This is a genomic window from Rhodoferax sp. MLSD5-FHT05B10 (assembly GCF_058793415.1).
Map to the genome: position 1 here is coordinate 1 of NZ_JBXAFT010000015.1, position 49,865 is coordinate 49,865.

A 49,865-nucleotide genomic window follows, 5' to 3' on the forward strand; every position below is an offset into this window, starting at 1 on the left:
CCCCCCCCCCCCCCCCCCCCCCCCCCCCCCCCCCCCCCCCCCCCCCCCCCCCCCCCCCCCCCCCCCCCCCCCCCCCCTTTTCAAGCAGAAGACGGCATACGCGATCAGCAAGCGTCTCGTGGGCTCGGAGATGTGTATAAGAGCCAGTCGTAGGCAGCGCCACTCTGCGGGTCCCAGGCGCGCACGGCCTGCGCTTGGCGGGCAATGGCGAGCGTGTCGCCGCGGGCCGCTGGCCCCGTCAGGGCAGCTTGGGGCCCCAGCGCGGTGATGTTGGCTACGGCATTGCGCAGCAAGGAGGCCCGCAGCGCGGGAATCAGCGCAGTCGGCACGCCGGTGGACTGCCACAGGTCTTCGGCGATGGCTTGCAGCACCGGCAGGAAGTTGGTGGCAAACACGGCGGCGGCGTGGTACAGCAGCTTGTCGGCACTGGCCACATCAAAACACTGGCCACCGATGGCGCCCAGCGCGGGACGCAGCACGGCGCAGGCGCCGGGGTCGCCTTCCAGTGCACAGGGAGTGCCGGGAAACTGGGCCAGCGCCGCAGGAACCGAGGCAAAGCTCAGGATGCAATGCGCGCTGGCCACTTGCCAGCCCCGTGTCGCCAGTGGCGCCAGTGCGTCCGCACCCAGCGCACCGCTGCAATGGAAGGCGATGGCGGGCGGCGCATCGGGGTGCTGGTCGGCCAGCGCCCGGGCCACGGCGGCCACCTGGGCATCGGGCACGGCCAGCATCCAGACCGCTGCCGGGCGCAGGGCGTGCAGCTGGTTCACGGCCCGCCCCGCGCCGATGCAGCCGGTGGCCGCTTGCGCGCTGGACAGCGTGGTGGTCAACACGTCCTGCACGGCAAAGCTGCCGTGCAGGTGCCACAGCCGTGCCAGGGTCTGCCCCACCCGGCCGGCGCCGACAAGGTTCAGGGTGGGGCGGTGCGGGGCAACGGGGTTCATGGCTGGCATCCGGTGTCGTTCCGGTCAGGTGATCTTGAAGACTGTGCGCACGGTTTTTGAGCCCGCCTTTTCCTCAAAAGCGGCCCACTGCTTGATGCCTTTGACCAGCACCTGCGCGCTCACGTCTTTCACCACTTTCTTGTTCTTGCGCTGGGCGGTGAGCCAGTCCTGGATGTGCGGGTAGTACGTGCCTTCCTGCCCGGTGGGGATCAGCAGCTGCTTGCCGGCCACGGTGCCGGCGGCGGTGACGGTGAGTTCGGTTGCGGGCATGGGTTACACCACCAGCGGGTCTTCCTGCATAGCTTCCATCTGTTCTTCCAGCATCTGCACCTGGCCCTGCCAGTAGTCGCTGGAGCCGAACCAGGGGAAGTTGGCGGGAAAGGCGGGGTCGTCCCAGCGGCGGGCCAGCCAGGCGCTGTAGTGGATGAGGCGCAGGGTGCGCAGGGGTTCGATCAGGGCCAGCTCGCGGCGGTCGAAGGCGCGGAACTGTTCGTAGCCGTCCACCAGGGTGCCGAGCTGGCGGGTGCGTTGCGCGCGATCGCCGCTGAGCAGCATCCACAGGTCCTGCACGGCCGGGCCCATGCGGGCGTCGTCCAGGTCTACGAAATGCGGGCCGGGTCCGGCGGCGGGGGCTGCGTCCACCGGCGTCCACAGGATGTTGCCGGGGTGGCAGTCGCCGTGCAGGCGCACACGGGCAATGCCTTCATTTTTGGCATCTTTTTGGCTGCCGGCGCCCGTCAATGTTGCGTGGGTAGCTATTAACTTGATAGCATCCTCGCAGGCCCTGGTCCAGGTGGATTGCACGTCCAGCGGCACCTTGTCGTGCTCCAGCAGCCACTGCAGGGGCTCGGTGCCGAAGGTCTGCAGGTCCAGGGTCGGGCGGCTGGCAAAGGGGCGCGCCGCGCCCACGGTGTGGATGCGCGCCAGAAAGCGGCCAATCCATTCCAGCACCTCATCATCGTCGAGTTCGGGCGGGCGTCCGCCGCGCCGGGGGCTGACGCTGAAGGCGAAGCCGCCGAAGTGGTGCAGCGTGGCCCCCTGCAGGCACAGCGGGCCGACGGCGGGTATCTCGGCGGCCATCAGCTCGGCGGCAAAGTCGTGCTCTTCCTGGATCTGCGCATCGCTCCAGCGCGCGGGCCGGTAGAACTTCGCCACCACGGCGCTGCCGTCTTCCAGCTGCACCTGGTAGACGCGGTTTTCGTACGACGACAGGGCGGTGAGCCGGCCGTCGCCGCGCAGGCCCACGCTGTCGAGCGCGTCCAGCACCGCATCGGGCGTGAGCGTTTCAAACGGGTGGCGCTGGGAAGGGCTTTCTCCAGCCAAAAAAGGGTCACGTTCTTGGGGCATGCCCCGATTGTCGGCCTTAATGCCGGCGGCGTCTGGCCGTGGCGTTCAATCGGACCGCTCAGAAAGGGACATAGTTGGCATCGCGCCGGGCCTTGGCCTTGGCTTTGGCCCGTGCCTTGGCTTCGGCTTCCGCGTCTGCGTCCGAGCCGGAATCCGAGTAGCCGCCCGCTTCGGGCGCGTTGCCGGAGGACGTGTCGCCCAGCAGCTCGAAGGGCAGTGCCTGCTTGACCAGGATGACGGTGCAGGGTGCGCCCATGGCCACCTTGATGGGCACGGTGGTGACAAAGCGCTGGGTCTTCAGGCCGTGGGTGGCCGCGCCGATCACGATCACGCTGGCATGGTTGCCCACTGCATAGTCCAGCAGCGCCTGCGCCACATCGCCCGATTCGAGCACGTGGCAGGAGGTCTGGTGGCCGGGGTAGTCCAGCGGCTGCGCCCACTGGCGCAAGGCGGCCAGGTGGCGCCGGTGCACGCTGGTTTCGCTGTGGCGCTCGTCCGAGGTGCTGCTCAGGCTGGACGGGATGACCGTCACGCAGGCCAGCCGCGCGCCGGGGCGCGTGCCCAGGGAGCGCGCCACGGCCTGGCGCAGGGAGTACAGCGTGGCGTCGCTGGCGTCCTTGTAGGGAACGGCCACCATGACAATGGGCACCTCGTCAATCTGCTGCGACGCCATCGGGCTGGGCTGGTAGTGCATGCCCGCGGCCTTGATCCAGCGTTTGAAGTGGGTGCGAAACCGGGTGCCCGTGATGTTGCGTCCGCGCTCGGTGATCTGCACCTGCTCCGGGTGGGCGAGGTCAAAGGCCAGGTGGGCGGCCGAGGGGTAGCGCTGGGCGGCTTCTGGCTCCAGGCAACGCATCACCACCTCCTGCAGCCACTCGGGTAGCTCGGGGTGCAGCTTGCGGATCGGCACCGGGTCCACCCACAGGCGCTGGCGCAGGCCGGCCGGTGTCTGGGGGGCGCCAAAGGGCAGCCGGTGGGTGCACAGCTGGTAGAGCATGACGCCAATGGCGAAGATGTCGCTGCGCGGGTCGCCGCGCACGCCCACCACCTGCTCGGGGGCAATCCAGGCGGGGGAGCCCACGGCCTTGCGCAACTGTTCGGCCAGCAGGTCGGGGTAATGGGCGTGGCACGAGAGGCCGAAGTCCAGCAGCACGGCGCTGCCGTCGGCGCGCAACAGCACGTTGGCGGGCTTGAGATCCAGGTGCACCGTGTTCTGCTGGTGCAGCGCATGCACGGCGTGGGCCATGGCGGAGCCCAGGCGGGCGATTTCGTCCACGCCGGGCGGGGGATCGGCGTCGATCCAGTGCTCCAGGGTGTGGCCGGTGATGTATTCCATGACCAGGTAGGGCACGCGCTCCAGGTCGCCGGCGGCCACAAAGCGCGGCACATGGGTGCCGTGCAGCACCTGCATGATCTGGCTCTCGACCTCGAAGCTCACGATGTTTTCTGCACCGTCGCCCGCCGTCATGCGCGGGATCTTCATGGCCATGGCAAAGCCGGGGTCGCGCTGGCCGTCGGCGTAGTGCACGCGGTAGATGTGGGCCATGCCCCCGGAGTGGATGCACTCCTCGATGATGAATCCGTCCAGTTCGGTTCCGGGGTCCAGCAGTTTCATCTTCCACTCTCCAGGCGGTCGGCGAAGTAGTCGGGCAAGCCGACACGGCGGATGGCGGCGGCAGCGCCATGGTGATCGTAGGGCACGCGGTGGAACGTCAGCTGCGCGCGCTCGGTGTCGAACAGGGTGTACATAGCCTGGGTGTTGCCGTCGCGCGGCTGCCCCACGGAGCCTACGGTGCCCAGCCACAGGCGGTGCTTGGGCACGGGCACCGCCACGCCGGGCTGGGGGGTGAACAGCATGAGGCTGTCACTGGCGCCGCGGTAGTACAGGGTCTGCATGTGCACGTGGCCACCAAACACATAGCGCACGCCGGGCCAGGCGGCGGCAGCGTCCAGGCTGGCGGCGGCGGCGCGCTGGTCGTACACATAGCGCCAGAGTTCTGGATCGTTGGCGCTGGCGTGGACGAACAGCACGTTGTCGTGCTGCAGGGTCAGCGGCAGCTGGTCGATCCACTCACGCTGGGCGGCGCTGAGCTGGTTGTGCGTCCATGCGGCCGAACTGTCGCCAATGGTCTTGGGCTCGGCCGGCGGTGTGACGGCCATGGCGTCGTGGTTGCCCTTGAGAACCATGGCGCCCTCTTCGGTGAGCAGCATGATGCGCTCCAGCACGGCCACCGGGTCCGCGCCGTAGCCGACCATGTCGCCCAGGAACACAAAGCGCTGGGCGCGCTGGGCGCGGGCGTGCGCCAGGCAGGCGTCCAGGGCCTGCAGGTTGCCGTGAATGTCGGACAGAAGGGCCAGTCTCATCGTGTCTCCGTTGTATTTTTTCGCGTACCGTACCGGCCGGCATGATGCTGTACGCGACTGACGCGAAGTTTGCAAGGCTTGCCCCGCCTCGCGCTTGATACAAGTCAAGTTGTTGCGCAAGCATACCCGGGTACAGTGCCGGCATGCACCGACGCAAACACCACCGATTGATTATTGGCAGACGGGGACTTTTGTACTCGCTGGTCCTGTGCATGCTGATTCTGGGGCTGGGTGGCGTGGGGTTTTGGGCGCTGGAGCCCAGCGCGCTGACCTTCAGCGACGGCCTGTGGCTGGCCTTCACCACGGCGGCCACCGTGGGCTACGGCGACATCATTCCCAGCACGCATGCCTCGCGCATGTTTTCCGTGGTGGTGGTGCTGCTGGGTCTGGCCGTGCTGTCGCTGGTCACGGCGTCGGTGGCGGCCCTGCTGGTGGAAGTGGAAGAGCGCGCCGTCGAGCACGACCTCCTGCAGGAGCTGGGCAACCTGCGCGCCGAAGTGCACCAGCTGCGCCAGGACCTGCACCAGCGTACAGCGGCACCGCCGCCGCCACACGACCCCCCGCGTTGAACCCCGCGCGGCCTAGGGCTGCAGCGACAGCATGTGGCCCAGGCGCGGGTCGCCCCGCCCGCCCAGCACCTGCTGGTAGGCCGTCTGCACGGCGTCGGGGCCGCGGTGCTGCACCACCTGCAGCCACGGGTGCTCGGGGTGCGAGACGGTGGCCACAAAGGCATTCCACGACTGCAGCAGTCGCTCCCCCAGTCCCCGGGAGCCCCACTCCGCGCTGCGTTTCTTGATTTGCGCCGGAGCAAAGAACAGCGTGGCCTTGGGGCCGGGGAGGTCCTTTGCACCGCCCATGTTTTCCACGTGGGTGGCGCCGATGGAACTGCTGAACACCAGCCCGGTGCAATGCGTGTGCAGCGCCTTGCGGAAGGCCGCGTTGCCGGCAAAGTCCACGTAGATGCTGGGCGCGCCGGCGGCTATCTGGTCCAGCTGGTCGTAGGTCAGCACCCGGTGGTAGCAGCCCAGGCTCTCGCAAAACGCCACGTTGCCGGGCGAGGTGAGCCCCACCACTTCCAGCTCCGGGCGTTGCGCCATCTGGAAGGCCGTGCCGTAGGCGGTCTTGCTGGAGGCGCTGGAGAGCAGCATCAGCCCGCGCTGGCCGGGGGTGGCGGTGGCGCCGAAGAAGGCGTTGTCCGCCAGGAAATCGTCGATCAGCCAGGACGTGATGAACAGCGGCCGCAGCAGGGCCTGCACGTCTTCGGTGTCGGCCGTGTAGAAGGGGTCGGTGGCGCAACGCGTGTACTGGTTGTAGACGGGGTGCAGGCCGGCGCGGTGCGGCGCGGCGTCGGAGAACGCCTTGTCCGACAGCTTTTCGGGCGTGAGGTCGACCGACGACGCCATGGGGAAGTAGCCATACAGGCGCTCGCCCACGGCCACCTGCGGGTGGCGGGACTCGGTCACCGTGCCAAAGCCCCAGACCGGAATGTGGCCCCAGGGCACGTCACCCGTGTCGGCCACCGGGAAGAACTGCCAGTACTGCATGGCTTCGCCCATGGCGGCGTAGGTGATGTTGTTGGACGTCAGCGCAAAGGTTTCAATGCCCACGCGGACCTGGCCGTCGGGCAGGGGTGTGGCCGCGCAGGTGCGCAGCAGGGTGCTGGCGAGTTGGTCCTTGCGGACCAGGAATTCGGTGGTGTGCATGGAGGGGGACCATAAAGGAAACGGCCCGTTCCGCCAACCGGAACGGGCCGCCAAGGTGACAGCCGCTGTGGCCGCCGGCACCTGTGCGCGGGATCAGGCGACCGTGAGGGTCACTTCGATGTTGCCGCGGGTGGCGTTGGAGTAGGGGCACACGGCGTGGGCCTTTTGCACCAGCGCTTCAGCAGCGGCGCGCTCCATGCCGGGGATGTGCACCACCAGCTGCACTTCGATGCCGAAGCCCTGGGGAATCTGGCCGATGCCCACGGTGGCGTCGATGCTGGTGTCGGCGGGCAGCACAATCTTCTGCGTGCCGGCCACGAACTTCATGGCGCCGATGAAGCAGGCGCTGTAGCCGGCGGCAAACAGCTGCTCGGGGTTCACGCCGCCGCCAGCGCCGCCCATTTCCTTGGGCACGGCCAGCTTGAGGTCCAGCAGGCCGTCGGAGGTGCGGGTGGTGCCGTCGCGGCCGCCGGTGGATTTGGCGTGGGCTTGGTAAACGACTTTTTCAATTTTGGTGCTCATGGTGGTTCCTTCGGGTGGTGCCGTGCGGTGCACGGCGGGTTGAAAACGGGGTCAGGCCGGCGCGGTCAGGCGTGTGCGCAGGGTCTGCACCTGCTGGGTCAGCCCCATCAGGTCAGATACGGGGTAGCCGCTGGCTTGCACGACGCAGCGCGGAATGCTGGCTGCCTTGGTCTTGAGCTTGCGGCCGTCGGTGGTCAGGTGCACTTCCACCCGCCGCTCGTCTTCGGTCGAGCGCTGGCGCACCAGCCAGCCGGCGGCTTCCATGCGCTTGAGCAGGGGCGTCAGGGTGCCCGAGTCGAGGTAGAGGCGCTCGCCCAGCGCGGACACGCTCAGGCCATCGCGCTCCCACAGCACCAGCATCACCAGGTACTGCGGGTAGGTCAGTTCCAGCGCGTCCAGCAGCGGCTTGTACAGCTTGGTCATGGCCAGCGAGGCGGAGTACAGGGCAAAGCACAGCTGGTTGTCCAGCAGCAGCGCCGGGTTGGTGGAGATGTCAGGGGTTTTGTTGGGCATGGTTGAATTATAGCGCACAATTAAATTGCGCGCAATTGAATTGCAAATAGATACGTCATCCGGGTAAACCGGGGCTTGGCATGCCTGGGGCCATGGGCTAAGGTGCCGTGGCATCTCCACAAGGACACACGGCATGTTTGACTACCTCATCATCGGCGGCGGTTCGGCCGGCTGCGTACTGGCAGCCCGGCTGAGCGAAGACCCCGCCATCAACGTGGCGCTGCTGGAAGCCGGTCCGCCGGACACCAACGTGCTCATCCACTGCCCGGCCGGGCTGGCCGTGCTGGGCAAGAACGGGCAGGCCAACTGGAAGTTCGACACCACGGTGCAGCCCGGCCTCAATGGCCGGCGCGGCTACCAGCCCCGGGGCAAGGTGCTGGGCGGCTCCAGCTCCGTCAACGCCATGATCTACATCCGCGGCCAGCGCGAGGACTACGACCACTGGGCCGCGCAGGGCTGCCCCGGCTGGTCGTATGACGAGGTGCTGCCGTATTTCAAGCGCGCCGAAGACAACGCCCGCGGGGCGGACGCCTTCCACGGCAGCGGCGGCCCCCTGCACGTGATGGACCTGGCCAGCCCCAACCGCCTGGACGCGGCGTTTGTCGAGGCCGGTCGCCAGGCCGGTTATGCGGTCAACCCCGACTTCAATGGCGCCAGCCAGGAGGGCGTGGGCGTCTACCAGGTCACCCACAAGAACGGCGAGCGCTTCAGCGCGGCCAAGGCGTACCTGGCGCCCAACCGCCAGCGCCCCAACCTGCATGTGTTCACTGGCGCGCACGCCACCCGCATCCTGGTGGAGCGCAAGCGGGCCGTGGGCGTGGAGTTTGTCCACGAGGGGCATGTCAAGCAGCTGCGCGCCACGCGTGAAGTGCTGCTGTGCGCCGGCGCCCTGCAGTCGCCCCAGCTGCTGCTGCTGTCGGGCATAGGCCCGCACCCGCACCTGGTGGAACGCGGCATTGCCACCGTGCACGACCTGCCCGGCGTGGGTGAGAACCTGCACGACCATGTGGACGTGGTGCAGGTGGTCAACGCCCCGGCGCTGAAAGAGACGCTGGGCGTGTCACTGGCCGGCGCGGCGCATATCGCCAAGGGAATCTGGGAGTGGCGCCAGCAGCGCACCGGTCCCCTCACCACCAACTTTGCCGAGGCCGGTGGTTTCATCAAGAGCCAGCCGCAGGAGCGCACGCCCGACCTGCAGCTGCACTTCGCCATCGCCAAGATCGTCAACCACGGCCGCACCACGCTGTGGGGCCACGGCTACTCGTGCCACGTGTGCCTGCTGCGCCCGCGCAGCCGCGGTACGCTGCGCCTGGCCAGCAAGGACCCGTTTGATGCACCACTGATCGACCTGAACCTGCTGGGTGATCGCGACGACGTGGAGCGCCTCATGCGCGGTTTCCGCCTCATGCGCCAGTTGCTGCAGCAGCCGGCGCTGGCCACGCTGGGCGGGCGGGAGATGCCGGATTCGGCACAAGCCACCACCGACCTACAGGTGGAGCAGTTCATTCGCGAGCATGCCGACACGGTGTACCACCCGGCCGGCAGCTGCCGTATGGGCAAGGACTCGTTCGCCGTGGTCGACCCCGAACTGCGCGTGCACGGCCTGCAGGGCCTGCGGGTGGTGGACGCCTCCATCATGCCGCGGGTGGTGAGCGGCAACACCAATGCGCCCACCATCATGATTGCCGAGAAGGCGGCCGACCTGATCCGGGAAGCCCGGCGCCAGGACGATGTGCGTTCAGACGCCCTTAAGTTCTGAGGTCCAGAGTACGGGAACAGTCAACATCGACTGGACCCGAGCGAAAGGATTGACCATGAAACCAAACCATGTAACCGTGGTGCTGGGCATAGCAGCAGCCATGGCGGCCATGCCATCACATGCCGAAGACCACCGCAAGGCCATGCGGGACACGGACCGGGGAGCCTCCGGCATGCAAGCGGTCGCCATAGATACGCAGGCCGGGCAGCCGGGCCACGGCTGGCGCTATTTCTCCGATGCCCGCAAGGGCCGGGCCGTCGTGATCAGCCCGGACGGAGACTATTACTACAGCCGCGGAAAAGGCCTCGCCCTGGTGTTCAAGGCCACCGGTGCGGCCTGACCGGCCACCCGAACCGCCGCGCACCTCCGGGGGCGCTGCGGCCCACCGGCCGGGCCCTAAAGCCGGAACCGTTTGCGCGTGAGCGCCAGCGCCACCCAGAACGACACGCCGGTATAGGCCAGCAGCACCAGCGTGTGGCGCAGTACATCCGCGAGCACGCCGACACGGTGTACCACCCGGCCGGCAGCTGCCGCATGGGCAAGGACTCGTTCGCCGTGGTCGACCCCGAACTGCGCGTGCACGGTCTGCAGGGCCTGCGGGTGGTGGACGCCTCCATCATGCCGCGGGTGGTGAGCGGCAACACCAATGCGCCCACCATCATGATTGCCGAGAAGGCGGCCGACCTGATCCGCGCCGCGCAAAAGGCGTGAAGCGGGGTGAATGGGCGCGTTTAAGGTTTTTTTAGCAAGTCCTTAAGCAATATTTAGGAACGCGATCGGGCGTCGATTTTTAGACTTCTTTCCATGGTTGCGCGGTGCATGGGGCACTGCGCCAGCCACCCAACCCCAACGGGTCCGAGACCCGGGAAAGAAGGATTGCATGCGCAACACCGTTCAGGAAAACCAGGCCGTCGCCGCCGTGCCGACCGCCCCCCGCTTTGACATGTACACCGCCATCCACAAGGCCATGCGCGCCATGATGGCCGACACCCTGCTGGCCGTGGGCCGCATGGACCCTACCGATACCGAGGAGGTCACCGCCATCAGCGGTCGGGTGATGGATTTGCTGGACCTCTGCACGGGCCACCTAGAGCACGAGAACACCTTCGTGCACACCGCCATTGAGGCGCGCGCCCCCGGCGCCAGCGAGGCCGTGGCCCACGACCACGTGGAGCATATCGAGCACATCGCAGCCCTCAAGCAAGCCGTGGCCGCCATCTGGGCCAGCCCCGAAGGCCGCTGCCCGCCGGAGGCTGCGTTGTCGTTGTACCGCCAACTGGCCCAGTTTGTGGCCGACAACTTCCACCACATGCACACCGAAGAGACGGCGCACAACGCCATGCTGTGGGCCCGCTATACCGATGCCGAGCTGATCGGCATCCACAACGCCCTGCTGGCATCCATTCCCCCGGCCGAGATGATGTTCACGCTGCGCTGGTTGGTGCCCTACATAAGCCCCGCCGAGCGTGTCGGCCTGCTCGGAGGCATGCGTGAGCACGCGCCGGCACCTGCCTTTGCCGCCGCGCTGGCAACCGTGCAGCCGCACCTGAAGCTGACCGAATGGGCCAAGCTCGCGCTGGCCCTGGGCCTGCCGCCGGCGCCCGGCCCGGTGCAGGCTTGAGGGAGCGACTGCAATGCAACTCGACAGAACGTACCTGGTCTGGGCCCTGAGCTATGCCGTTGGCGGTATGGGACTGGGCATTTACATGGCGGCCTCGCACCAGCACGAGCAGCATGTCACGCACGCCCACCTGCTGCTGTTGGGTTTCGTGGCCTCGCTGGTCTATGGCGTGATCCACAAGCTGTGGCTGCAAGGGCCGGGTCACGGCATTGCCGTGGCGCAGCTCGTGGTGCACCAAATGGGCGTGCTGGCTATGTGCATGGGTCTGTTCTTGCTCTATGGCGGCTTTGCCAGTGGCGCGGTACTGGAGCCACTTCTCGGCGTGGCGTCCATCGCCGTATTGCTGGGTGCCGTGCTGATGCTGCGCATGGTGCTCACCAGCCGCCGCGGCGCCTGGGCCTGAGCGCTGGCGCTCAGGCGACTTCCTGCAGTTCCAAGGGACGCTGCACCGCCAGGCAAAAGCGCCCGCGCCCGGTTTTCTCGATGCGGATCCAGGGGCCGCGCTCGACCAGGCGGCGCTGCAGCAGCACCAACCGGGCCTCTAGGTTGTCGGTCACGTCCGGCAGACCCAGCTCGGGTGCCAGGCGCAGCTCGCGGTTGGTGAATTCGGTGCGCCCGAGACGGGTGAAGTCCTGCACCAGCTTCCAGAAGATGGCGCCGGCCACGCCCTTGATCAGGTAGTCGTCGCCAATGAAGACGCTGTCGTTCGTGGCGAAATGACGGATCTGCAAGGTCTGGCCCCCCGTGGGGGCTGGCACGCTGTCCGAGGGCTCGGGGTCGGATTGCTCCGGGTTGGCCTGCATCAGATCGATGCTGGCGCCCAGGTGCCCGGCCACGGCCACCAGCACGTCCTCGTCCTCGAAGTTGAACTGCAGGTCGTTCGGGCTCTCCACGAACAGCACACCCAGCAGGCGGCCGGTCGACAGAATGGGCACGGCCAACTGGCTGTGCGGTGCGTCCAGGCCTGGCCAGGGGATGTCCATGTCCAGGGTCAGGTCGGCGCTGCCCTCTTGCAAGCTGCTGCGGATGGCGGCGCTGTACTGGTAGGCGTTGGTCATGTGCATGATGCGCACCGGCGTGCGCTCGCGCGCGGCCATGCCGATGACGCCCTGGCCCATGTCGATTTCGGAACCCACACCGGAGGTGGCGTAGCCGCAGCTGGCCACCGTGTACAGGCGCTGGGTGACCGGGTCCAGCATCAGCACCATGGCGTGGCGCACGTCCAGGCAGTCGGCCAGCGCCCCCAGCGTGGCGTTGAGCAGTTCATCGAGTGCGGTGCAGCGCGCGAGCCGCTCGCTGACCTGGCGCACCGCATTGAGCAGGCCGCAGCGCGGTGGCGCGGCGGGCAGGTGGTCGCCCTCCAGGGCTTCGATGGATTGCACCTCGTACACGTCCGAGCCACGCAGGCGAAACACATTGGCCATGCCGGTATGGGAGGCGATGCCGGCGAGCTGGGCCTTCATGCTCTCGAACAGCGGGCCATCCTCTTCGGTGCGCAGGTAGCGGATGTGGATGCGGAAGAACTGCGCCGTCACCGGATGCAACACCAGCAGATTGGCATAGGGGTTGACCAGGATGTTCTGCCGCGTCTTGTTGAGAAACTGGAAGGACAGCGCCAGGTGGCGCTCGTCGATGTAGAACACCTGCGAGATGTAGGCCACATTGGGCACACCGTCCTGTGTGCAGGTGGCCATGATGGTGGGGATGGCGCCCTCCAGGCAGGAGCGGATGGCGCCCAGCGTCGGCGCGTTCATGGTGCGCTCCCTGTGGGCTGCGCAGCTCCAATGCGGGCGCCGGCGCGGCTGCCGGGCGTCTGGTCGAACGCCTCAGCGGGTGCAAATTGCACGGCCACCACGTCATCCACCGTGTAGGCCAGCATGGCGCGGGTGAAATGCGGCTCCACGCCCACGGTCTTCAGCTCCTTCTCCATCGCCACCAGATAGCGGTCTAACAGAGGGCGGTCGGCTTCGGTCATGGGGCGCGTGTGCACCCGGTCGGCCTTGACCTGCAGTGTGCGGTGGCTGGAGGGCTGGCTGAAGACCACGGCAATGCGCCCGGTAGTGGCCAGGTTCTGCAGCAGCTGGCGGGACTGGCGCCGCGCCAGAAACACGGTCACCAGGGACCCGTCCGCGTTGATGGTGCTGCCCACCGCGCGCATCAGGCTGGGGCGCAAGGCCGCATCGCAGGCGCTGGCGATGGTCGACACGCCACCGACCACCATGGCGATCCAATCCGGCGCGAGCAGGGAGGACGTTGCACTCATGCGGCGGGATTGTAGGGGCGCTTGGGCTATAGGCGAAACCGCTTGCGCGTCAGGGCCAGCGCCACCCAGAACGACACGCCGGTATAGGCCAGCAGCACCAGCGTATGGCGCAGCACGTGGGTGGGCCACTGGTCCATGAACAGCGGGCGCACCAGCGCCACGGCGCTGGACAGGGGCAGCCAGTCGGCCACCAGGCGCACGGCCTGCGGCAGCTGTTCCAGCGGGAAGAACACGCCGCTGAGGAACATCATGGGCGTGAGAAACAGCGTGAAGTAGTAGGTGAAGAAGTCGTAGCCCGTGGCCAGCGCGTTGAAGATCAGCGCGATGCAGCTGAAGGTGATGCCCACGCCCAGCAGGATGGGCCAGGCCACCAGCAGCTTCGGGCTGTGGCTGATGTTCAGCGCCAGCATCACGCCCAGGATGGCGGTCACGGTGAACAGCGACTTGAAGGCCGCCCACAGCATCTCGGCCAGCACGATGTCGTCCAGCCCCACCGGCGCGTTCATGATGCCGTCCCAGGTTTTTTGCACGTGCATGCGCGAGAAGGCAGAGTACAGCGCCTCGAACGACGCCGCCTGCATGGCGCTCATGCAGATGGAGCCGCTGGCCAGGAACAGGATGTAGGGCACCTGCACGGCGGCGCCGGTCGGGCCGGCCACGGTGATCTGCCCCACCAGCGCGCCCATGCCGTAGCCAAAGGCCACCAGCCACATCAGTGGCTCGGCAATGTTGCCCACCAGGCTGGGGATGGCCAGCTTGCGCCACACCAGCAGGTTGCGCAGAAACACGGGCCAGAAGCGCAGCGAGAGCTGCGGGGCGCGCCATGGCGTGGGCGGTTTTTTGGATTGAAACGGGCCTGCAAGCGCCGTGGAATCTGCGTGGACAGCTCTGTTATTCATAGCATCAACCTTCTTCCCGGATCTGACGGCCGGTGAGCTTGAGGAACAGATCCTCCAGGTTCGCCGGCCGGTGCAGCGTTCGCAGCTGCGGGTGCGCGTGCAGGGCCTGCAGCAGGGCGGCGGCGTTGCCGGTGTAGAAGAACACGGTCTCGCCGCTGACTTCCACGCGCGCCGCCATGGCCCGCAGGGGTGACTCCAGCAGCGCCAGGGCGCCCACGCCGTAGACCTCCACCACGTCGGGCTCCAGGTGCTGGGCGATCAGGTCGCGTGGTCGGCCTTCGGCAATCTTGCGGCCGTGGTCCAGCACCAGCAGGCGGTGGCACAGGCGCTCGGCCTCGTCCATGAAGTGGGTGGTCAGCAGAATGGACTTGCCCTGCTGCAGCAGCAGCTGCAGGCGCTCCCACATCAGGTGGCGGGCCTGCGGGTCCAGTCCGGTGGTGGGCTCGTCGAGCATCAGCAGGCGTGGGTCGTTGACCAGGGCGCGCGCCAGCGAGAGACGCCGCTTCATGCCGCCCGACAGCTCACCCGGCTTGGCGCCGGCCTTGCTGCTGAGCGAGGCAAATTCCAGCAGTTGCGGGATGCGGGCCTTAATCTGCGCGTCCTTCAGACCGAAGTAGCGGCCGTAGACCAGCAAGTTTTCGGCGCACGTGAAGTCCGGGTCCAGCGTGTCCATCTGGCTCACCACGCCCAGCTGCGCCTTGATGGCCAGCGCGTCGTGCGGCATGTGCAGGCCCAGGGCCTGGATGCTGCCGCCGTCCGGGGTGGTCAGCCCCAGGCACATGCGGATGGTGGTGGTCTTGCCCGCGCCGTTGGGGCCGATCACGCCCAGGCATTCGCCGGCGGCAATGCTGAAAGACAGGTCGTCGACGACTGTGGTGTCGCCATAGCGCTTGTGCAGATGCTGCGCGTGAAAAAGTTCGGATGGCATGCGGGCCATTGTGCCGTAGCACGGCGGTGGCGGCTCAGTCCAGCGCGCACAACCGGCCGCGCCCCAGGCTCTTGGCCTGGTACAGGCCGTTGTCGGCGCGCACCATGAGCTGGGTGAGCGTGGCGTCGTCGGGGCGCAGCAGGGCCAGCCCGGCGCTGAAGTCCACGCTGAGCAGGGGTTGCTGCACGCAGGCGTTTTCCAGGGCGCGGCGCAGCCGCCGCTCCAGCTTCACGGCGGCCGCGTGGTCGGTGTGCGGCAGCAGCAGCACAAACTCCTCGCCGCCGATGCGCGCGACCAGGTCGCTGCTGCGGCGGTTGTCGCGCAGCACGCCACCGAACATGCGCAGCACGGCGTCGCCCACGTCGTGGCCGTGCAGGTCGTTGATGCGCTTGAAATGGTCCAGGTCCAGCATGAGCAGGGCCAGCGGCGTGCCGTGGCGCTCGGCCTGCGCAAACAGCCCCGGGGCGCGCTCCTCCCATCCGTGGCGGTTGTGCAGGCCGGTGAGGTGGTCGGTAAAGGCCTGCTCCCGCAGCTGGGCTTCGGCCTCTTCGCGCCAGGCCACCAGCACGGCCAGGTTGCCCATGACCAGCGTGATGTTGGTGGCCAGCAGCGCCAGCACGTTCACTGGGTGCGGCGTGCGGAAGGTGGGGTACAGCTCGGTGAAGAAGAAACCCAGCACCCCGCGGGCAGCGGTGAAGCCGGCCATGACCAGGGTGCAGGCGAAGACCACCCAGCGCCAGTTGCCGACTTTCCGGGTCGTGGGCCGCAGCGTGGCCTGGCACACCACCAGCAGCTCCAGGGCTACCAGCAGGTTGGCCCAGCCCACCCGGATGGGGTAGCTCTGGAAGGACAGGGCGTAGCCCAGCGGCGTGAGCACCACCAGGGCCCACAGCAGCCGCTGGCCGCGCCGCGGCCCCAGCCAGCCCTGCAGGGCCCGGAACAGCAGCGCCTGGCTGACCCCGGTGCAGGTCATGGACAGGGTGGACAGCACGAGGTCGGGCCACTGGTCCTTCCACAGGCTGGAGAGGATGATGGCGATCCACCCCATGGCGTGCACGATCAGCGCCGCCCGGGCGCTGGCGGCCGCAGGGCTGAGGCGCCGCCCCATGATGATGGGCAGCGTGGAGGCCATCAGCAGCAGGTTGGCTGCGTTGATGACCAGCAGGGTGCTTACGTCCAGCGTCATGCGGGCTTACTGGAAGGCCACTTCGGCAAAGCTGCGCAGCTTGCGGCTGTGCAGCTGGTCCACGCCCTGGGCGCGCAGCAGTTCCAGCGCGCGGATGCCGATGCGCAGGTGCTGGTCCACCCGTTCGCGGTAGAAATGGTTGGCCATGCCGGGCAGCTTGATCTCGCCGTGCAGCGGCTTGTCGCTCACGCACAGCAGGGTGCCGTAGGGCACGCGGAAGCGGAAACCGTTGGCGGCAATGGTGGCGCTTTCCATGTCCAGCGCCACGGCACGGCTCTGGCTGAAGCGGCGCTGGGGCTGGTTGTCGGGCAGCAGCTCCCAGTTGCGGTTGTCGGTGGAGGCCACGGTGCCGGTGCGCATGATGCCCTTGAGCGCGGCGTGCGGCAGCTGCGTCACGTCGGCCACGGCCTGTTCCAGGGCGACCTGGATTTCGGCCAGCGCGGGGATCGGCACCCACAGCGGCAGTTCCTCGTCGAGCACATGGTCCTCGCGCACATAGCCGTGGGCCAGCACGTAGTCGCCCAACTGCTGGGTGTTGCGCAGGCCGGCGCAGTGGCCCAGCATGATCCAGGCATGCGGGCGCAGCACGGCGATGTGGTCGGTGATGTTCTTGGCGTTGGCCGGCCCGACGCCGATGTTGACCATGGTGATGCCGGCGCGGTCGGCGCGGATCAGGTGGTAGCCCGGCATCTGGGGCAGGCGCGGGGGCGCCTTGCCCAGGGCGTCCAGGGCCTCGGCGGGCAGGCCCGCGCGGCGGGTGACCACGCCACCGGGCTCCACAAAAGCCAGGTACTCGCTGGTCGGGTCGGCCATGGCCGCGTGGCCCAGCGCGATGAACTCGTCGATGTAGAACTGGTAGTTGGTGAACAGCACGAAATTCTGGAAGTGCTCGGGCGCCGTGCCGGTGTAGTGGCGCAGGCGGTGCAGCGAATAGTCCACCCGCGGCGCGGTGAACAGCGCCAGCGGCTGCGGCTCGCCGGGGCGAGGCTCGTAGGTGCCGTTGGCAATGCCGTCGTCCATGGCGGCCAGCTCGGGCAGGTCAAACACGTCGCGCATGCGGGCGCGCCGCGCGGCGTCCATGGTGCCTTCCACGTGGTCGTTCTCGGCGAACGAGAAATGCACCGGAATGGGCTGGGTGCTGGTGGCCACTTCCAGCTCCACGCCGTGGTTCTGCAGCAGCAGGTGGAACTGTTCGCGGTAGTAGTCCTGGTACAGGTCGGGCCGGGTCAGCGTGGTCTCAAAGCGCCCGGGGCCGGCCACAAAGCCGTAGCTCAGGCGCGCGCTGTCGGCCGTGGCTACGCGTGACACCGTGTCGGTGTGGATGCGCACCAGCGGGTAGCACGCCCGCACGTGCTCCAGGGTGTCGTCACCGGCCACGAAGCGCTGCATGGCCTGGCGCAGGTGCTGGATGCTGGCGTCGTAAATGCGGGTGACCTGGGCCAGGGCCGCAGCCGGGTCGCTGAAGCGCGTGGGGGCAATAAAAGGCGGTAAATGGGGCATAGCCCCATTGTGCCGCGGTCCGTGCCACCCGTGCGGGCCTCGGGTAAGCCCTGTTGGCGCTCGCCCACCTTGCGGTAGAGTGGCCCATTTGGCTCTGGGGGGACGGTCTATGGTGCAGGGATTGCGTGGCTGGCGCCGTGCCGGGTTTGCGTTGGCCAGCGTGCTGCTGGCCGTTGTGTTGCTGGTTGGGGGCGCGTTGCTGTACCTCGGCATTCCCCAGAACGCCGCCGGCATGGCGGCCAAGGGCGTGTGCTCGGCGGCCTTTGTGGCCGGGCGCCCCGTGCAGAACCTGCTGGCCGACGACGTGCTGCCCGCCAGCCCGGTGCTCAAGGCCATCAGTCTGTCGGTGGATGCGCAACAGCACAGCGTGACGGCGCGGTTTGCCGGCGCGTTTGCCCGCCGCGCCGTGTTGCTGCCCCACCGCGGCTGCGTGCTGGACCAGGAGCCCGATGCCAGCGCCCGCCCGTATGTACCCGCGGTCGACGCCTCGCGGCCCTGGCCCCGGGGCGAGGCGGCCGTGCCCCCCGCGCAATGGGGGCCAGGCGTGGACGCCGCGCGCCTGCAGCAGGTGGCCGATGCCGCTTTTGTAGGGGCTGGCGACCCTCTGGCGGGCAACGCCCGCGGGCTGGCCGTGGTGCAAGGCGGCCGCCTGCTGGTGCTGCGCGATGCGCCGGGATGGGCGCCCGGAACCGGCCTGCACGGCTGGTCCATGACCAAGACCGTGACCGGCATGCTGACCTACAAGCTGGCGGCGCAGACCGGCCTGCCGCTGGATGCCGCCGTGGTGGATGCCTTCCTGCCCGGCCGCGCACCGGCCTGGGTGGCCGACTGGCGCCAGGATGCGCGCAAGGGCATCACGGTGTCGGACCTGCTGTACATGCGCGACGGCCTGGCCTCCACCGAAGACTACGCGCCCTGGGGCTCGGTGCCCCACATGCTGTGGGGCGAGCCCGACACGGCGGCCTGGGCGGCACGCCATCCGGGTGAGGCTGCGCCGGGCACGCGCTGGCGCTACCTGAGCGCCACGGCCAATGTGCTGGCGGCCGTGGCACGCGGCCGGTTTGCATCGGACGCGGCGTACTGGGCCTATCCCCAGACGGCGCTGTTTGACCCCATTGGCGCCCGCTCGGCCGTTTTGGAAACCGATGCCAGCGGCAACTGGGTCGGCTCCTCCTACCTGTGGGCCAGCGTGGGCGACTGGGCCCGGCTGGGGCAGCTGATGCTGCAGGACGGCCAGTGGGACGGCGCGCCGGTGCTGCCGGCGGGCTGGTTGCGCCGCGCCAGCACGCCGGCCACCGCGCAGGGCGAGGGGCAGGGCTATGGCGCCATGAGCTGGCTGATGGGCCAGCCGACGGACGGCATGTGCAAGGGCATGCCCGGTGTGCCGCCCGATACCGTGGCCATGAGCGGACACTGGGGCCAGATGGTGGCGGTCGTTCCTTCGCGCAACGCGGTGGTGGTGCGCCTGGGCTGGACGTTCAAGCGTGACCAGTTCGATGGCTGCCGGCTGCTGGCCGACGTGCTGTCCGCGCTGGCGAAATAATACGGACCTGGCCCACGCCACCGTGCCGAAGACCCCTGTGCACGACCCCCATGATTCCCCGCCGAACGCAACGGGCTTCCCGTCCCTTCACTGGGAGGACGAGGAGGTGCCGACCCGACCGCTTCCGCTGCACGAGCGCCCCCTGCAGGCGCGCATCGACAGCGAGATGGCGGTCATCGCCGCGCACCACCCCCGCATCGCGCGGGCCATTGAAACCTTCTGGGGCCACCACGATTGCGTGGAGTACCTGAAGACACTCATCCTCAGCGGCGGCTACAGTGAGCGCGAGCACCGCGTCGGGTTCAAGTCCGAGGTCCTGTCCGCCCTGATCAACCTGGCGGCACTGCACCGGGTGTTGCCCCGCAATTTGCCCTAAAATCGGCTTCTGACCCTTGTAAATACTGCGCAGATAGCTATTGATTTTGTAGCGTTATCGGGCGCCGCGACTCTTTTCATTGCTCTCATGACCCCATCTCTCGCACCCACGCAACACCACTTTGACGTGCTTATCGTCGGCAGTGGTCTGGCCGGCCTGTCGGCGGCCCTGCACCTGGCGCCCACCCACCGCGTTGCGGTTCTGACCAAGCGCGCCATGAGCGACGGCTCCAGCAACTGGGCCCAGGGCGGCATTGCCGCCGTGCTGGCCGAGGGCGACAGCTTTGACGCCCACGTGCAGGACACGCTGGTGGCCGGTGCCGGCCTGTCGGACCCGGCGGCCACGCGCTTCGTGGTGGAGCATTCGCCCGAAAGCATTGCCTGGCTGCGCGAACTGGGCGTGCCGTTCTCGCAGGAAGACGGCCACCTGCACCTCACGCGTGAGGGCGGCCACAGCGCGCGGCGCATCGTCCACGTGACCGACGCCACCGGCGCGGCGGTGCAGAAGACGCTGATCGAGACCGTGCGCCGCACACCCAACATCACCCTGTTCGAGAACCACACCCTGGTCGACCTGATCACCGAGCGCAAGCTCGGTCTGGTGGGTGCTGACCAGCCCAACCGCTGCCTGGGTCTGTACGCCCTGGACGAGGCCACCGACTCGGTGCACACCTTCAGCGCGCCGCACACCATCCTGGCCACCGGCGGCGCTGGCAAGGTCTACCTCTACACCACCAACCCCGACACCGCCACCGGCGACGGCATCGCCGCCGCCTGGCGCGCCGGCTGCCGGGTGACGAACATGGAGTTCATCCAGTTCCACCCCACCTGCCTGTACCACCCGCACGCCAAGTCCTTCCTGATTTCCGAAGCCGTGCGCGGTGAGGGCGGGCGCCTGCTGCTGCCCGACGGCACGCGCTTCATGCCCCAGCACGACGAACGGGCCGAACTGGCGCCGCGCGACGTGGTGGCCCGCGCCATCGACTTCGAAATGAAGAAGGGCGGTTTCGACTGCGTGTACCTGGACATCTCGCACCAGCCGCTGGCCTTCCTGCTAGAGCACTTCCCCAACATCCACGCCCGCTGCCTGGAGCTGGGCATCGACATCAGCAAGCAGCCCATTCCCGTGGTGCCGGCGGCGCACTACACCTGCGGCGGCATCCACGTGGACCTGAGCGGGCGCACCGACATCACCGGCCTGCACGCCATCGGCGAGGCCACCTACACCGGCCTGCACGGCGCCAACCGCCTGGCCAGCAACTCGCTGGTGGAGTGCATGGTGTTTGCCCGCTCGGCGGCGGCCGACATCGGCGCCACGCCGCTGCCGCAGCCGCCGGTGCTGCCGGCCTGGGACGACAGCCGCGTGACCGATGCCGACGAGGCGGTGGTCATCTCGCACAACTGGGACGAGCTGCGCCGCTTCATGTGGGACTACGTGGGCATCGTGCGCACCAACAAGCGCCTGGAGCGTGCTGCCCACCGCATTGCCCTGCTGCAGGGCGAAATTCAGGAGTTCTACGCCCACTTCCACGTCACCCGCGACCTGCTGGAGCTGCGCAACCTGGTGCAGGTGGCCGAACTCATCGTGCGCTCGGCCCAGTCCCGCCACGAAAGCCGGGGTCTGCATTTCAGCCGCGATTACCCGGCCATGGCCGCGCAGGCGGTGCCGACCACCCTGGTGCCGCTGGCGCAGAAACCCTAAGGGGAACGGCCCGCTCAGGTCCGCCGGCGCGTGACCGGCGGGTTGAACTGGGCGCTCCAGTCCAGGAACGCCTCGGCTGGCATCGGCCTGGCCAGGAAATAACCCTGGGCGATATCGCAGCCCAAGGCGGCGAGCTGGTCCCAGTGGGCCTGTGTTTCGACGCCTTCGGCCACCACCTTGCGGCCCAGGTCGTGGGAGAGATCGATGGTGGAGCGCACGATCAGCAGGGACTCCTTGTTGGTCAGCATGTCGAGCACGAAGGACTGGTCGATCTTGATGCAGTTCACCGGCAGCTTCTGCAGGTAGGTGAGCGACGAGTAGCCGGTGCCAAAGTCGTCGATGTAGAGCGCAATGCCGTCGCTGCGCAGTTCGCGCAGCACCCGCAGCGCGGACTCCGGGTCGTCCATCACCATGCTTTCGGTGATCTCCATTTCGAGCAAGCCGGGGGCCACCCCCAGACGGGTCTGCAGCCGGTGGACGCGCTCGCGCAGGTCGGCGTCGCGCAGGTTGTGCGCAGAGAGGTTGACCGCGATTGGCAGTGCGCAGCCCTGGCGCGCCCAGGCCTGGTTCAGGCGCAGCGCGGCCTCAACCACCCAGTCGGTGATCTGGTGGATGAGGCCGGTGCGTTCGGCGAGCTCGATGAAGGCGGCCGGTGCAATCAGGCCGCGTTCGGCATGCTGCCAGCGGACCAGGCCTTCGGCGCCACACACCCGGCCCGTGGCCATGTCCACCTTGGGTTGCAGGTAGAGCCGCAGATCGCCGGCCTCGATGGCGTGGCGCAGCTCCCCCGCCAGGGCCAGGCGCTGCGATTGGTCCTGGTTCTGGGTCGGGTCAAAGACCACGTGCTTGAGCCCCCGCCGCTTGGCCTCGTGCACGGCAATGTCCATGCGCCGCAGCAGGTCGTGGGCCGTCGTGCCGTGGTCCGGCAGCACCACGATCCCGCTGCAGGCCGATACCTCCAGGGCGATGCTGGCAATCGGAAACGGCTCGGCCAGCCGGGCCTGCAGGTGCTGCAGCGTGGCCACCGCGGCGTTGACGTCGCTGTCGGGCAGCAGGACGGCGAATTCATCACCGCGCAGGCGCGCGACGGTGGCTGCCTCGGGCGCGGCGTCGACCAGCCGGGTGCCGAATTCCCGCAGGATCTGGTCGCCCTGGCTGAATCCCAGGGCCGCATTGATGTCGTTGAGACGCTCCACGTTGACCTGCAGCGCGGCTGCCGGCCGTTTGCGTCGGGTGCTGGTGGCGATGGCCGCCGTGAGCGCCTCCGAGAACTGCACCTCGTTGGGCAGCCCGGTGAGCGTGTCGTACCGGCTCAGGCGTTGCAGCGCGGCCTGGGTCTTTTGCTGCTCCACCCGTGCGCGCAGGGTCGTGATGCCGAAGGCCAGGTCATCGGCCGACTCGGTGAGCAGCGTCACTTCATCCTGCCCGAAAGAGTCCGGCTCGGCGGCGTAGATGACGATGCCACCGATGACCTCGCCGTCCACGCGCAGGGGGCAGGCCACACCGCAGGCACAGCCGGGCAGGTAGGGGCGCCAGGGCTCGTAGGCCGGATCGGTGAGGATGTTGCGCACCACGCTGGTCTGGTTGGTGCGGATGGCGGTGGCCACCGCGCCACGGCCGTGCGCGTTGTCGCCCCAGCTGCCGTTCATCAGGCGCAGGGTGTCGATGCCGCCGGGGTGGTTGCACTCCGCCATGGGCCGCAGGGACTGGTAGTCGTCGTCCACGCGGAACCACACCGAGGCCATGAGGTAGTTGCCCGTCGTCACGATGGCGCGGCACATGGTGTCGAGCAGCTCCTGCTCGTCGGTCGCGCGCAGCATGGTGCGGTTGCCGGCGCTCAGGGTCTTGAGTGCGCGGCTGACATGCTCGAGCTCGCGCACATGCTGCGCCAGCGCGGTGTTGAGCGACTGGATCTTGTCCTCGGACTGCTTGCGTTCGGTGATGTCGTAGCCCAGCACGTAGTAGCCCGTCACCCGGCCCTGCGCGCCCCGCTTGGGGACGTAGTTGACCGTATGCCAGATGCCGGGGAAGGGTTGCCAGTCGTAGTTCTTGGGCACCCCCTGCAGCGCGCGGGTGATGAGCGGCGAGGCAACGGCGTAGCGCTCGTCGCCCAGAATCTCCTGTACCGTACGCCCCGTGATGTCGGTCTGCCCGGGCGCGAAGCAGGTCTGGTAATGGTGGTTGACGTACACGTAGCGCTGGTCGGCGTCGACGTAGGCAATCAGTGCGGGCACGTAGTTGATCACGCTGCGCAGGTGGTCTTCACTTTCCAGCAGCTGCATGGTGCGCTCGCGGACCCGCTGCTCCAGCTGTTCGTTCTGCTCGCGGATGGTTTTCTTGGCCTGCCGCTCGGCCGTCACGTCGCGAAAGACCAGCACCACGCCCTTGAGCCGGCCGGCGTCGTCCCGTATGGGGGCGGCGCTGTCGGCGATCGGGTATTCGCGGCCATCGCGCGCGATGAGGGTGGTGTGGTTGGCCAGCTCCTGCACCTCGCCGGTTGCCAGTGCCTTGGCCACCGGCACCACCGCCGGGGCGCGCGTGTGCTCGTGGATGATGCAAAACACCTCTTCAATGGGGCGCCCCTGCGCCTGCTCCAGCGACCAGCCTGTGAGCCGCTGCGCGACCGGGTTCATGCGGGTGATCCGCCCCAGAGTGTCGGTTGCCAGCACCCCGTCGCCGATGGAATACAGCGTGGTGGCGAGGCTTCTTTCGCTTTCGGCCAGCGCCTCCCGGCTGGCCTGTGTATCGTGCAGCTGGCGCCGGATGAGCACGTAGGTTGCGCTCAGCAGGCCCAGCAGCAGCAGCGCCACCAGCGCGCCGGCGACCAGCATGGTCTGACGCGCATGCTGCTGCTCGGCCGTGCGCATCTGCAGCAGCCGCAGCTCCTCGTCTTCCATGGCGTGCAGCAGCCGGTGCATGCGCTCCCGCGTCTCCGGCAAGGGGGCCGTCGCAATGTAGGCCGATGCCGCCTCAAAGCCCTGGGTCTTGCGCAACTGCTCGGTTTTCCGGGAGATGGCCAGGCGCTCGTCGATCACTGCGCGCAGCCGCCCCCAGCGCTCCAGCTGGAGCGGGTTGTCGTCGACCAGCTGGTGCAGGCGCAGCAGGGTCTGTTCCCGGGCGGCGATCGAGGCATCGCGTTCGGCGAGCCGTGCGACGTCGCCCGATATCCGGAAGTTCTGCGTGCTCAGCTCGATCTGCAGCGTGTCCCCGCTGGCGCGGGTCAGGATGCGGAGCACCTCGTTCGAGTGGGCCACCCAGCCGGCCGCCTCGGTCGCGTCGTTGGCCAGCTTCCAGGTGGCAACCGTGAGCCCCGCAACCACCAGCACGGCGGCAGTGAATGCGACCCGAATCTTGGCCTCGAAGCTGGAGTGTCGGTGCACTGGTCCCCCCGGTTCTGGATTCCTGTCATTGTGTCACCGCAGCCGCCTGCGCGCCGATGCGACCCTTTTTGCAGCGTGGGAACTGGTTGGGTGCGGCCGTTTGCCGGCCGCAGGCCGGGTGTCAGCCAGGCAGCCGTGCGACCTGGCGCTCGAATTCCTCCAGCGGCACAGGGCGGCCGAACAGATAGCCCTGGTAGGCGTAGCAGCCCTGCTGGGCCAGGAACGCGCGCTGCGCGTCCTGCTCCACGCCCTCGGCAATCACGGCCAGTCCCAGGCTCTCGGCCAGGGCCACCACCATCTTGGCGATGGCGGCATCGTTGGAGTCGGTCAGGATGCTGCGCACGAAGCTCTGGTCGATCTTCAGCTGGTCCAGCGGCAGGCGCTTGAGGTAGGAGAGGGAGGAGTAGCCCGTGCCGAAGTCGTCCAGCGAGAAGCCCACGCCGCGCGCCTTGAGTGTTGCCATCTTGGCGATGACGCCCTCCACATCACTCACCAGGTGGCTCTCGGTGAGTTCCAGCTTGAGCCGCTGCGGGTTGGCACCGGTATGGTCCAGCAGGGCCAGCACCTGGGAGACGAAGTCGCGGTGGTGCAACTGGCGGGCGCTCACGTTGACGGCAATGGTGAGGTGCGCCAGGGCGGGCTGCCGGGCCCAGCGCACCAGTTGCTGGCAGGCGGTCTGCAGCACCCATTGCCCCAGGGGCAGGATGGTTCCGGTTTCCTCGGCCAACGGAATGAATTCCAGCGGCGAGACCAGGCCCCGCTTGGGGTGCTGCCAGCGCAGCAGCGCTTCCACGCCGGTAAGGTGGCCCTGCTGGTCCACCTGGGGCTGGTAGTACAGCGCGAACTGGTTGTTCAGGATGGCCTCGTGCAGGTCGGCCTCCAGGTTGGCGCGGGTGGTGACCACGGATTGCATGTTGGGGTCGAAAAACCGCAGCGCGTTGCGCCCGGCCGCCTTGGCCTGGTACATGGCGAGGTCGGCGCGCTTGAGCAGCTCGTCAACCGTGCTCTGGTGGTCGAAGAACAGGGCCACGCCGGCGCTCAGGGTGCAGCGGTGCGCATGCGCGCCGAGCTGGAAGGCGTGGTTCGCGATGCCCAGGATCTTTTCCCCCACCACTTCCGCCTGCGTGGCGGCGTCTTGCGCGCTTTCACCCAGGTCGTCCAGGATGACGACGAATTCGTCGCCCCCGAAACGGGCCACCGTATCGCCCTCGCGCACATGGGACTCGAGTTGCCGCGCTACCTCTTTGAGCAGCAGGTCGCCAAAGTCGTGGCCCAGCGTGTCGTTGAGTGTCTTGAAGTTGTCCAGGTCGATGAACAGCAGGGCGCCGTGGCGCCCGCTGCGTGCGCTGGAGGCCACGGCATGCTTGAGCCGGTCCAGCAGCAGGCGGCGGTTGGGCAGCCCGGTCAGCGGATCGTAGAAGGCCAGGCTGTTGATCTCGGCGTGCGCGGCCTTGCGCGAGGTGATGTCGGTGATGGTGGCAACGTAGTTGGTCACCCGGTTCGCCCCGTTCTTGACGGCGGTGATGGTGAGCCATTCGGTGTACAGCGAGCCGGCCTTGTGCCGGTTCACGACCTCGCCCTGCCAGGTGCCGCTGCGCTGCAGGCTGTCGCGCATCTGGTCATAGAAGACAGCATCGTGCCGTCCCGAACTGAGCAGACGGGGGGTCTGGCCGATGGCCTCGTCCGCCGAGTAGCCGGTGATGTCGGTAAAAGCCCGGTTGACCCGCAGGATGATGCGGTCTGCGTCGGTCACCAGCATGCCCTCCTGGGATTCGAAGGCGATGGCGGCGATGCGCAGGTCGGATTCGACCTGCCGGCGCGCGGTGATGTCCTGGGCGATGCCCAGGTAGCCAATGACTTGGCCGGCGGTGTCCACGCGGGGGGTGATCGACAGCTGCACCGGAACGTGCGAACCGTCCTTGCGCACGTAGGTCCATTCGCTCTCTTCCGGCTGGGGTGTGCGATGGCTCAGGGTCGTGAAGAATTCGAACCCGGACGGCACCTCGCCACCGTGCTGGAGCGACGCGGCCTGGGCCCGCTCCACCACTTCGGAGCGCAGGTGGAAAAGCCCCGGGCTCTTCTGGCCCACCACCTCATCCGCGCGGTAGCCGAGCAGGGCCTCGGCCCCTGGGTTGAAGACGGTGATGATGCCCTGCACATCGGTGGCGATGATGGCGTAGGCCGCGTGCATCAATACCGAGCTCTTGAGGGCCTCGCTGTCCTGCAGCGCGTTCTGGGCCAGCTTCTGGGTGGTGATGTCGGCGGCGTACACCACGACGGATTCCACCGTGCCCGCGTCGTTCTGCATCGGGTAGTAATTGAGCGAGAAATACCGCGCGCCCCGCTGGTCCTCGGTGTGGCGGGCCTGGCCGCTGCGCACGACCTCCTCCAGGTTGCGGCGCCGGATGGCCGCCACTTCGGGCGGAAAGAAAGCGAAGATGCATTGACCTTCCAGACTGTCCCGGGTCTGGTTCAGCCTCTGGGCTGCCGTTTCGTTGATGGCAAGGACCACGCCCTGGGTATCCACCAGGAAGATGCTTTCGGTCGTCGCGTTCAGGATCGCTTCAAATGGGTTCATGCGTCGTGCTAAAGCCTGCTGGCGGTTTCCGCAATGCCCCCGTGGTCGGGTCGTGCCGGCGTGTCCGTTCGCTATGTCTGCCCCCTGCTTCCAACGATTGGCCCGTGTCCCCGGGCTTGTAACGCACTGTACTACGCCGCGCCCAGGTGCGGGCGCAGGTGGCTGCCGGCCAGCGCCTGCTGTTTCTGCGCCGCCGTAAAGGCCAGCATACGGTCAATGGGGCGGCGCGCCAGCAGGCCCAGGGCGGGGTCCACCTGGATTTCATTGGCGCCGGTCTCCAGCACCTGGGCCAGGCCGGCCAGGCCGTTCATGGCCATCCAGGGGCAGTGGGCGCAGCTCTTGCAGGTGGCGCTGTTGCCGGCAGTGGGGGCTTCGATGAAGACCTTGCCGGGGTTGAGCGTGCGCAGCTTGTGCATCATGCCGTTGTCGGTGGCCACAATGAACTCGGTGGCGTCCAGGGTGCGCGCGGCGTTGAGGATGGCGGACGTGGAGCCCACGGCATCGGCCAGCGCCACGACCTCGGCCGGACTCTCGGGGTGCACCAGCACCTTGGCCTTGGGGTGTTCCTTCTTCAGCGCCTCCAGCTCGAAAGCCTTGAACTCGTCGTGCACGATACAGGCGCCGTTCCAGAACACCATGTCGGCCCCCGTTTCGCGCTGGATGTAGCCGCCCAGGTGGCGGTCGGGTGCCCACAGGATCTTCTGGCCGCTGTCTTTCAGGGCGCGCACGATGTCGAGCGCGCAGCTGCTGGTGACCAGCCAGTCGGCGCGCGCCTTCACGGCGGCGCTGGTGTTGGCGTATACCACCACGGTGCGGTCCGGGTGGGCGTCGCAGAAGGCGCTGAACTCCTGCACCGGGCAGCCCAGGTCCAGCGAGCAGGTGGCGTCCAGGTCGGGCATCAGCACGCGCTTTTCGGGCGACAGGATCTTGGCCGTCTCGCCCATGAAGCGCACGCCTGACACCACCAGCGTCTGCGCGGCGTGGTCGCGGCCAAAGCGGGCCATCTCCAGTGAATCGCTGACGATGCCGCCCGTTTCCTCGGCCAGGTCCTGCAGGTCGGGGTGCACGTAGTAGTGCGACACCATGACCGCATTCTTCTCTTTGAGCAGGCGGCGGATCTTGTCCTTCAGCGCGGCGCGCTCGGTGGGCGCGGGCTCCACCGGCACGCGCGCCCAGGCGTGGTGCGTGCTGCAGGCGTGGGGTTCGCCCGCGCGGTCGGTTTCGGGTTGTTCGTAGTCCACGTTGATGGTGGACGCCGGGGTTGCGGATGCTTGCATGGCGGGCCTCTTACAGCGCTTCAAAGCGCATGGAGTAGTCGACGGACTGCACGTCCTTGGTCAGCGTGCCGATGGAGATGCGGTCCACGCCGGTCTCGGCCAGCGCGCGCAGGCCGTCGAGCGTGACGCCACCCGAAATTTCCAGCACGGCCCGTCCGGCGTTGATGCGCACGGCCTCCTGCAGGGTGGGCAGGCCCATGTTGTCCAGCAGCACCATAGTGGCGCCGGCGCCCAGTGCCTCGTGCAGCTGCTCCAGCGTTTCCACCTCGATTTCCACAAAGTCGGCTTGCGCCGCAATGGGGGCGGCGCGTTGCAGCACCTGCGCCACGCCACCGGCAGCGGCGATGTGGTTCTCCTTGATCAGCACGGCGTCATACAGGCCCACGCGGTGGTTGGTGCCGCCCCCGCAGCGCACGGCGTATTTCTGCGCCAGGCGCAGACCCGGAATGGTCTTGCGCGTGTCCACGATGCGGGCCTTGGTGCCGGCCACCACCGCCACGTAGCCGGCCGTCTTGGTGGCCACGCCGCTGAGCAGCTGCAGGAAGTTCAGCGCCGTGCGCTCGGCCGTGAGCAGGGCCTGTGCGCGGCCGGTGACTTCCAGCACGACCTGGTTGACTGCGCAGCGCTGGCCGTCCTGCACATTCCAGGTCATCTGCGCCTGCGGGTCGCATTGGCGCACCGCTTCCTCCACCCAGGCCTGCCCGCACACCACGGCGCTTTCGCGGGCCAGCACGCGGGCGCGTGCCATGCGGTCGGGGGCAATCAGGCTGGCTGTCAGGTCGCCGCTTTCCACGTCTTCGGCCAAGGCGCGCGCCACATCGAACTGGGCCAGTTTGCGGACGGATTCGGTAGAGAAATCAAATGACTTTTGCATAACTAATAGGGTCAAAAAGCGGGGTGCACCGTGGTCTACACTACGCGACGTCGTTCGGGGCGGTCTTCGATGGTACACATCTTGCCGCTGGCTCTCCGTTTTTACCGCTAAGAACCATGTTCAGAACCCTGCTTAAATCCAAGATCCACCGCGCCAGCGTGACGCACTGCGAACTCCACTACGAGGGCTCCTGCGCCATCGATGAAGACCTGCTGGACGCGGCCAACATCGCCGAGAACGAGCAGGTGCACATCTGGAACATCAACAACGGCGAGCGCTTCATCACCTACGCGATCCGCGCTGAGCGCGGCAGCCGCATCATTTCGGTCAATGGCTCGGCGGCCCGCCGCGCCGCCAAGGGCGATCTGGTCATCATCGCCACGTTTGCCCAGGTGGCCGAAGCCGATGTGAAAGGCTTTGTGCCCCAGCTGGTGTTCTGCGATGACGACAACCGCATCAAGGAACAGCGCTCGACCATTCCGGTGCAGATGGCCTGAACGCCGTGACGCTGTCCACGATGGCGGCGCGCAGCGTGCGCGCGGTGTGGCACCCCTGCACACAGATGAAGCTGCACGAGGCCGCGTTGCCCGTGCCCATTGCCCGCGCGCAGGGCGTGTGGCTGTATGACGGTGAGGGGAACCGCTATCTGGATGGGGTGAGCTCCTGGTGGGTCAACCTGTTTGGCCACAGCCACCCGCACATCAAGGCCGCGCTGGTGGACCAGCTGGACACGCTGGACCACGTGATGCTGGCCGGCTTTACGCATCCGCCGGTGGTAGAACTGTCGGAGCGCCTGGGCGCGCTGACCGGCCTGGGCCATGCCTTCTACGGCAGCGACGGTGCCAGCGCGACCGAAATCGCGTTGAAGATGAGTGCGCACTACTGGCGCAATCGCGGCTACCCCGAAAAAAACCGCTTCATTGGCCTGGTCGGCGGTTACCACGGCGAGACCGTGGGCGCGCTGGCCGTGACCGACATTCCCCTGTTTCGCCAGGCCTACGCCCCCCTGGTGCGCCTGGCCGCCACCGTGGCCTCGCCCGATGCCCGGGGCGCCTTGCCCGGCGAGACCGCACAGGACGTTGCTGAGCGCGCGGTGGCCGATTTGCGCGCCTGGCTGGAGCAGCACCACGCCCAGACGGCTGCGCTGATTCTGGAGCCCCTGGTGCAGTGCGCGGCGGGCATGGCCATGCACGATGCCCATTACCTGCGCCAAGCCCGTGCCCTGTGTGACCAGTACCAGGTGCACCTGATTGCCGACGAGATCGCCGTCGGGTTCGGCCGCACCGGCACGATGTTTGCACACCAGCAGGCTGGCATCCGGCCCGATTTCATCTGCCTGTCCAAGGGCCTGACCGGCGGCACACTGCCCCTGTCCGCGGTGCTGACCACCGACGCGGTGTACGACGCCTTTTACGACGACGACGTGGCCCGCGGCTTCCTGCATTCGCACTCCTACACCGGCAACCCGCTGGCGTGCCGTGCCGCGCTGGCCACGCTGGAGCTGTTCGAGCAGACCGATGCGCTGGCTGCCAACGTGCAGCGGGCGCAGATGCTGGACCGGGCCTTTGCGCCGCTTACCCAGCATCCCGCAATCCGCCACGCGCGCCGCCTGGGCATGATCTGGGCCTGGGACGTGGACCCGGCCCTGACCCCCACGCCCTTCTTCGCCCGCCGCTACGCCCGCCACGCCATGGCCCAGGGCGTGGTGCTGCGCCCCATCGGCAACACGCTGTATGCCATGCCCCCGTACGTGATCGACGCCGAATCGGCCGAGCACCTGGCGCGCGGTGCGCTGGCGGCGCTGCAGGCCACGCTGGCCGAAGACGCGCCGGCGGTCGGGCGCGGCGCGGCGCTGGCACCCGGCCTGGCACTGCCGTGACCGCGGTCTTCGTCACTGGCACCGACACCGGTGTGGGCAAGACCCTGGTGAGTACGGCCCTGCTGCACGCGCTGGCGCACCACCACGCCCGCGTGGTGGGCATGAAGCCCGTGGCCGCGGGCACGGAAATGGTCAATGGCGTGCCCGCCAACGACGACGTGCTGGCCCTGCGCGCCGCCTCCACCTGCCGCGTGCCGGCGGAGTTGGACAACCCGGTGCTGTTGCCCGACCCTACCTCGCCCCATATCGCGGCGCAACGGGCGGGCGTGCGCATCACGGTGGCGCAGCTGGTCCACGCCTACCGCGCGCTGGCGCAGCAGGTGGATGCCGTGGTGGTGGAGGGGGCGGGCGGATTTCTGGTGCCCCTGTCCGATACCGAGAACGGGGGCGACCTGGCCCAGGCCCTGGGCCTGCCCGTGGTGCTGGTGGTAGGCCTGCGCCTGGGCTGCCTGAACCATGCCGTCCTGACGGCGCAGGCCATCGCCGCGCGCGGGCTCACGCTGGCGGGCTGGGTGGCCAACCATGTGGACCCGACCCTGCTGGCGCAGGCCGACAACATTGCGTACCTGCAGGGTCAGTTGCAGGCTCCCTTGCTGGCCACCATTGCCCACCAGTCCGCGCCGGATGCGCGGGCCATTGCATGGCACCTTCCGCCCGCGTGGCGCTAACGATGGATTTGTATGACGCATACGGTTTCCCTATCCCCCTCCTGGCTGGATGACTTTCCCGCCCGCATGGCCGAACTGGACCGTGCCCACCTGCGCCGCAAGCGCCGCGAAGTGGAGCCGCAGCGCGATGCCGACGGCGCCCTGGTGAGTGGCGTGCGCCTGTGCGTGGACGGGCGGCCCATGCTGGCGTTCTGCAGCAACGATTACCTGGGCCTGGCCCAGCACCCGGCGCTGGTGCAGGCGGCCTGCGCGGGCGCCCGGGCCTATGGCGTGGGTTCCACCGGCTCGCCGCTGGTCAGCGGCCACAGCACCGCCAACGCCGCGCTGGAGCAGGCGCTGGCCGCGTTTGTGGGCCTGCCCCGGGCGCTGTACTTCTACGCCGGCTTTGCCACCAACATCGGCATCGTGCCGGCGCTGGTGGGGCCGGGCGACGCCATCTTCTCGGACGCGCTCAACCACGCGTGCCTGATCGACGGCGCCCGCCTGTCCAAGGCGCAGATCCACCGCTACGACCACGCCCACCTGGCGGGTCTGGAGGAGGCCCTGGCCCGCAGCACCGCGGCCCGCAAGCTGGTGATGACCGATGCGGTCTTCAGCATGGACGGCGACGTGGCCGACATTCCCGCCCTGCTGGACTTGTGCGAACGCTTTGACGCCTTGCTGCTGCTGGACGATGCCCACGGTTTCGGGGTGCTGGGGCCGCAGGGGCGCGGCACCCTGGCGCAGGCCGGGCTGCGGGGGGCGCAGGCGTCGCGGCGGGTGCTCTATATGGCCACGCTGGGCAAGGCCGCCGGTGTAGCCGGCGCCTTTGTGGCGGGGGACGACACGCTGGTGGAGTGGCTGCTGCAGAAAACCCGCAGCTACACCTTCGCCACCGCCGCGCCGGCCATGCTGGCCACCGCGCTGAGCGCCAGTCTGCAGCTGATCGAGCACGAGGAGTGGCGGCGCAGCCACCTGCAGGCCCTGATTGCCCGCCTGCGCACGGGGCTGGCGGCGGGGCTGCAGGGCAGCCACTGGCGGTTGTCGGAGTCGCAGACCGCCATCCAGCCGCTGCTGATTGGAAGCAATGCCGAGGCACTGGCGGTGATGCAGGCACTGCAGGAGCGCGGGCTGTGGGTGCCCGCCATTCGCCCGCCGACCGTGCCCGAGGGCACAGCCCGCCTGCGCATTGCGCTGTCGGCGGCGCACACCGAAGCCGATGTGGACGCGCTGGTGCAGGCTCTGAGTGCACTGGCGACTGCTGTTTAAGCACAAAATAGGCCTGCAGGCCTCGTGGATGCTGCGCGGGCAGCTCCTGATTCAGGAGCGTTTGCGGTTGCGTGCGGGCAGGTATTGACCAAATGTTGTGGCCTGGCCCAGGTCAGCGGCAAATGCCCCCTGGTGCCAGGCTACACGTCCGCCAATGATGGTGGTGTCCACCGCGTTGCCATCGTTTACTAGGCGCATCAAACCCGTGAACTGGGCCAGCTGGGCTTCACGGTAGTGGGTCAGACTCGCGTCGAGTTTGACTGGGTCCACGATAACCACATCGGCCCGGTCGCCTACTTGCAGGCGTCCGGCATCCACATTGAACCAGTCGGCCAGCTCACGAGTCAGCCGCCATACGGCGCGCTCGATGGGCATGAAGGGTTCTTGGCGCAGTTCGGCATCGCGCACCAGTTTGAGCAGGCGCAGGCCAAAGTTGTAAAAGGCCATGTTGCGGATGTGTGCGCCCGAATCGGCAAAGCCAATCAGGGTGGACGGTTCGTTGACCAGCTTTTCCACCACGGCGGGGTTGTGGTTGGCGATCACGGTGCGCCAGCGCAGATGCTTGCCGTGGGTGATCAGGAGATCCAGAAACACGTCGGCCGAATTTTCCTTGCGCGAGCGCGCCACCTGACCGATGGATTGCCCCACCAGGGTGGCGTCGGGGCAGTCCACGATCCATGCGTCGTCCAGATCGCGGTGCCATACGCGCGGGCCAAACTTCTTTTCCACGTTGGCGCGAAACTGGCGGCGGTAGGCCGGATCTTGGAACAACGCGTTGCGTTTGAGCTCGTCAATCAGGTGCAATGCGGCCTGCCCGGCGGGGAACTCTTCAAACACCACAAACTCCACCCCGTCGGCAAAGGTCTCAAACGGCACCGGCAGGGTTTGCCAGCGGAAGTCTGCACCGAGGCGGTTGACGAAGCGCGTGACAGGCCCCAGAACCTTGGCCAGAAGCGGATCGGCCTTGAGGTCCATCAGCGTGATGATGGTGGTTTTGAGCCGCTGGCGAAACCAGCCCAGGCTGTCGGCCAGGAACAGCACCAGATTCACCTTGGTCACCAGATTGGGTGCGCTTTGGTGAATGGCCCCGCGCTGGCGCAGCAGCCTAGTCAGGCGCCGGTATTCCTTCCATGTGGCATAGGTCGACGGCAGCGACTTGGAGCGCTGGCGATCGCCATCGAGCTTGTCCCAGGGGTTGGTCATGGTGGACAGGCCCAGCAGCCCCACGTCCAGCGATTCGTGCAGCCAGGCTTCCATGCGCTGCATTTCATCTTCCGTCGGGCGCACGTTGCCATCCACCGCGCGGTCCAGGCCCATCACGGCCACGCGCAAATCGGAATGCCCCAGGAACGAGGCCACATTGGGGCCCAGAGGATGCTGGCGCAGAAAGGCGACGTACTCGGTGGGGGTGCGCCAGGTTTTGCGTTCGCGCAGCAGGGGCAACACCGCCGTGCGCGGCACCGATTCCACGCGGGTAAACAGGTCGGAGCAGTCTTCGGCCTCGGAGAGCACCATGCTGATGGAGCAGCTGCCCACCATTACCGTGGTGACCCCGTTGCGCACCGATTCGTGCAGTGCAGGTGCGGCCACCAGTTCGGCGTCGTAGTGGGTGTGCATGTCCACAAAGCCGGGCATGACCCAACGCTGGAAGGCATCCAGCACCTGTGGGCAATCCGTCTCATCCAGCGCGGTGTCGCTGACTTGCGCTACCTGACCGTTGCGAATGCCCAGATGGCGCAGCGCACCCGAGGTGCCCGTGCCGTCGAAGAACAGTCCGTTTTTGATGATGATGTCGTACATGCGGGCCAGCTTACGCACCGGGTGCCCCAGCGCGAAGCGTAAAAACCCGAGGTGACGTGGAAAATCAGGCGGCTGCCAGCAGGGCGTCGCCCCACGCGCAGGGGCCGGTCAGGGTCAGGGTGACGGTGACCCAGTCGCCTTCGGCTTGTTGGTGCAGGTCGGCATCCCACACGCCACCATCGTCCAGGGGACCGCGCGGACCGGGGCTGTTGGCGTCGGCCCAGGCCAGCACGGTCCGCACTTCGGCCAGCACCTGTGGCAGCGCTGCAGGACGCACACTGGCCATGGCGTCCCAGCTGCCGGTGCCGTCGCCGTCGTCGCTGGCTTCGAATATCAGGTAATGCCGTTGCATGCAGTCAGTTTTTTTTCAGGCATCGCTTGGCGTCAGACGTCGGCGCCGCTCTGCGTCGGCGTTGGTTCGGTGTCGTTATCCAGGCGTTTCATGTTCTCCAGCAGCTTGAGCAGGTAGTGCAGCGAGTGGGTGATGTCGCTCACTGAAAACCCCTCCAGCGCCTGCTCGTAGTAGTGGTGAATCTTGGGCTGCGCCTGCACGATCCAGACCTCGCGGCCGGAATCGGTCATGGTGATCAGCCGCGAGCGGCGGTCGCGCCCGTCCGGGGCACTGCCGATGTGTCCGTCGCGCTCCATCCGGCTGAGCAGCCCGGAGAGGTTCTGGCGGCTCACCATCAGGTAGCGCGCCAGGTCGCCCACGCTCATGCCGCCTTCGGCCTCCGGCCGCGACAGGGCGCCCAGCACCGCCCACTGCTGGGTGGTCAAGCCTTCTTCCTCCACCGCACGGGTGCCTGTTTTGTGCAACATATTTGCACATTGGTAGAGCCGAAAGAACAAGTGGTTGGCCAGTTCCATGCGGGTTATGTTGGCGTTTTTGTTAGGGTTAACCACTATTCATCCAATCAAAAAGGAACTTGAACTGGCAACAGGGTTGCCGTAACATAAGACAATATATTTACACATCTACTTTACGCGATTGGCCTATTTTCGCAAGCGTAACAAGCCCGAGGCAGGAAAAACCGGAAATGCAGGAACAAAAGGAAACAAGATGCTGACCATCAACCTGTTCAATGGCCTGGTGTACGGGGCGTTGCTGATTGTGATGAGCTCGGGCCTGGCGCTGATCTACGGGCTGCGCCGCGTGGTGAATTTTGCGCACGGCGCGCTGTACATGGTGGGCGCCTATGTGGGCTACACGGTCGCGGTGCAGAGCAATTTCTGGGTGGCGCTGGTGGCCGCGCCGGCTTTCATGGTGGTGGTGGGCGTGCTGCTGGACCGCTACGGCTTTCGTCTGCTGCAGGACCGCGAACCGCTCAACGTGATGCTCGTGACCTTTGGTCTGCTACTGATCCTGGAGGACGCGGTGGTGGCCGTCTGGGGCAAGGGCAACTACTCGCTGTTCACGCCGGAGCTGCTCAACTTCTCCGTCAACCTGTGGGGCCACGACCTGCCGGCGTACCGCATCGGCGTCATTGTGGTCGGCGCCGTGGTGGCCCTGGGCCTGACCCTGTGGCTGCGCCACTCGCGCATCGGCCTGTTTGTGCGCGCCGCCAGCACCGACCCGGTCACCACCTCCATGCAGGGCGTCAACACCGACGCGCTGAGCGCCGGCGTGGTGGGTCTGGGCAGTGCGCTGGCGGGCCTGGCGGGCGTGGTGGCGGGGCCTTTTCTGTCCTTGTCGCCGCACATGAGTTCGGATGTGCTGATCGATTCTTTTGTGGTGGTCGTGATCGGCGGCCTGGGCTCCCTGGCCGGCGCCTTCATCGCGGCCCTGCTGCTGGGAATGATGCAGGCGGTGGGGGCGGTCTACCTGCCCGAGGTGTCAGTGCTGCTGCCCTTCATCTTCATGGTCGCGGTCCTGGTCTGGAAGCCGTCCGGCCTGGCCGGCAGTCGCACCTGAGTACCCGGAGAAACACATGCGTATCAGTCGAATGGGATTCCTCTCGCTGCTGGCCTTGCTGGCCGGGGCGGTCATCGTGTGGGTCACGCCGTCGAGCAGCCTGCTGGGCATGTTCACGCAGGCGGTCATCTACGCCATCTTCGCGCTCGGCGTGGGGGTGCTGCTCAAGCAGAACGGCCTGGTGAGTTTCGGCCACGCCCTGTTCTTTGGCGGTGCCGGCTACAGCATGGGGGTCATCCTCGCGCTGGACTGGATGCCGGCGGAATGGGCCATTCCCGTGGTCCTGTGCGGCATCGGCCTGGCGGCCTTCCTCATCGGCCTGGTGATCGTCCGGGTGCCGGGCATTGCGTTCGGCATGTTGACTCTGGCCATCGGCCAGATGGCGTATCTGCTGGCCACGCGGGCGCGGGGCATCACGGGCGGCTCCGACGGCATGGGCGTCAACTGGCCGGCCACGCTGTTTGGCGTCTCCCAGTCGGCTCTGCTCAAGCCGGCCACGCTGTTCCTGTTGTCCTGGACCCTGCTGGTGCTGGTGACCTTCGTGCTGCTGGTGGTGATGAAGACCCGCTTTGGCACCATCACCGAAGCGGTGCGGGACAACGAGGAGCGGGCCCGCTTCATCGGCATCCGGACCACGGTGCCCCGGGCGGCGGTGTATGCCATTTCCGCCATGGTGTCGGGCGCCGCTGGCCTGCTGTCGTGCTTCAACTCCGGTTTCGTCTCGCCGGCCAACCTGCACTGGAGCGTCTCGGCGATCACCCTGCTGATGGTGGTGGTGGGCGGTTTCAGGAAGCCGCTGGGGCCCATCCTGGGTGCCATCCTGTATTTCCTGGTGAAAGACCTGCTGGGCGAGTACGCCACCCACTCCATGGCCATCTTTGGCGCCGCCCTGATCGCCGTCATTGTGTTTGCGCCCGACGGAATCATCGGCCTGCTGGAGCGCCTGGTCTCGGGCCAGCGCGCGCAAGGTGTCGCCCACCGCGGCGGCCACTGACGGACGGCGCACAAGGACTCCCACATGAACCAGTACATACTCCAGACCGAAGACGTGGCCATCCACTACGGGGGCGTCAAGGCGCTTGATGGCGTGGACCTCACCCTGGAAAAAGGCCAGATCCGCGGCCTCATCGGGCCCAACGGCGCCGGCAAGTCCACCGTCATCGACGCCATCACGGGGCGGCGCAGGCTGACACGGGGTCGGGTCACCCTGGCCGGTGAGGACGTGAGCCACCTGGGCGCCGTCGAGCGGCGCATGCGGGGCCTGTCGCGCAGCTTCCAGCGCACCAGCATCTTTGGCGGCATGCCGGTGCGCAAACAGGTGGAGCTGGCCTCGTACAAGATGGGCGTGGCGGACTCGGCCAACGACGCCGAGGCTGTGCTCCAGGAGCTGGACCTGGCCCGACTCGGCAACACCCTGGCCGAAGACCTGGGCTACGGCGAGCAGCGCCGCCTGGACCTGGCGCTGGCGCTGGTGGGGCGGCCCAAGGTGCTGATGCTCGACGAGCCGATGGCCGGCCTGTCCGTCAAGGAATCCCAGGATCTGGCGCAGCACCTGAAGGCCCTGACCTCGCGCTGGGAGGTGTCCGTGCTGCTGGTCGAGCACGACATGGATGTCGTCTTTGGCATCTCCGATGCCGTCACCGTCTTCGAACTGGGGCGCGTGATCGCCAGCGGCGACCCCGCTGCGGTGCGCGCCAACCCGCGCGTGCGCGAAGCCTACCTGGGGAGCGCCGCATGACCGCCTTGCTCAATCTGAAGAATGTCCAGTCCTACTACGGTGCGGCCCACATCCTGCACGGCCTGAGCCTGCACGTGAATGCGGGCGAGCGGGTGGCGCTGATCGGGCGCAATGGCGTGGGCAAGACCACGGTCGTCAACACCATCCTGGGTCTGGCCCGGATGCAGGGTGGCCATATCCACTTCGGCGCGCAGGAGGTACGGACGCTGCGTCCCTACGTCGCGGCGCAGCATGGCATCGTGGTGGTGCCGCAGGGGCGGCGCATCGTGGCCAACCTGACGGTGGAGGAAAACCTGCTGCTCGGCGCCGCCGTTGGGCGCAAGGGGCCATGGACGGTGTCCGAGGTCTACCAGCTGTTTCCGATCCTGGCGGAGCGGGCGCACACCCCGGGCACGGCCCTGTCGGGTGGCCAACAGCAGATGCTGGCGGTGGGCCGCGCGCTCATGGCCAACCCCAGCCTGATCCTGCTCGATGAACCGACCGAAGGGCTGGCCCCCGTCATCGTCGACCAGCTGGCCGACATCTTCAACCGGGTGGCCGACCAGGGCACGGCCCTGCTGCTCATCGAGCAGAACATGAGCCTGGTGGTGCGCGTAGCCAAACGCTACCTGGCCATGGCCAAGGGCTCGGTGGTGGCCGAGGGCCCGGTGGTGCATTCCCGTGAGGGGCTCGAAGACCTGGAGTCGCACGTCGCGATCTGACAATTTCCGGCGGCCGGACCGTTTCCGGCGTTCTTAGCACTATCAGGAGACAGGCATGTTCAAACTCAAAGCAATTCCGCACCTGCTGGCGGGCGCCGTTCTGGTGGCGGCACTGCCCCTGCAGGCTCTGGCGCAAGCCAAGGAGCCGGTGAAGATTGCACTGGTGTCCTCCAAGTCTGGGGGCTTTTCCACCATGGGGGTCGACGTCATCAACGGCATCCGCTTCGCGGTGGACGAGGCCAATGCCAAGGGCGGGGTGGACGGCCGCCAGGTGATCGTCGCCGAAGGCGATGACGAAAGCACCCCGGACGCCGGGCGCCGCGTGGCAGAGAAGCTGGCGCGCGAGGGCCATAACCTGATCATCGGGCCCATCACTTCGGGCATCTCCCTGGCCATCAGCCAGAACCTGGCCCGCTGGGACGCGGCGTTCATCGGCACCATGAGCAAGGCCGACAAGCTCACCGGTGAAGCCTGCAACACGCGCTTCGTGCGCACCAACCACTCCGATGCCATGGACCTGGCCATGATCGAGCAGTGGCTCAAGGACATCAAGGGCAACAACTTTGCCATCCTGGCGGCCGATTACGTCTGGGGCCACGACTCCGCAAAGTCGTTCGAGAGCGTGGTGACCGGCAAGGGCAAGAAGGTGAGCCTGAAGCTGTTTGCCCCGCTGGGAACCAAGGACTATGCGCCCTACATCCAGCAGCTCAAGGCTGCTAATGTGGATGCCATCTGGTTTGCCGACGTCTCGGGCAGCATCGCCTTCGTGAAGCAGGCGGCCGACTTCAACCTGATTCCCAAGACCCCGCTGATCGGGCACGCGCTGCTGTCCAACTTCGTGGTCAACGCCACCGGCAAGGCCCTGGATGGCGTGCCCGGCAACGTCGGCTTCACGCCCGACATCAACACGCCGGCCACCAAGGCCTTCGTGAGCGCGTTCAAGGCCAAGTTCAAGCGCCTGCCCACCGACACCGAAGGTCAGGCCTACAACGGCGCCATGGTGCTGTTCCAGGGCGTGCAGCTGGCCAAGAGCGTGAACCCGGAGGCGGTCACCAAGGCCCTGCGTGGCGCCCAGGTCGAGACGCTCTACGGCAAGATGACCGTCCGTGCGGCCGACAACCAGTTGGTCATTCCCAACTACATCGCGCGCGTCAAGACAGCCGACGGCCAGCTGCGCCCGGTGATCGAGCAGACCTACGCAGAGACGACCGTGCCCGCCGCCTCGGCGCTGTGCAAGATGTAAGCCGTCCGGCTTGCACCGGGGCCGGCGCCGTCTGACGGCTGCCGGCCTTTTTTATTTAAGCAACATATTTGCGTATTAGTGCGAAAATGGTCGCTACAACAGCCGGCTGCATACCAATGATCTCAATGGCGTTTCCTACAGTATTGAAAATCGTCAGATTTTGACTAAAAAGGCACTTGCATCCGGAATTAAGTTGGCGTAATATGCGACAACATATTTACTTATATGTCTTGCGACACACCGGGTTTCGCAAGCATACCAACCCTGACCCGAGAAGGAAATAGCATGCAAAAACTCACAGACAAGACCATCATCGTGACGGGTGGCGGTGGCGGCATCGGTGGCGCAACCTGCCGCCGGCTCGCGCAGGAAGGCGCGAAAGTGGCAGTGTTCGACATGAACCCGGAAGCGGCCGAGAAAGTGGCTGCCGACATCCGCGCCCAGGGTGGCAAGGCGACGGCGTTCGTGTGCAACATCACCGACCGCGCCCAGGTCGACGCCGCCGTGGCGGCTACCGTGGCCCAGCTGGGCCCGGTCGACGTGCTGGTCAACAACGCAGGTTGGGATGTCTTCAAGCCCTTCGTCAAGACCGTTCCGGCCGAGTGGGACAAGCTCATTGCCATCAACCTGACCGGCGCGCTGCACATGCACCACGCCGTGCTGCCCGGCATGGTCGAGCGCAAGGCTGGGCGCATCGTCAACGTGGCCTCCGACGCGGCCCGTGGCGGCTCCTCCGGCGAAGCGGTGTACGCCGCCTGCAAGGGCGGGCTGGTGGCCCTGTCCAAGACCCTGGCGCGTGAACACGCCCGCCAGGGCATCACGGTCAACGTGGTCTGCCCCGGCCCCACCGACACCGCCTTGCTGGCCGGTGTGGCCGAGGGTGCCCGCGACCCCGCCAAGCTGATCGAAGCGTTCAAAAGCGCCATTCCCCTGGGCCGCCTGGGCCAGCCCGACGACCTCGCCGGTGCCATCGCCTTCTTCGCCAGCGACGACGCGTCCTTCATCACCGGCCAGGTCATCAGCGTGTCCGGTGGCCTGACCATGCACGGCTGATCCGCAGCCTTCCCCACACACCCACCTATTTGGAGAACACCATGGAATTCGAAGACATCCTGTACGAGAACCGCAACGGCGTCGCCTGGATCACCATCAACCGCCCCGACAAGATGAACTCCTTTCGCGGGCAGACCTGCGACGAGATCATCCGCGCCCTGAACAAGGCCGGCTACGACAAGAGCGTGGGCGCCATCGTGCTGGCCGGCGCCGGTGACCGGGCCTTCTGCACCGGCGGCGACCAGTCGGCCCACAACGGCAACTACGACGGGCGCGGCACCATCGGCCTGCCCATGGAAGAGTTGCACACCGCCATCCGCGATGTGCCCAAGCCCGTGATCGCCCGGGTGCAGGGTTTTGCCATCGGCGGCGGCAACGTGCTGTGCACGATCTGCGACCTCACCATCGCCTCCGAAAAAGCCATCTTCGGCCAGGTTGGCCCCAAGATGGGTTCGGTCGATCCGGGCTACGGCACGGCCTTCCTGGCCCGCGTGGTCGGCGAGAAGAAGGCGCGCGAGATCTGGTACCTGAACAAGCGCTATTCCGGGCAGGAAGCGGTTGACATGGGCTTGGCCAACATCTGCGTGCCGCACGAGAAGCTCGACGAGACGGTGCAAGAGTGGGCCGAGACCATTTGCGAGCGCAGCCCTACCGCCATCGCCATTGCCAAGCGCAGCTTCAACGCCGACACGGCCCACCAGAGCGGCATCGCCGGCCTGGGCATGTATGCGCTCAAGCTCTATTACGACACCGAAGAGTCGCGCGAAGGCGTCAATGCGCTGAAAGACAAGCGCAAGCCCGACTTCCGCAAGTACGCCAAATAAGCCTCTGGAGACGACGCCATGAACCCGAATCCCTATATCGACGAAGACCTGCAGGCGCTGGCGGAGACGGCGCGCCGCTTTGCCACCGAACGCGTGGTCCCCGGTTTCCTGGAACGTGACAAGACCCGCGTGCTGGACCGTGAACTGCTGCGCGAGATGGGTGAGCTCGGGTTCATCTGCCCCGAACTGCCGGAGGAGTTCGGGGGGCTGGGCATGGGCTGTCTGGCCGCCGGCGTGATCCACGAGGAAATCGCCCGTGCCGACCTGAGCTTCTCCTATCTCAACCTGCTGGCCTCGTTGAACGGACAGATTCTGTCCAAGTACGGCGCCCCCGAGGTGGTCAAACCCTGGCTGCAGAAGCTGACCCGGGGGGAAGCCATCTGCGCCATCGCGCTGACCGAGCCGCGTGGCGGCTCGGATGCGGCCAACCTGCGCCTGCGCATCGAGCGCGAAGGCGACTTCTACGTCATCAATGGCGAGAAGACCTCCATCTCCGCGGCCGACCAGGCCGACATTGCCGTGGTGTTCGGCCGCACCGGCACGCCCGAGTCGGGTGCCCACGGCGTGACCGCGCTGCTGGTGCCTATGCACACCCCGGGCGTCACGACCAACCGCTTTGACTGCCACGGTCAGCGCGCTATTGGCCGTGGCTCCATCTTCTTCGAGAACGTGCGCGTTCCCGTGAGCCACCGCCTGGGCGACGAGAACAAGGGCTTCGTGCAGGTGATGCACGGCTTCGACTTTTCGCGTTCCCTCATCGGCCTGCAGTGCCTGTCGGTGGCCCGCGTGGCGCTGGAGGAAACCTGGCAGTACATCACCGAGCGCCAGGCGTTTGGCCAGCCGCTGTCGGCCTTCCAGGGCGTGACGCACCCGCTGGCGCAGTTCGACACCGAAGTCGAAGGTGCCCGCCTCCTGTGTTTACAGGGCCTGTGGCTCAAGGACAAGGGCCTGCCCCACACCGCCGAGGCGGGCATGGCCAAGTGGTGGGGCCCCAAGCTGGCCTACGACGTGATCCACCAGTGCCTGCTGTGCTACGGCCACGGCGGCTATGACCGCGGCCTGATGGAGCAGCGCCTGCGCGACGTGTTGGGTTTCCAGATCGGGGATGGAACCGCCCAGATCATGAAGACCATCATCGCCCGCACCCGGGCCGGCCGCAAGTTCGTTCCCGCCTAGACCAACAAGAGTTCGTACAACGAGGAGACAAGACCATGGAATTTGACGCCGTACTCATTGCCCCCCGCCGCGCTGCCAGCATCGCCCAGGGCCTGTGGCACGACCGGACCATCAACGGTGAGCTGGACGCGTGCGTGGCCAGTTGCCCGGACAAGCTGGCCCTGACCGCCGTGCAGGCAGAAACCGGTGCCGTCAAGCGCTTCACCTACCGCGAACTGGCCATCATGGCCGACCGCGTGGCCGTGGGCCTGAGCCGCCTGGGTGTGGGCAAGGACGACATCGTGGCCTGCCAGTTGCCCAACTGGTGGCAGTTCACCATCACCTACCTGGCGTGCTCGCGCATCGGCGCGGTCATGAACCCGCTGATGCACATCTTCCGCGAGCGCGAACTGTCGTTCATGCTCAAGCACGGCGAGGCCAAGGTCGTGATCGTGCCCAAGGTGTTCCGCGGCTTCGACTATGAAGCCATGGTGACCGCCTTACGACCCAGCCTGCCCGACCTGCAGCAGGTGGTAGTGGTCGGCGGCGCGGGCGACAACAGCTTCGAGAAGCTGTTGAGCGAGCCCGCCTGGGAAAACGCGCCGGACGCCCGTGACATCCTCACCCGCAACCGGCCCGGCCCGGACGACGTGACCCAGCTCATCTACACCTCGGGCACCACCGGCGAACCCAAGGGCGTCATGCACACGGCCAACACCACCATGGCCAACATCATTCCCTACGCACAGCGCCTGAAGCTGAGCCAGGACGACGCGGTGCTGATGGCCTCGCCCATGGCGCACCAGACCGGCTTCATGTACGGCCTGATGATGCCCATCTTGTTGCGCCAGAGCGTGGTGCTGCTCGACATTTGGGAGCCGCTGCGTGCCATTGACCTGATCCGTGCCGAGTCGATCAGCTTCACCATGGCGTCCACGCCGTTCCTGACCGACCTGGCCAAGAACGTGGAGGAATCGGGCAAGACCGTTCCCACGCTCAAGATCTTCCTGTGCGCCGGCGCTCCCATTCCGGGCCCGCTGGTGGAGCAGGCCCGCCGCGTGTTGGGCACCAAGATTGTCTCGGCCTGGGGCATGACCGAAAACGGCGCCGTGACCCTGATCCAGCCCGATGACGAGGACGAGCGCGCCGTCAACACCGACGGCTGCCCCCTGCCCGGCGTGGAACTGAAGGTGGTTGATCCCGACGGCAGCATCCTGCCGGCAGGCCAGGCCGGCAAGCTCTACGTGCGTTCCTGCTCCAACTTTGGCGGCTACCTCAAGCGCTCGCAGCTCAACGCCACCGATGCCGAGGGCTGGTTCGACACCGGCGACCTGGCGCGGCTGGACGAGCGCGGCTACGTACGCATCACCGGGCGCAGCAAGGACGTGATCATCCGCGGCGGCGAGAACATTCCCGTGGTGGAAATCGAGGCCTTGCTGTACCGCCATCCGGCCATCGCCATGGCGGCCATCGTGGCCTACCCCGACGAGCGCATGGGCGAGCGCGCCTGCGCCGTCGTGGTACCCAAGGCCGGGCAGACGGTGGACCTTCCCTCCATCGTGGAGTTCCTGAAGTCGCAGAAGGTGGCCATGCAGTACGTTCCCGAACGGCTCGTGGTGCGCGACTCCATCCCGTCCACGCCATCGGGCAAGATGCAGAAGTTCAAGCTGCGCGAGATGCTGGCTGACGAGTTGCGCGGGGACAAGTAAGGTGGCCGACGACCTCATCCTGGTGCGCACCGAGGGCCGCGTCGGCGTCATCACGCTCAACCGGCCCCAGCAGCTCAACGCCCTCAACGACGCCCTGATGGACGCGCTGGGCGCGGCCCTGCTGGCCTTTGATGCCGACCCCGGCATCGGGGCCATCGTCATCACCGGCAGTGCCAAGGCCTTTGCCGCCGGCGCCGACATTGCGGCCATGGCCGACTGGTCGTACATGGACGTCTACCAGAGCGACTTCATCACCCGCAACTGGGAGACCATCCGCCGCGTGCGCAAGCCCGTCATCGCAGCGGTGGCCGGCTTTGCCATGGGTGGCGGCTGCGAGCTGGCGCTGGCCTGCGACCTGGTCATTGCCGCCGAGTCAGCGCAGTTTGCGCTGCCCGAGATCAAGCTCGCCATGCTGCCGGGCGCCGGGGGCACGCAGCGCCTGCCGCGGGCCATCGGCAAGGCCAAGGCCATGGACATGTGCCTGTCTGCCCGCGCCCTGAGTGCCGACGAGGCCGACCGCTACGGGCTGGTCTCGCGCGTGGTGCCCGATGCGCAGCTGCTGGACGAGATGCTGGCCTTGGCCAGCCGCATTGCCGGCTACTCGCTGCCGGCGCTGATGGCCATCAAGGAGTCGGTGAACCGGGCCTGGGAGGCCTCGCTGACCGAGGGCATCGGTTTCGAGCGGCGCCAGCTGCACGCCCGCTTTGCCAGCGAAGACGCCCGTGAAGGCATGCACGCCTTCCTGGACAAGCGTAAGCCGGTGTTCACCCACCGCTGAATTTCTTACCAACTTACTGACGCCATGGCTTTAGATTCCGAATCCTTTGAGCTCCTGCTCGCTACCGTCCAGCGCTTCGTGCGCGAGCGCCTGGTGCCGGCGGAAAATCACCTGGAAGAGCACGACGAGGTGCCGGCCGACATCATCGACGACATGAAAGAAATGGGCCTGTTCGGCCTGACCGTGCCCGAGGAGTACGGCGGCATTGGCCTCTCCGTGAGCCAGGAGGTGCTGGTCAACTACGAACTGGGCCGCACCGCGCCGGCGTTCCGCTCGGTGTTCGGCACCAACATCGGCATCGGCTCGCAGGGCATCCTGATGGACGGCACCCCCGAGCAGAAGGCCCAGTACCTGCCCCAGGTGGCCAGCGGCGAGTTGATCATGTCCTTCGCCCTGACCGAGCCCGATGCCGGAACCGATGCCGCCTCGCTCAAGACCCGTGCCGAATTGGACGGTGACCACTACGTGCTCAATGGCACCAAGCGTTTCATCACCAACGCGCCGCGCGCCGGCGCCTTCACCCTGATGGCCCGCACCGGTGGCCCCGGTGCCGGCGGCATATCGGCCTTCATCGTTCCGGCGAACACGCCAGGCATCAAGCTCGGGAAAAAGGACAAGAAGATGGGTCAGCGCGGCACCATGACCTGCGACGTGATCCTGGAAAACGCCCGCGTGCCGGCGGCCAACATCATTGGCGGCGTGCCCGGCCAGGGTTTCAAGACCGCCATGAAGGTGCTCGACCGCGGTCGCCTGAACATCTCGGCCGTGGCCTGTGGCTCGGCGTCGCGCATTCTGGACGATGCCGCCGCCTATGCCCGCGACCGCAAGCAGTTCGGCAAGGCGATCGGCGAGTTCCAGCTGATCCAGGCCATGCTGGCCGACAGCCAGGCGGAGCTGCTGGCCGGCTGGTCGCTGGTGCAGGAAGTGGCCAAACGTTTTGACGGCAAGCCGGCCCATGTGTCCGACCCCGACATCTCCATGCGCGTGTCCTGCGCCAAGCTGTTTGCCACCGAGATGGTGGGCCGCGTGGCCGACCGCGGCGTGCAGATCCATGGCGGGGCCGGCTACATCAACGAATACCCGGTGGAGCGCTTCTACCGCGACGTGCGCCTGCTGCGCCTGTACGAAGGCACCACGCAGGTCCAACAACTCATCATCGGCAAGCAGCTGATGAAGCGCGACTGAACGCACCCACGACCCACAGGAAATCTGGCGCCATGCAAGTACGTACCGAGCGGGACGAGGATGTCCTCGTCATCGTGATTGACAACCCTCCGGTGAATGCCGGCTCGCTGGAGGTCCGCCGCGGCCTGCTGCAGGCCCTCGAGGAACTGGAACACGACAGCGGCCTGCAGGCCGGCGTGCTGCTGGGCGCCGGGTCGTCCTTCATTGCCGGCTCCGATCTGCGCGAGTTCGGTCAGCCGCTGCAGGCGCCGGAACTGCCCACGGTGATTGCCATGGTCGAGGCCTGTACCAAGCCGGTGCTGGCGGCCCTGCACGGCGCGGCGCTGGGTGGCGGCTTCGAGCTGGCCTTGGCGTGCGACGCGCGCATTGCCAGCGCCGAGACCGTGGTGGGCCTGCCCGAGGTCACACTGGGCATCATCCCCGGCGCCGGCGGCACCCAGCGTGTGCCCCGGCGCACCGGGCTGGTCCGTGCCCTGCAGTTGGTCTGCAGTGGTGAGCGCGTGCCCGCCAGCCAGGCCGTGGCCCTGCGCCTGATCGATGCCGTGGTGCCGGGCGACCTGCGCGCCGCAGCCGTGGCCTATGCCCGGGCCTTGCCGGGCACCAAGCAGCGCATCCGCAACGAAACCGTGCCGGTGGAAGATCCGGCGGCCGTGGAGCAGGCGGCCCAGGCCGCGCTGCGCGCCGGCAAGGGGCGCCCCGCCGTGGTGGCCGCCATCGCCGCCGTCCGCTCGGCGGCCACGCTGCCTTTTGACGAGGCGCTGGCCGGTGAGCGGGCCGCGTTCCAGCGGCTGCGCGTGTCGCCGGAGGCTTTTGCCTTGCGCCACCAGTTCTTCGCCGAGCGCGATGCCTGGAAGCTGCCGGCCGGCCAGCCGGCCCGTGCGCGGGCGGTGCAGGTGGTGGCCGTGATTGGGGGCGGCACCATGGGCACCGGCATTGCCATCAGCGCCCTGGATGCGGGCCTGGAGGTGCTGCTGGTGGAAAAGGATGCGCCGGCACTGGACATTGCCGGTGAGCGCATCCGCACGCACTACAGCAGCCGGGTGGCCGAGGGCAAGATGCCGGCCGAGCAGGCGCAGGCCCGTGTGGCGCGCCTGGCGCTGACGACCAACTGGCGCGAGCTGGCGCGGGCCGGCCTGGTGATCGAGGCCGTGTTCGAGGACCTGGCCATCAAGCAGGGCGTCTTTGCGGCGATTGACAGCCACGCCCGCCCCGGTGCCGTGCTGGCCACCAACACCTCGTACCTGGATGTGGACGCCATTGCCAACGTCACCGCGCGCCCGCAGGATGTGCTGGGCCTGCACTTCTTCAGCCCCGCCAATGTCATGAAGCTGCTGGAGGTGGTGCGTGGCAGCCAGACCGCCCCCGACGTGCTGGCCACGGGGCTGGCTCTGGCCAAGCGGCTGCGCAAGCAGGCGGTGGTGGCAGGCAATACCTTTGGCTTCATCGGCAACCGCATCTACAACGCCTACCGCAAGCAGTGCGAGTTCCTGCTGGAAGACGGCGCCTGGCCCGAAGAGGTGGACGCCGCCCTGCAGGCGTTCGGCATGGCCATGGGGCCGTTTGCGGTGGCCGACCTCTCCGGGCTGGACATTGCCTGGCGCATGCGCAAGGCGCAGGCCGCCACGCGCGACCCCCGCGAGCGCTATGTGCCCATCCTGGACGGCCTGTGCGAGCGCGGCCGCTTTGGCCGCAAGGCCGGTGCGGGCTACTACACCTACCCGGACGGCAAGCGCGCCGCGGCGAGCGATGCCACGGTACGCGAGCTGATCACGCAGGCCTCCGCCGCGCGGGGCATTGCGCGGCGCGCCATCGGGGCGCCGGAGATCCAGCGCCGGGCGCTCCTGGCCATGGTCAACGAAGCCGCGTTGCTGCTGGCCGAAGGGGTGGCCAGCCGCGCCAGCGACATCGACGTGGTGCTGGTGCAGGGCTACGGCTTTCCGCGCTGGGAAGGCGGGCCGGTGTACTGGGCCCGTCAGCAGGACCGGGCCACGCTGGAGAGCGACCTGCAGGCGCTGGTCCAGGCGGGCGGCTACGGCGGTGCGCTGGGAGATCTGTCCGTGCTGTTGAACTGAGACACGCCCGTGTCTGCGCGACCGGCGTGGCGGGCACGTCCGGGGCGCTGGAACCACTTTTTGGAAAACTGACCATGACCCAAGCCTTCATCTGCGACGCCATCCGCACCCCCATCGGGCGCTACGGCGGCGCCCTCGCCAGCGTGCGCACCGACGACCTGGGCGCCATCCCCCTGCGCGCCCTCATGGCACGCAACCCCAACGTCGACTGGGCCAGCATCACCGACGTGCTCTATGGCTGCGCCAACCAGGCCGGTGAAGACAACCGCAACGTCGCCCACATGGCCAGCTTGCTGGCCGGCCTGCCCCTGGAAGTGCCCGGCGCCACCCTCAACCGCCTGTGCGGCTCCGGCCTGGACGCCGTGGGTACGGCAGCCCGGGCCATCAAATCGGGGGAGGCCGGATTGATGATTGCCGGCGGCGTGGAAAGCATGAGCCGCGCACCTTTCGTCATGCCCAAGGCGGAGTCCGCCTTCTCGCGCGCCAACGCCGTCTACGACACAACCATCGGCTGGCGCTTCATCAACAAGCTGATGAAGGAAAAATACGGCGTGGACTCCATGCCCGAAACCGCCGAGAACGTCGCCGTCGAATACCAGATTGAGCGCGAAGCCCAGGACCG

The 49,865-nt window shown here is 67.4% G+C and carries 46 protein-coding genes and 1 pseudogene; 26 read left to right on the forward strand and 21 right to left on the reverse strand.

Features of this window, described 5'->3' with window-relative positions:
* Nucleotides 1–104 precede the first annotated feature (104 nt).
* The 5 genes from AC1Q5W_RS16160 to AC1Q5W_RS16180 are packed head-to-tail and all read right to left on the reverse strand — an operon-like array spanning nucleotide 105 to nucleotide 4,655.
* Nucleotides 105–944: a Rossmann-like and DUF2520 domain-containing protein gene (locus tag AC1Q5W_RS16160; protein ID WP_492704263.1), complete on the reverse strand. Its 840-nt coding sequence runs from the start codon at nucleotides 942–944 to the stop codon at nucleotides 105–107.
* 24 nt (nucleotides 945–968) lie between these two features.
* On the reverse strand, nucleotides 969–1,214 hold the full coding sequence (locus AC1Q5W_RS16165) for a hypothetical protein (RefSeq protein ID WP_492644306.1): 246 nt from the start codon (nucleotides 1,212–1,214) through the stop codon (nucleotides 969–971).
* A 3-nt stretch (nucleotides 1,215–1,217) separates the two neighbouring features.
* Nucleotides 1,218–2,291, reverse strand: coding sequence for a serine/threonine protein kinase (locus AC1Q5W_RS16170; RefSeq protein ID WP_492644305.1), 1,074 nt, complete (start codon nucleotides 2,289–2,291; stop codon nucleotides 1,218–1,220).
* A 58-nt stretch (nucleotides 2,292–2,349) separates the two neighbouring features.
* A complete protein-coding gene (locus tag AC1Q5W_RS16175; RefSeq protein WP_492644304.1) occupies nucleotides 2,350–3,906 on the reverse strand; it encodes a serine/threonine protein kinase in 1,557 nt (518 codons plus the stop codon).
* Nucleotides 3,903–4,655, reverse strand: coding sequence for a metallophosphoesterase family protein (locus tag AC1Q5W_RS16180; protein ID WP_492644303.1), 753 nt, complete (start codon nucleotides 4,653–4,655; stop codon nucleotides 3,903–3,905). The genes AC1Q5W_RS16175 and AC1Q5W_RS16180 overlap by 4 nt, the downstream gene beginning before the upstream one ends.
* Before the next feature lie 191 nt (nucleotides 4,656–4,846).
* On the opposite strand from AC1Q5W_RS16180, the gene AC1Q5W_RS16185 reads away from it, so the two are divergent.
* Nucleotides 4,847–5,224 carry a potassium channel family protein gene (locus AC1Q5W_RS16185; protein WP_492644302.1) on the forward strand — a complete coding sequence of 126 codons (378 nt, stop codon included), beginning with the start codon at nucleotides 4,847–4,849 and terminating at the stop codon, nucleotides 5,222–5,224.
* A 12-nt stretch (nucleotides 5,225–5,236) separates the two neighbouring features.
* Here the strand turns inward: AC1Q5W_RS16185 and AC1Q5W_RS16190 are convergent, their stop codons facing one another.
* The 3 genes from AC1Q5W_RS16190 to AC1Q5W_RS16200 form a co-directional block, all read right to left on the reverse strand.
* On the reverse strand, nucleotides 5,237–6,358 hold the full coding sequence (locus AC1Q5W_RS16190; RefSeq protein ID WP_492644301.1) for a DUF2855 family protein: 1,122 nt from the start codon (nucleotides 6,356–6,358) through the stop codon (nucleotides 5,237–5,239).
* Between the two features lie 93 nt (nucleotides 6,359–6,451).
* Nucleotides 6,452–6,880 (reverse strand): organic hydroperoxide resistance protein, encoded by a 429-nt coding sequence (locus AC1Q5W_RS16195; RefSeq protein WP_492644300.1) that lies wholly within the window; start codon nucleotides 6,878–6,880, stop codon nucleotides 6,452–6,454.
* Between the two features lie 51 nt (nucleotides 6,881–6,931).
* Complete coding sequence (locus tag AC1Q5W_RS16200) at nucleotides 6,932–7,393, reverse strand: MarR family winged helix-turn-helix transcriptional regulator (RefSeq protein ID WP_492644299.1); 462 nt, start codon at nucleotides 7,391–7,393, stop codon at nucleotides 6,932–6,934.
* A 133-nt stretch (nucleotides 7,394–7,526) separates the two neighbouring features.
* On the opposite strand from AC1Q5W_RS16200, the gene AC1Q5W_RS16205 reads away from it, so the two are divergent.
* The 5 genes and pseudogenes from AC1Q5W_RS16205 to AC1Q5W_RS16225 all read left to right on the forward strand — a co-directional run bounded on the left by AC1Q5W_RS16205 (nucleotide 7,527) and on the right by AC1Q5W_RS16225 (nucleotide 11,176).
* Entirely contained in the window at nucleotides 7,527–9,152 is a 1,626-nt protein-coding gene (locus AC1Q5W_RS16205; RefSeq protein ID WP_492644298.1) for a GMC family oxidoreductase, read from the forward strand.
* Nucleotides 9,153–9,207: 55 nt separating this feature from the next.
* On the forward strand, nucleotides 9,208–9,492 hold the full coding sequence (locus AC1Q5W_RS16210) for a hypothetical protein (RefSeq protein WP_492644297.1): 285 nt from the start codon (nucleotides 9,208–9,210) through the stop codon (nucleotides 9,490–9,492).
* Between the two features lie 74 nt (nucleotides 9,493–9,566).
* Nucleotides 9,567–9,863: pseudogene (locus AC1Q5W_RS16215) on the forward strand (GMC oxidoreductase); the annotation flags it as partial.
* A 169-nt stretch (nucleotides 9,864–10,032) separates the two neighbouring features.
* The gene (locus AC1Q5W_RS16220; protein WP_492644296.1) at nucleotides 10,033–10,773 is read left to right on the forward strand and encodes a hemerythrin domain-containing protein; all 741 of its coding nucleotides are present in this window, start codon (nucleotides 10,033–10,035) and stop codon (nucleotides 10,771–10,773) included.
* 13 nt (nucleotides 10,774–10,786) lie between these two features.
* On the forward strand, nucleotides 10,787–11,176 hold the full coding sequence (locus AC1Q5W_RS16225; RefSeq protein WP_492644295.1) for a hypothetical protein: 390 nt from the start codon (nucleotides 10,787–10,789) through the stop codon (nucleotides 11,174–11,176).
* Nucleotides 11,177–11,186: 10 nt separating this feature from the next.
* On the opposite strand, the gene AC1Q5W_RS16230 is transcribed toward AC1Q5W_RS16225, so the two are convergent.
* Genes AC1Q5W_RS16230 through AC1Q5W_RS16255 form a run of 6 tightly spaced genes read right to left on the reverse strand, consistent with a single transcriptional unit; the run spans nucleotide 11,187 to nucleotide 17,549 of the window.
* Complete coding sequence (locus AC1Q5W_RS16230) at nucleotides 11,187–12,527, reverse strand: GAF domain-containing protein (RefSeq protein ID WP_492644294.1); 1,341 nt, start codon at nucleotides 12,525–12,527, stop codon at nucleotides 11,187–11,189.
* Nucleotides 12,524–13,036 carry a hypothetical protein gene (locus tag AC1Q5W_RS16235; RefSeq protein ID WP_492644293.1) on the reverse strand — a complete coding sequence of 171 codons (513 nt, stop codon included), beginning with the start codon at nucleotides 13,034–13,036 and terminating at the stop codon, nucleotides 12,524–12,526. The genes AC1Q5W_RS16230 and AC1Q5W_RS16235 overlap by 4 nt, the downstream gene beginning before the upstream one ends.
* Before the next feature lie 26 nt (nucleotides 13,037–13,062).
* Nucleotides 13,063–13,935 carry an ABC transporter permease gene (locus tag AC1Q5W_RS16240; protein ID WP_492644292.1) on the reverse strand — a complete coding sequence of 291 codons (873 nt, stop codon included), beginning with the start codon at nucleotides 13,933–13,935 and terminating at the stop codon, nucleotides 13,063–13,065.
* A gap of 4 nt (nucleotides 13,936–13,939) precedes the next feature.
* Nucleotides 13,940–14,872, reverse strand: coding sequence for an ATP-binding cassette domain-containing protein (locus tag AC1Q5W_RS16245; RefSeq protein WP_492644291.1), 933 nt, complete (start codon nucleotides 14,870–14,872; stop codon nucleotides 13,940–13,942).
* Nucleotides 14,873–14,897: 25 nt separating this feature from the next.
* A complete protein-coding gene (locus AC1Q5W_RS16250; protein WP_492644290.1) occupies nucleotides 14,898–16,049 on the reverse strand; it encodes a GGDEF domain-containing protein in 1,152 nt (383 codons plus the stop codon).
* Nucleotides 16,050–16,055: 6 nt separating this feature from the next.
* A complete protein-coding gene (locus AC1Q5W_RS16255; protein WP_492644289.1) occupies nucleotides 16,056–17,549 on the reverse strand; it encodes an AMP nucleosidase in 1,494 nt (497 codons plus the stop codon).
* A 109-nt stretch (nucleotides 17,550–17,658) separates the two neighbouring features.
* Here AC1Q5W_RS16255 and AC1Q5W_RS16260 point away from each other — a divergent pair, with 109 nt between their 5' ends.
* The 3 genes from AC1Q5W_RS16260 to nadB all read left to right on the forward strand — a co-directional run bounded on the left by AC1Q5W_RS16260 (nucleotide 17,659) and on the right by nadB (nucleotide 21,169).
* Entirely contained in the window at nucleotides 17,659–19,092 is a 1,434-nt protein-coding gene (locus AC1Q5W_RS16260; RefSeq protein ID WP_492644288.1) for a serine hydrolase domain-containing protein, read from the forward strand.
* Between the two features lie 22 nt (nucleotides 19,093–19,114).
* Entirely contained in the window at nucleotides 19,115–19,468 is a 354-nt protein-coding gene (locus AC1Q5W_RS16265) for a hypothetical protein (RefSeq protein WP_492644287.1), read from the forward strand.
* A gap of 87 nt (nucleotides 19,469–19,555) precedes the next feature.
* Nucleotides 19,556–21,169, forward strand: coding sequence for an L-aspartate oxidase (gene nadB, locus AC1Q5W_RS16270; protein ID WP_492644286.1), 1,614 nt, complete (start codon nucleotides 19,556–19,558; stop codon nucleotides 21,167–21,169).
* A gap of 14 nt (nucleotides 21,170–21,183) precedes the next feature.
* Here nadB and AC1Q5W_RS16275 read toward each other — a convergent pair whose 3' ends face one another.
* From AC1Q5W_RS16275 to nadC, 4 genes are all read right to left on the reverse strand, one after another.
* A complete protein-coding gene (locus AC1Q5W_RS16275) occupies nucleotides 21,184–24,549 on the reverse strand; it encodes an EAL domain-containing protein (RefSeq protein ID WP_492644285.1) in 3,366 nt (1,121 codons plus the stop codon).
* A gap of 121 nt (nucleotides 24,550–24,670) precedes the next feature.
* Nucleotides 24,671–27,127, reverse strand: coding sequence for a sensor domain-containing protein (locus AC1Q5W_RS16280; protein WP_492644284.1), 2,457 nt, complete (start codon nucleotides 27,125–27,127; stop codon nucleotides 24,671–24,673).
* A 131-nt stretch (nucleotides 27,128–27,258) separates the two neighbouring features.
* Nucleotides 27,259–28,404: a quinolinate synthase NadA gene (nadA, locus tag AC1Q5W_RS16285; RefSeq protein WP_492644283.1), complete on the reverse strand. Its 1,146-nt coding sequence runs from the start codon at nucleotides 28,402–28,404 to the stop codon at nucleotides 27,259–27,261.
* A 10-nt stretch (nucleotides 28,405–28,414) separates the two neighbouring features.
* Nucleotides 28,415–29,278 carry a carboxylating nicotinate-nucleotide diphosphorylase gene (nadC, locus tag AC1Q5W_RS16290; protein ID WP_492644282.1) on the reverse strand — a complete coding sequence of 288 codons (864 nt, stop codon included), beginning with the start codon at nucleotides 29,276–29,278 and terminating at the stop codon, nucleotides 28,415–28,417.
* Nucleotides 29,279–29,394: 116 nt separating this feature from the next.
* On the opposite strand from nadC, the gene panD reads away from it, so the two are divergent.
* Genes panD through bioF form a run of 4 tightly spaced genes read left to right on the forward strand, consistent with a single transcriptional unit; the run spans nucleotide 29,395 to nucleotide 33,073 of the window.
* Nucleotides 29,395–29,775, forward strand: coding sequence for an aspartate 1-decarboxylase (panD, locus tag AC1Q5W_RS16295; protein ID WP_492644281.1), 381 nt, complete (start codon nucleotides 29,395–29,397; stop codon nucleotides 29,773–29,775).
* Between the two features lie 20 nt (nucleotides 29,776–29,795).
* Complete coding sequence (bioA, locus tag AC1Q5W_RS16300) at nucleotides 29,796–31,157, forward strand: adenosylmethionine--8-amino-7-oxononanoate transaminase (protein ID WP_492646138.1); 1,362 nt, start codon at nucleotides 29,796–29,798, stop codon at nucleotides 31,155–31,157.
* On the forward strand, nucleotides 31,154–31,825 hold the full coding sequence (gene bioD, locus AC1Q5W_RS16305; protein WP_492644280.1) for a dethiobiotin synthase: 672 nt from the start codon (nucleotides 31,154–31,156) through the stop codon (nucleotides 31,823–31,825). Before bioA ends, bioD begins: the two co-directional genes overlap by 4 nt.
* A 12-nt stretch (nucleotides 31,826–31,837) precedes the next feature.
* On the forward strand, nucleotides 31,838–33,073 hold the full coding sequence (gene bioF / locus AC1Q5W_RS16310; RefSeq protein ID WP_492644279.1) for an 8-amino-7-oxononanoate synthase: 1,236 nt from the start codon (nucleotides 31,838–31,840) through the stop codon (nucleotides 33,071–33,073).
* A 51-nt stretch (nucleotides 33,074–33,124) separates the two neighbouring features.
* On the opposite strand, the gene AC1Q5W_RS16315 is transcribed toward bioF, so the two are convergent.
* The 3 genes from AC1Q5W_RS16315 to AC1Q5W_RS16325 form a co-directional block, all read right to left on the reverse strand.
* Complete coding sequence (locus AC1Q5W_RS16315; RefSeq protein ID WP_492646137.1) at nucleotides 33,125–34,873, reverse strand: N-acyl-D-amino-acid deacylase family protein; 1,749 nt, start codon at nucleotides 34,871–34,873, stop codon at nucleotides 33,125–33,127.
* Nucleotides 34,874–34,937: 64 nt separating this feature from the next.
* Nucleotides 34,938–35,225, reverse strand: coding sequence for a hypothetical protein (locus tag AC1Q5W_RS16320; RefSeq protein WP_492644278.1), 288 nt, complete (start codon nucleotides 35,223–35,225; stop codon nucleotides 34,938–34,940).
* A 32-nt stretch (nucleotides 35,226–35,257) separates the two neighbouring features.
* A complete protein-coding gene (locus AC1Q5W_RS16325; RefSeq protein WP_492644277.1) occupies nucleotides 35,258–35,740 on the reverse strand; it encodes a MarR family winged helix-turn-helix transcriptional regulator in 483 nt (160 codons plus the stop codon).
* Nucleotides 35,741–35,933: 193 nt separating this feature from the next.
* Between AC1Q5W_RS16325 and AC1Q5W_RS16330 the strand changes: the two genes are divergently transcribed.
* The 13 genes from AC1Q5W_RS16330 to AC1Q5W_RS16390 all read left to right on the forward strand — a co-directional run.
* Nucleotides 35,934–36,785: a branched-chain amino acid ABC transporter permease gene (locus tag AC1Q5W_RS16330; protein ID WP_492644276.1), complete on the forward strand. Its 852-nt coding sequence runs from the start codon at nucleotides 35,934–35,936 to the stop codon at nucleotides 36,783–36,785.
* 16 nt (nucleotides 36,786–36,801) lie between these two features.
* Nucleotides 36,802–37,779, forward strand: coding sequence for a branched-chain amino acid ABC transporter permease (locus AC1Q5W_RS16335; RefSeq protein WP_492644275.1), 978 nt, complete (start codon nucleotides 36,802–36,804; stop codon nucleotides 37,777–37,779).
* 24 nt (nucleotides 37,780–37,803) lie between these two features.
* A complete protein-coding gene (locus AC1Q5W_RS16340; protein ID WP_492644274.1) occupies nucleotides 37,804–38,523 on the forward strand; it encodes an ABC transporter ATP-binding protein in 720 nt (239 codons plus the stop codon).
* Entirely contained in the window at nucleotides 38,520–39,224 is a 705-nt protein-coding gene (locus tag AC1Q5W_RS16345) for an ABC transporter ATP-binding protein (protein ID WP_492644273.1), read from the forward strand. Before AC1Q5W_RS16340 ends, AC1Q5W_RS16345 begins: the two co-directional genes overlap by 4 nt.
* Before the next feature lie 55 nt (nucleotides 39,225–39,279).
* On the forward strand, nucleotides 39,280–40,467 hold the full coding sequence (locus tag AC1Q5W_RS16350) for an ABC transporter substrate-binding protein (RefSeq protein ID WP_492644272.1): 1,188 nt from the start codon (nucleotides 39,280–39,282) through the stop codon (nucleotides 40,465–40,467).
* Nucleotides 40,468–40,752: 285 nt separating this feature from the next.
* Nucleotides 40,753–41,520: a 2-hydroxycyclohexanecarboxyl-CoA dehydrogenase gene (badH, locus tag AC1Q5W_RS16355; protein ID WP_492644271.1), complete on the forward strand. Its 768-nt coding sequence runs from the start codon at nucleotides 40,753–40,755 to the stop codon at nucleotides 41,518–41,520.
* Between the two features lie 41 nt (nucleotides 41,521–41,561).
* Nucleotides 41,562–42,344 carry a 2-ketocyclohexanecarboxyl-CoA hydrolase gene (gene badI, locus AC1Q5W_RS16360; RefSeq protein WP_492644270.1) on the forward strand — a complete coding sequence of 261 codons (783 nt, stop codon included), beginning with the start codon at nucleotides 41,562–41,564 and terminating at the stop codon, nucleotides 42,342–42,344.
* A gap of 18 nt (nucleotides 42,345–42,362) precedes the next feature.
* Complete coding sequence (gene aliB / locus AC1Q5W_RS16365) at nucleotides 42,363–43,520, forward strand: cyclohexanecarboxyl-CoA dehydrogenase (protein WP_492644269.1); 1,158 nt, start codon at nucleotides 42,363–42,365, stop codon at nucleotides 43,518–43,520.
* 35 nt (nucleotides 43,521–43,555) lie between these two features.
* Nucleotides 43,556–45,208, forward strand: a complete 1,653-nt coding sequence (gene aliA, locus AC1Q5W_RS16370; RefSeq protein WP_492644268.1) for a cyclohexanecarboxylate-CoA ligase — start codon at nucleotides 43,556–43,558, stop codon at nucleotides 45,206–45,208.
* Between the two features lies 1 nt (nucleotide 45,209).
* Nucleotides 45,210–45,986, forward strand: a complete 777-nt coding sequence (locus AC1Q5W_RS16375; RefSeq protein ID WP_492644267.1) for an enoyl-CoA hydratase — start codon at nucleotides 45,210–45,212, stop codon at nucleotides 45,984–45,986.
* Nucleotides 45,987–46,010: 24 nt separating this feature from the next.
* Nucleotides 46,011–47,171, forward strand: coding sequence for an acyl-CoA dehydrogenase family protein (locus AC1Q5W_RS16380; RefSeq protein ID WP_492644266.1), 1,161 nt, complete (start codon nucleotides 46,011–46,013; stop codon nucleotides 47,169–47,171).
* A gap of 32 nt (nucleotides 47,172–47,203) precedes the next feature.
* The gene (locus tag AC1Q5W_RS16385) at nucleotides 47,204–49,243 is read left to right on the forward strand and encodes a 3-hydroxyacyl-CoA dehydrogenase NAD-binding domain-containing protein (RefSeq protein WP_492644265.1); all 2,040 of its coding nucleotides are present in this window, start codon (nucleotides 47,204–47,206) and stop codon (nucleotides 49,241–49,243) included.
* Between the two features lie 74 nt (nucleotides 49,244–49,317).
* Nucleotides 49,318–49,865: thiolase family protein (locus AC1Q5W_RS16390; RefSeq protein ID WP_492704266.1), on the forward strand; the 548-nt coding region annotated here is incomplete at its 3' end.

Excerpts from the sequence above, each read along its gene's own strand:
- AC1Q5W_RS16160 (WP_492704263.1), bottom strand. The coding sequence starts at position 944 with ATGAACCCCGTTGCCCCGCACCGCCCCACCCTGAACCTTGTCGGCGCC.
- AC1Q5W_RS16165 (WP_492644306.1), bottom strand. The coding sequence starts at position 1,214 with ATGCCCGCAACCGAACTCACCGTCACCGCCGCCGGCACCGTGGCCGGC.
- AC1Q5W_RS16170 (WP_492644305.1), bottom strand. The coding sequence starts at position 2,291 with ATGCCCCAAGAACGTGACCCTTTTTTGGCTGGAGAAAGCCCTTCCCAG.
- AC1Q5W_RS16175 (WP_492644304.1), bottom strand. The coding sequence starts at position 3,906 with ATGAAACTGCTGGACCCCGGAACCGAACTGGACGGATTCATCATCGAG.
- AC1Q5W_RS16180 (WP_492644303.1), bottom strand. The coding sequence starts at position 4,655 with ATGAGACTGGCCCTTCTGTCCGACATTCACGGCAACCTGCAGGCCCTG.
- AC1Q5W_RS16190 (WP_492644301.1), bottom strand. The coding sequence starts at position 6,358 with ATGCACACCACCGAATTCCTGGTCCGCAAGGACCAACTCGCCAGCACC.
- AC1Q5W_RS16195 (WP_492644300.1), bottom strand. The coding sequence starts at position 6,880 with ATGAGCACCAAAATTGAAAAAGTCGTTTACCAAGCCCACGCCAAATCC.
- AC1Q5W_RS16200 (WP_492644299.1), bottom strand. The coding sequence starts at position 7,393 with ATGCCCAACAAAACCCCTGACATCTCCACCAACCCGGCGCTGCTGCTG.
- AC1Q5W_RS16205 (WP_492644298.1), top strand. The coding sequence starts at position 7,527 with ATGTTTGACTACCTCATCATCGGCGGCGGTTCGGCCGGCTGCGTACTG.
- AC1Q5W_RS16210 (WP_492644297.1), top strand. The coding sequence starts at position 9,208 with ATGAAACCAAACCATGTAACCGTGGTGCTGGGCATAGCAGCAGCCATG.
- AC1Q5W_RS16220 (WP_492644296.1), top strand. The coding sequence starts at position 10,033 with ATGCGCAACACCGTTCAGGAAAACCAGGCCGTCGCCGCCGTGCCGACC.
- AC1Q5W_RS16225 (WP_492644295.1), top strand. The coding sequence starts at position 10,787 with ATGCAACTCGACAGAACGTACCTGGTCTGGGCCCTGAGCTATGCCGTT.
- AC1Q5W_RS16230 (WP_492644294.1), bottom strand. The coding sequence starts at position 12,527 with ATGAACGCGCCGACGCTGGGCGCCATCCGCTCCTGCCTGGAGGGCGCC.
- AC1Q5W_RS16235 (WP_492644293.1), bottom strand. The coding sequence starts at position 13,036 with ATGAGTGCAACGTCCTCCCTGCTCGCGCCGGATTGGATCGCCATGGTG.
- AC1Q5W_RS16240 (WP_492644292.1), bottom strand. The coding sequence starts at position 13,935 with ATGAATAACAGAGCTGTCCACGCAGATTCCACGGCGCTTGCAGGCCCG.
- AC1Q5W_RS16245 (WP_492644291.1), bottom strand. The coding sequence starts at position 14,872 with ATGGCCCGCATGCCATCCGAACTTTTTCACGCGCAGCATCTGCACAAG.
- AC1Q5W_RS16250 (WP_492644290.1), bottom strand. The coding sequence starts at position 16,049 with ATGACGCTGGACGTAAGCACCCTGCTGGTCATCAACGCAGCCAACCTG.
- AC1Q5W_RS16255 (WP_492644289.1), bottom strand. The coding sequence starts at position 17,549 with ATGCCCCATTTACCGCCTTTTATTGCCCCCACGCGCTTCAGCGACCCG.
- AC1Q5W_RS16260 (WP_492644288.1), top strand. The coding sequence starts at position 17,659 with ATGGTGCAGGGATTGCGTGGCTGGCGCCGTGCCGGGTTTGCGTTGGCC.
- nadB (WP_492644286.1), top strand. The coding sequence starts at position 19,556 with ATGACCCCATCTCTCGCACCCACGCAACACCACTTTGACGTGCTTATC.
- AC1Q5W_RS16280 (WP_492644284.1), bottom strand. The coding sequence starts at position 27,127 with ATGAACCCATTTGAAGCGATCCTGAACGCGACGACCGAAAGCATCTTC.
- nadA (WP_492644283.1), bottom strand. The coding sequence starts at position 28,404 with ATGCAAGCATCCGCAACCCCGGCGTCCACCATCAACGTGGACTACGAA.
- nadC (WP_492644282.1), bottom strand. The coding sequence starts at position 29,278 with ATGCAAAAGTCATTTGATTTCTCTACCGAATCCGTCCGCAAACTGGCC.
- panD (WP_492644281.1), top strand. The coding sequence starts at position 29,395 with ATGTTCAGAACCCTGCTTAAATCCAAGATCCACCGCGCCAGCGTGACG.
- bioA (WP_492646138.1), top strand. The coding sequence starts at position 29,796 with ATGGCGGCGCGCAGCGTGCGCGCGGTGTGGCACCCCTGCACACAGATG.
- bioF (WP_492644279.1), top strand. The coding sequence starts at position 31,838 with ATGACGCATACGGTTTCCCTATCCCCCTCCTGGCTGGATGACTTTCCC.
- AC1Q5W_RS16315 (WP_492646137.1), bottom strand. The coding sequence starts at position 34,873 with ATGTACGACATCATCATCAAAAACGGACTGTTCTTCGACGGCACGGGC.
- AC1Q5W_RS16320 (WP_492644278.1), bottom strand. The coding sequence starts at position 35,225 with ATGCAACGGCATTACCTGATATTCGAAGCCAGCGACGACGGCGACGGC.
- AC1Q5W_RS16325 (WP_492644277.1), bottom strand. The coding sequence starts at position 35,740 with ATGGAACTGGCCAACCACTTGTTCTTTCGGCTCTACCAATGTGCAAAT.
- AC1Q5W_RS16330 (WP_492644276.1), top strand. The coding sequence starts at position 35,934 with ATGCTGACCATCAACCTGTTCAATGGCCTGGTGTACGGGGCGTTGCTG.
- AC1Q5W_RS16335 (WP_492644275.1), top strand. The coding sequence starts at position 36,802 with ATGCGTATCAGTCGAATGGGATTCCTCTCGCTGCTGGCCTTGCTGGCC.
- AC1Q5W_RS16340 (WP_492644274.1), top strand. The coding sequence starts at position 37,804 with ATGAACCAGTACATACTCCAGACCGAAGACGTGGCCATCCACTACGGG.
- AC1Q5W_RS16345 (WP_492644273.1), top strand. The coding sequence starts at position 38,520 with ATGACCGCCTTGCTCAATCTGAAGAATGTCCAGTCCTACTACGGTGCG.
- AC1Q5W_RS16350 (WP_492644272.1), top strand. The coding sequence starts at position 39,280 with ATGTTCAAACTCAAAGCAATTCCGCACCTGCTGGCGGGCGCCGTTCTG.
- badH (WP_492644271.1), top strand. The coding sequence starts at position 40,753 with ATGCAAAAACTCACAGACAAGACCATCATCGTGACGGGTGGCGGTGGC.
- badI (WP_492644270.1), top strand. The coding sequence starts at position 41,562 with ATGGAATTCGAAGACATCCTGTACGAGAACCGCAACGGCGTCGCCTGG.
- aliB (WP_492644269.1), top strand. The coding sequence starts at position 42,363 with ATGAACCCGAATCCCTATATCGACGAAGACCTGCAGGCGCTGGCGGAG.
- aliA (WP_492644268.1), top strand. The coding sequence starts at position 43,556 with ATGGAATTTGACGCCGTACTCATTGCCCCCCGCCGCGCTGCCAGCATC.
- AC1Q5W_RS16380 (WP_492644266.1), top strand. The coding sequence starts at position 46,011 with ATGGCTTTAGATTCCGAATCCTTTGAGCTCCTGCTCGCTACCGTCCAG.
- AC1Q5W_RS16385 (WP_492644265.1), top strand. The coding sequence starts at position 47,204 with ATGCAAGTACGTACCGAGCGGGACGAGGATGTCCTCGTCATCGTGATT.